The 48,720-nt window shown below is 46.6% G+C and carries 42 protein-coding genes; 24 read left to right on the plus strand and 18 right to left on the minus strand.

The annotated features are described in order from the left end of the window. The 3 genes from J7K63_03595 to J7K63_03605 all read right to left on the minus strand — a co-directional run. On the minus strand, positions 1 to 197 hold a 197-nt coding region (locus J7K63_03595), incomplete at its 3' end, for a hypothetical protein (protein ID MCD6234106.1). Between the two features lie 38 nt (positions 198 to 235). After that, entirely contained in the window at positions 236 to 2,200 is a 1,965-nt protein-coding gene (locus J7K63_03600) for a cellulase family glycosylhydrolase (protein ID MCD6234107.1), read from the minus strand. Between the two features lie 27 nt (positions 2,201 to 2,227). Beyond that, the gene (locus J7K63_03605; protein ID MCD6234108.1) at positions 2,228 to 3,247 is read right to left on the minus strand and encodes a LacI family DNA-binding transcriptional regulator; all 1,020 of its coding nucleotides are present in this window, start codon (positions 3,245 to 3,247) and stop codon (positions 2,228 to 2,230) included. Between the two features lie 163 nt (positions 3,248 to 3,410). Here J7K63_03605 and J7K63_03610 point away from each other — a divergent pair, with 163 nt between their 5' ends. The 4 genes from J7K63_03610 (at position 3,411) to J7K63_03625 (ending at position 9,232) form a co-directional block, all read left to right on the plus strand. Then, complete coding sequence (locus tag J7K63_03610; GenBank protein ID MCD6234109.1) at positions 3,411 to 4,538, plus strand: glycosidase; 1,128 nt, start codon at positions 3,411 to 3,413, stop codon at positions 4,536 to 4,538. A gap of 24 nt (positions 4,539 to 4,562) precedes the next feature. After that, positions 4,563 to 5,654, plus strand: a complete 1,092-nt coding sequence (gene ugpC / locus J7K63_03615; GenBank protein MCD6234110.1) for a sn-glycerol-3-phosphate ABC transporter ATP-binding protein UgpC — start codon at positions 4,563 to 4,565, stop codon at positions 5,652 to 5,654. Between the two features lie 198 nt (positions 5,655 to 5,852). Next, complete coding sequence (locus tag J7K63_03620; protein MCD6234111.1) at positions 5,853 to 8,009, plus strand: CHASE2 domain-containing protein; 2,157 nt, start codon at positions 5,853 to 5,855, stop codon at positions 8,007 to 8,009. 8 nt (positions 8,010 to 8,017) lie between these two features. Next, complete coding sequence (locus tag J7K63_03625) at positions 8,018 to 9,232, plus strand: M48 family metalloprotease (protein ID MCD6234112.1); 1,215 nt, start codon at positions 8,018 to 8,020, stop codon at positions 9,230 to 9,232. Here the strand turns inward: J7K63_03625 and J7K63_03630 are convergent. Then, positions 9,227 to 10,201, minus strand: coding sequence for a polyprenyl synthetase family protein (locus tag J7K63_03630; GenBank protein MCD6234113.1), 975 nt, complete (start codon positions 10,199 to 10,201; stop codon positions 9,227 to 9,229). The genes J7K63_03625 and J7K63_03630 overlap by 6 nt on opposite strands. Positions 10,202 to 10,456: 255 nt before the next feature. Between J7K63_03630 and J7K63_03635 the strand changes: the two genes are divergently transcribed. Further along, positions 10,457 to 12,526, plus strand: a complete 2,070-nt coding sequence (locus tag J7K63_03635; GenBank protein MCD6234114.1) for a S9 family peptidase — start codon at positions 10,457 to 10,459, stop codon at positions 12,524 to 12,526. 111 nt (positions 12,527 to 12,637) lie between these two features. Further along, complete coding sequence (locus J7K63_03640; protein ID MCD6234115.1) at positions 12,638 to 13,654, plus strand: NAD-dependent epimerase/dehydratase family protein; 1,017 nt, start codon at positions 12,638 to 12,640, stop codon at positions 13,652 to 13,654. 40 nt (positions 13,655 to 13,694) lie between these two features. Here the strand turns inward: J7K63_03640 and J7K63_03645 are convergent, their stop codons facing one another. Both J7K63_03645 and J7K63_03650 read right to left on the minus strand, forming a co-directional pair. Continuing rightward, entirely contained in the window at positions 13,695 to 13,844 is a 150-nt protein-coding gene (locus tag J7K63_03645) for a hypothetical protein (GenBank protein MCD6234116.1), read from the minus strand. 81 nt (positions 13,845 to 13,925) lie between these two features. Next, complete coding sequence (locus J7K63_03650) at positions 13,926 to 14,591, minus strand: carotenoid biosynthesis protein (protein ID MCD6234117.1); 666 nt, start codon at positions 14,589 to 14,591, stop codon at positions 13,926 to 13,928. Between the two features lie 493 nt (positions 14,592 to 15,084). Between J7K63_03650 and rho the strand changes: the two genes are divergently transcribed. From rho to J7K63_03725, 15 genes are all read left to right on the plus strand, one after another. Beyond that, entirely contained in the window at positions 15,085 to 16,326 is a 1,242-nt protein-coding gene (rho, locus tag J7K63_03655; GenBank protein MCD6234118.1) for a transcription termination factor Rho, read from the plus strand. 12 nt (positions 16,327 to 16,338) lie between these two features. Continuing rightward, positions 16,339 to 17,034, plus strand: coding sequence for a hypothetical protein (locus J7K63_03660; protein ID MCD6234119.1), 696 nt, complete (start codon positions 16,339 to 16,341; stop codon positions 17,032 to 17,034). A gap of 47 nt (positions 17,035 to 17,081) precedes the next feature. Then, positions 17,082 to 17,924, plus strand: coding sequence for a geranylgeranylglycerol-phosphate geranylgeranyltransferase (locus tag J7K63_03665; GenBank protein ID MCD6234120.1), 843 nt, complete (start codon positions 17,082 to 17,084; stop codon positions 17,922 to 17,924). Between the two features lie 20 nt (positions 17,925 to 17,944). Next, positions 17,945 to 21,391 (plus strand): DNA polymerase III subunit alpha, encoded by a 3,447-nt coding sequence (locus J7K63_03670; protein ID MCD6234121.1) that lies wholly within the window; start codon positions 17,945 to 17,947, stop codon positions 21,389 to 21,391. Further along, positions 21,388 to 21,855: a D-tyrosyl-tRNA(Tyr) deacylase gene (gene dtd / locus J7K63_03675; GenBank protein ID MCD6234122.1), complete on the plus strand. Its 468-nt coding sequence runs from the start codon at positions 21,388 to 21,390 to the stop codon at positions 21,853 to 21,855. The genes J7K63_03670 and dtd overlap by 4 nt, the downstream gene beginning before the upstream one ends. Positions 21,856 to 21,905: 50 nt before the next feature. Next, positions 21,906 to 22,619, plus strand: coding sequence for a DNA repair protein RadC (gene radC, locus J7K63_03680; GenBank protein MCD6234123.1), 714 nt, complete (start codon positions 21,906 to 21,908; stop codon positions 22,617 to 22,619). Between the two features lie 104 nt (positions 22,620 to 22,723). Next, positions 22,724 to 23,785, plus strand: a complete 1,062-nt coding sequence (locus J7K63_03685; protein ID MCD6234124.1) for a hypothetical protein — start codon at positions 22,724 to 22,726, stop codon at positions 23,783 to 23,785. Positions 23,786 to 23,787: 2 nt separating this feature from the next. Next, a complete protein-coding gene (locus J7K63_03690; GenBank protein ID MCD6234125.1) occupies positions 23,788 to 24,402 on the plus strand; it encodes an HAD family phosphatase in 615 nt (204 codons plus the stop codon). Next, complete coding sequence (locus J7K63_03695) at positions 24,396 to 25,097, plus strand: hypothetical protein (protein MCD6234126.1); 702 nt, start codon at positions 24,396 to 24,398, stop codon at positions 25,095 to 25,097. Before J7K63_03690 ends, J7K63_03695 begins: the two co-directional genes overlap by 7 nt. 154 nt (positions 25,098 to 25,251) lie before the next feature. Continuing rightward, positions 25,252 to 25,506, plus strand: coding sequence for a PqqD family protein (locus J7K63_03700; protein MCD6234127.1), 255 nt, complete (start codon positions 25,252 to 25,254; stop codon positions 25,504 to 25,506). Continuing rightward, positions 25,493 to 26,539 carry an ATP-grasp domain-containing protein gene (locus J7K63_03705; protein MCD6234128.1) on the plus strand — a complete coding sequence of 349 codons (1,047 nt, stop codon included), beginning with the start codon at positions 25,493 to 25,495 and terminating at the stop codon, positions 26,537 to 26,539. Before J7K63_03700 ends, J7K63_03705 begins: the two co-directional genes overlap by 14 nt. A 61-nt stretch (positions 26,540 to 26,600) precedes the next feature. Beyond that, positions 26,601 to 27,947, plus strand: coding sequence for a diaminopimelate decarboxylase (locus tag J7K63_03710; GenBank protein ID MCD6234129.1), 1,347 nt, complete (start codon positions 26,601 to 26,603; stop codon positions 27,945 to 27,947). Positions 27,948 to 27,961: 14 nt separating this feature from the next. Then, positions 27,962 to 30,142, plus strand: a complete 2,181-nt coding sequence (locus tag J7K63_03715) for an urea transporter (GenBank protein MCD6234130.1) — start codon at positions 27,962 to 27,964, stop codon at positions 30,140 to 30,142. Beyond that, positions 30,127 to 31,452 carry a hypothetical protein gene (locus J7K63_03720; protein ID MCD6234131.1) on the plus strand — a complete coding sequence of 442 codons (1,326 nt, stop codon included), beginning with the start codon at positions 30,127 to 30,129 and terminating at the stop codon, positions 31,450 to 31,452. Before J7K63_03715 ends, J7K63_03720 begins: the two co-directional genes overlap by 16 nt. Beyond that, positions 31,440 to 32,060 carry a tetratricopeptide repeat protein gene (locus J7K63_03725; GenBank protein MCD6234132.1) on the plus strand — a complete coding sequence of 207 codons (621 nt, stop codon included), beginning with the start codon at positions 31,440 to 31,442 and terminating at the stop codon, positions 32,058 to 32,060. Before J7K63_03720 ends, J7K63_03725 begins: the two co-directional genes overlap by 13 nt. Before the next feature lie 50 nt (positions 32,061 to 32,110). Here J7K63_03725 and J7K63_03730 read toward each other — a convergent pair whose 3' ends face one another. From J7K63_03730 to J7K63_03785, 12 genes are all read right to left on the minus strand, one after another. Next, positions 32,111 to 33,034 carry an ABC transporter substrate-binding protein gene (locus J7K63_03730; protein ID MCD6234133.1) on the minus strand — a complete coding sequence of 308 codons (924 nt, stop codon included), beginning with the start codon at positions 33,032 to 33,034 and terminating at the stop codon, positions 32,111 to 32,113. A gap of 12 nt (positions 33,035 to 33,046) precedes the next feature. Further along, positions 33,047 to 33,958: a hypothetical protein gene (locus J7K63_03735; protein ID MCD6234134.1), complete on the minus strand. Its 912-nt coding sequence runs from the start codon at positions 33,956 to 33,958 to the stop codon at positions 33,047 to 33,049. Positions 33,959 to 33,985: 27 nt separating this feature from the next. After that, a complete protein-coding gene (gene add, locus J7K63_03740; protein ID MCD6234135.1) occupies positions 33,986 to 35,002 on the minus strand; it encodes an adenosine deaminase in 1,017 nt (338 codons plus the stop codon). A 1-nt stretch (position 35,003) separates the two neighbouring features. Beyond that, positions 35,004 to 36,302 carry a nucleoside transporter gene (locus J7K63_03745; GenBank protein ID MCD6234136.1) on the minus strand — a complete coding sequence of 433 codons (1,299 nt, stop codon included), beginning with the start codon at positions 36,300 to 36,302 and terminating at the stop codon, positions 35,004 to 35,006. A gap of 19 nt (positions 36,303 to 36,321) precedes the next feature. Continuing rightward, positions 36,322 to 37,536 (minus strand): adenosylhomocysteinase, encoded by a 1,215-nt coding sequence (locus tag J7K63_03750; protein MCD6234137.1) that lies wholly within the window; start codon positions 37,534 to 37,536, stop codon positions 36,322 to 36,324. A gap of 69 nt (positions 37,537 to 37,605) precedes the next feature. After that, entirely contained in the window at positions 37,606 to 38,625 is a 1,020-nt protein-coding gene (locus J7K63_03755; protein ID MCD6234138.1) for a YncE family protein, read from the minus strand. Positions 38,626 to 38,647: 22 nt separating this feature from the next. After that, complete coding sequence (locus tag J7K63_03760; protein MCD6234139.1) at positions 38,648 to 40,846, minus strand: TonB-dependent receptor; 2,199 nt, start codon at positions 40,844 to 40,846, stop codon at positions 38,648 to 38,650. Positions 40,847 to 40,865: 19 nt separating this feature from the next. Then, positions 40,866 to 42,740 carry a TonB-dependent receptor gene (locus J7K63_03765; GenBank protein MCD6234140.1) on the minus strand — a complete coding sequence of 625 codons (1,875 nt, stop codon included), beginning with the start codon at positions 42,738 to 42,740 and terminating at the stop codon, positions 40,866 to 40,868. Between the two features lie 20 nt (positions 42,741 to 42,760). Then, a complete protein-coding gene (locus tag J7K63_03770; protein MCD6234141.1) occupies positions 42,761 to 43,756 on the minus strand; it encodes an ADP-ribosylglycohydrolase family protein in 996 nt (331 codons plus the stop codon). Between the two features lie 11 nt (positions 43,757 to 43,767). After that, positions 43,768 to 44,583: a hypothetical protein gene (locus J7K63_03775; GenBank protein MCD6234142.1), complete on the minus strand. Its 816-nt coding sequence runs from the start codon at positions 44,581 to 44,583 to the stop codon at positions 43,768 to 43,770. Beyond that, on the minus strand, positions 44,580 to 45,347 hold the full coding sequence (locus J7K63_03780) for a GntR family transcriptional regulator (protein ID MCD6234143.1): 768 nt from the start codon (positions 45,345 to 45,347) through the stop codon (positions 44,580 to 44,582). Before J7K63_03780 ends, J7K63_03775 begins: the two co-directional genes overlap by 4 nt. Before the next feature lie 10 nt (positions 45,348 to 45,357). Beyond that, positions 45,358 to 46,701: a metallophosphoesterase gene (locus J7K63_03785; protein ID MCD6234144.1), complete on the minus strand. Its 1,344-nt coding sequence runs from the start codon at positions 46,699 to 46,701 to the stop codon at positions 45,358 to 45,360. Positions 46,702 to 47,330: 629 nt separating this feature from the next. Here J7K63_03785 and J7K63_03790 point away from each other — a divergent pair. From J7K63_03790 to J7K63_03800, 3 genes are all read left to right on the plus strand, one after another. After that, on the plus strand, positions 47,331 to 47,552 hold the full coding sequence (locus J7K63_03790; protein ID MCD6234145.1) for a hypothetical protein: 222 nt from the start codon (positions 47,331 to 47,333) through the stop codon (positions 47,550 to 47,552). Beyond that, positions 47,549 to 48,139 (plus strand): TetR/AcrR family transcriptional regulator, encoded by a 591-nt coding sequence (locus J7K63_03795; GenBank protein ID MCD6234146.1) that lies wholly within the window; start codon positions 47,549 to 47,551, stop codon positions 48,137 to 48,139. Before J7K63_03790 ends, J7K63_03795 begins: the two co-directional genes overlap by 4 nt. 159 nt (positions 48,140 to 48,298) lie before the next feature. Continuing rightward, a partial coding sequence (locus J7K63_03800; GenBank protein ID MCD6234147.1) for a hypothetical protein occupies positions 48,299 to 48,720 on the plus strand: 422 nt, incomplete at its 3' end.

Consider the following 48,720-nt stretch of genomic DNA (forward strand, 5'->3'; position numbering starts at 1 on the left):
AAGGATCGGAAGCCATTTTTTACGTTGGATGTGGTGTCGGTCCCCACACCCAGTTCCGTTCCGAAAGTCCCGTTGAGCGGGTTCCAGAACGACGGGGAGAGATCTTCAAACCCCGGATTTCCGATGATATTTTGCCCGTAAGACACGCCGCAAAAGATCAGGGAAATCGCAAGTAGTAACAGTGTCCCCTTTTTCATCATTCCTCCTTGTTTCTAGTTGACAACCAGTACATATTTTAATTCCCGGATATTTTCAGGGTACACACCCCTTTTCTCTGCAGCGTAAAGGAGATCTTGTCAGGAGCTTCCTTTTGGCAGGGAAGGGATGATGCATCCTGTTTCCATTGGGGTACATTGACGGTAAGCCGTCCCTGGACCGTTTTCCAGGCATGATTGAAAATAACGATGAGATACTGGGATCCTTTTTTCCAGAATCCTGCTTCCAGGCCGTCTCCCTGCAACGTAAAAAAGGACGGGGAAGCCACGGATTCATAGATGGACCGGTAGATATTGCACAGCTGGTGTTTCCACTCATCCTGAAGGCTGGCCAGGGAAAGCATTTCGAGGGGAAAGGGACTAAACCAGACAGTCCCAATCCCGACGGAATGCCTGAGAAGAAAAGGAGAACGAAGGGCGTCTTCTGCTATGGAAATCCCCTCATGGTTTAGAACCGGGCAGACGCTGAATTCCGGTTCTGTATGTTTCAGGGGAATTTGTATGGTATCTCCTGCATGAAAAGATCCCCAGTCTTTGGGGAAGGTGACCCGGGCCGTTTCCCGGGGGTAGAAGTCCGGTACGCCAAATTTGCAGTCTGTATCCACACCGGCCAGGGTGTGCCAGTTTGGCACCCAGCTGTCGTTGGCAAAGCTGAAATACAGCGCGCCACCCTTTTGAATGTATGATTCCAGAGCCAGGCGTGTCCGCTTGGTCATAAATTTCATGCGTGGTATGATTAACAAAGGGATTTCTTCGGGATTGAGATTGAGGATGTGTGAATATTTCCCCTCATTTTCCAATTCCTGGGCCGGTTCAAAAACCATTTGGACATCCAGGTTTGCCCGTTTCAGGAGGGAGAAGGTTTCCAGATATAAATCATACCATTGTTTGAATTCCGGTTGAAACTGAAAAGGATAGCTATAATAGTAATTGGAGGGGATGAAGAGACCTACGGGCTTTTGACAGGATATTTTTTGGTAAGGGACAAGGTCTGAAAGCATTCTGGCAAATGCTGGAAACTCCCGGGCTGCCGGTTTCATTGAATTATCCTTGCGGATGATACCGAAATGTTCTTCAAAGGGGTGATGGGAATAGGGGCGTTCATCCGTAAAATCAAAATCATTCAGACACCAGCTGAGAGTTCCGCCGGCATCATTGATCAGGGCGCTGTAAAAAACGGAACGGTAGTAAGCGGCCTGATTTGCTTCTGAACAGAGGGTAGTGGATGTGCCGAACTCCTCTACGATAACCGGTTTCCCCCATGGTTTGGCCATGGCAAGGCGGAAAGCAGTTGTAAATGTATGGTGCCAGGGACTCGTTCCCCGGGGATAATAATGTAACCCGGCAAAATCCTGATAAAGATTGAGTTTTCGAAGGTGATAAGCGGTTTCTTTGCCGATGATTTCCGGACTCCAGGCACCGTCTCCGATACTCACAGGCCGGTGGGGATCTATTTTTTTGATGGCTCCGATGATTTTTTTAGCCCAGATGGCGACGGCGTTTGGATCTGTTTCCTCAGCATAATTGGGCAGTTCGTTGGACAGCAGCCATGCACAAACGGATGAATAGGACTGACACTCACGGACAAGGGTGCAGATATAGTTTTCAGTGATCTTGTATACTTCCGGATCACGGATGAAATTTTTTCCCTGACGCCAGGGAATATCCCAGTTTTCGCCGGACATGTGACCGACAATAAAGGAGGGCATACAGGATATCTCATGATAATCACAAAGGCTCAGAAAATGTTTGAGCCGTTCCGTCATAAGAGGGATAACCGCCCCGGTTTCGTCCGTAAAATCCGGCATCATCAAAAAGGGACGAAAGCAGTTCATGCCCAGTTTCTTCATCCGGAGGATATCCTTTTCCAGGGCTTCCGGGTTCCACCGGCTCCACATGTGAATAGCGGAATCTGTCGGCCAATAATTGATACCCAGTAAAAAGGGCAATGCTTTATCTTTGGTTTTAAAAATCGATTTGGCCACAGACGGTATCCCCTCAATGTTTATGTTTTATTGACTGCTTTCCCGGAGAATCAAATCAACGGATATAGTCCGTGTTTGGGGCATGATGTTGGGATTATGTATACGCTCATACAGCAATTTGTATGCTTCTTTTCCGATATCCAGTTTGGGTACGCTGACGGTGCTGAGTTTTGGAGAACTGAATTCGGCAGGGGGGATGTCGTCAAAACCGATGACGGCCACATCCCCGGGGATGGTTTTGCCCATGGACTGGATTCCGGAGAGGACTCCCAGGGCGGTGGTGTCGTTGCAACAGAAGACACCGTCTATTTCCGGCCGGGATTTAAGGAGTTTTTTAATGCCTTTTTCTCCGATGGTCCGGGATGTTTCCACATCTTCACAATAGCTGTAAGTCTCCAGATAGGAATTGTTCAGAAGTCCATGTTTTTCCAGGGCATCCTTGTATCCCCGGTACCGCTCCTTAATGGAAGGGTGGATGAAGGTCCCCCCCACAAAGGAAATATGCTTCCGGCCTTGTTCAATCAAAGATTCCACTGCCCGGAATGCCCCGTTGTAATTATCTATTTTGATGGTATTATAATTTTTTCCCGGGACTTCATAATCAACGAGGACAAAGGGAATGGCGTGTTTATCCAGGTAGCGAATCAGTTCCAGGGGGACCCGTCCTGCCAGGGCTACGCCGTCCACATCGTTATACTGTAAAAAACGGGGGAGGTCTTGCCGGGGATCAAAATGATCGTTGACGGTGGTCAAAAGGATGTAGTAATCATTTTTCCGAGCGGCATACTCCATCCCGAGAAAAACCTGGCTGTAAAACATTTCCACTTCGGAAAAATGGCCTTCCCAGAGAATGTATCCGATGTTGCCCGTCTTCTGAGTTGCCAGTTTTCGGGCGGAATGGAGAGGTTTGTAATCCATTTCTTCAATGATGGATAAAATTCTTTCCCGGGTTTCATCCGCCACATATCCCCTGCGGTTCAGGACCAGTGAGACGGTGGAAATGGATACACCGGCTTTTCTGGCAATGTCTTTAATTGTTGTTGCCATGGATATCTCATTATTTTTATCGAAACGTTTTAATTTATTTTATCATATTTTCCTTGTCAAGCATTATATTATCCCTAGGGTAAAATGTTGAAAACGGCTTAAATTGTGTACAAATGATAAACGATATGAAAAAGAAGGCAGGGATACGATAAAGCGGGGACATATTTTATCGGACAAAATTGTGTTATCACCTGTGGATATTGACCTGAACCGGTGTCCGATCCATGTGAAAACGGGACTTGAAACATTTATTCTGGGAGCCTTCAATCCGGGGATGACCCGTCTTGCCAATGGGAATCTCCTCCTCATGGTACGGGTGGCCGAAGCCATCCGGGAGCCCATAAAAGAGGGACGTTTTCGTTTTATCCGCTGGTCGGCGCCGGACCGCTATGTCGTCGAAGAGCACCCTACGTATCAACTGGATACCAGCGATCCCCGGAAATTCCGATTTCTGGAATATGAGCACATCCATGTCTTCGGTCTGACATCCTTTTCCTGGCTTCTCCCCGTGGAACTGAGTCCGGACGGCCTGACGGTATTGAATATTCATTATGACAAAATTATTGAGCCGGCTGCAACTTATCAGGAATATGGTATCGAAGACCCCCGGATAACAAAAATCGGTTCAGAATACTTTATGACCACCTGCTCTGTAAGTTCTGAGCGTCATTCAACCACCCTGTACCACTCATTTGACGGGCTCCATTACACGCTGAAGGGCATCATCATGGATCATCAGAACAAGGATATGGTCCTCTTTCCACAGAAAATCAACGGCACATATTATGCCCTGACGCGCCCCCTGGGGGAACTGTATTTTACAACCGGCTCCGAGGGAAATATTCTCCCCGGTCCCTCTATCAATTTGTCAGAATCGCCTGATTTATACCACTGGAAACCGGTGGAAAATGTATTCATTCCGGCCAGGCGGGACACTCTGATCTCGTACAAACTGGGGGGAGGGGCTCCACCTCTGTTAACGGATCAGGGCTGGCTGTGTCTTTTTCACGGCGTTGAAAAATACGGCACCGTGGGAAAATACCGCACCTTCTATGCCATCCTGGACCGCCATCATCCGGAAAAGATCATTACATTAAATGATAAATCGCCGGTCCTGGAATCCGATCCCTCTTTGACAGCCGTTCTTTCCGACTGGATTTACCTGACCGATGTGGTTTTTACAACCGGTGTTGAAGAGGATGAAAACCGGCTCATTGTCGCTTCCGGTGAATTGGATCTGACCTGCCGGATTACCCATCTGGACCGGTCTTTTTTTGAAAAAACGTGTTAAACCGAAATAAGCAAAGGGTTTGCCATGGCTCAGATTGTACTGAAAAACATCGACAAAACATTTGATGAACGCCGGAAAGTCATCGACAATTTAAATCTGACAATCCGAGACGGGGAATTTCTCGTTTTGGTCGGGCCGTCCGGATGCGGGAAAAGCACGACGCTCCGCCTGATTGCCGGTCTGGAATCGGCGACGGCAGGGGATATCTTTATTGGCGAGACCCTTGTGAATCATATTCCGCCGAAAGACCGGGACATCTCCATGGTTTTTCAGAATTATGCCCTCTATCCCCACATGACGGTCCATGATAACATTGCGTTTGGACTGAAACTGAGAAAGTATCCGAAAGAAGAAATAGAACAACGGGTTCAGGAAGCGGCGGATATCCTTGAAATTCATTCCCTTCTGAAAAGAAAACCCAAACAATTGTCCGGCGGACAGCGTCAGCGGGTAGCCCTGGGACGGGCGATTGTGCGAAAACCCAAGGTTTTTCTCTTTGATGAACCCCTGTCCAACCTGGATGCCAAATTACGGGTCCAAATGCGGGCTGAAATCAAGAAACTCCACCGGCAGCTGAAAATCACTATGGTCTACGTGACCCATGATCAGATTGAAGCCATGACCATGGGCGACCGGATCGCCATCATGAAGGACGGAATTATCCACCAGCTTGACACCCCCATGGAAATCTATCAAAAACCGGCAGACCTTTTTGTCGCAGGCTTTATCGGGAGTCCCTCCATGAACTTCATACCTGCTGTGATCACGGAAAACAAAACCCTTTATTCCAAAGATATGGACCTTGTCTTTGATTTTCCCGAATCCTGCAATGCGGTTTTGAAAAAGGAGGCACAAAAAGCGGTGATCGTCGGTATACGTCCCGAGCATCTGTACATAACGCCGCCGGACAAGAAGGCCGTACCCCTTCAGACCCGGCTGGACCTGATAGAGCCTTTGGGAAATGAAACCATCCTCTATATGACCCGGAATGAAATCCGCCTGCACTGTATTACTGGGGCTTTTGATCCCCTTATGGAAGAACTGAGCCACATGGATCTCTATCCGGATATGTCCAAAGCCCACCTTTTTGATGCAGAAACGGGAAAACGATTATAAATCCGCCCTTTTCTTAAGAAACGGACTTCTTTAAATTCATACACGTTGAAGCAGATAATCACAATTGATGAATCATGTGAACACCCGATCCGGGAATGCGATTGTTTTACCGGTGTTATTTTGTAACGGATAAACCGCCCCCTCCCATTTTAACATAATCCGCCGGGTCATTCCGGTGGAGAAAAGGCAGCCTCGGCCATGAAAGATCTGAATAAAAAAGCACTCTGGTCCACCCTTGCGATTTCCCTGGCGGTTTTTATCCTCATGTGCCTTTTCAGCCTTACGGATATTTACAGGGGCATGCGGTATGCCGTAACGGATTTCAAATGGCACCTTTTGTCGGAAAAAGAGGCTCCTGATACATCCTTCCTGATGATTGCCATTGATGATGCCTCTATCAGTTATTTTGCAGACCGGTACAATATCACCTGGCCCTGGCCCCGGCAGTTTTACGGAATTGTGTTGAATTACCTCCGGGAAGCCGGTGCCCAAACGGTGGTTTTCGACATGCATTTTTCTGAACCGGACCAGCAGCGGATAGAACTTTCTGCCGAAGCGTCGGACAGGGACTTTGGAGAAGCCATCGCCGCCTTTCCCCATGTGGTCATGGGAGCCATGCTGACCGATTCTCTCTATCGCCGGGGGATTTTTGAAAGTGCCGGAAAGTTTCAGTTTGCCGGATCCGAAGCGCTGCGTCTTCCGGCTTATGGCGGAATCCGTTTTCCCATCCCGGTTTTGGCCCGGGGACTCGAACGCATTGGCACAACCCATTTTATTACGGATTCGGACGGGATTTGTCGCCGTTTGCCCCTCATGGTTCGCGCAGGTAAAGAGATCTATCCCCAGCTGGGACTGGCAGCTTATCTGGAATCCTCAGGGGATTCTATTCTGTCCTACGATGCAGGAAAAAAGCGCTTAATAACGCGGAAAACATCCATTCCCCTTTCAGCACGCGGTGAATTCCCAATTTTCTGGTATGGCCCCGGTGGTGAATCAGGGGTTTACCGGTACGATTCCTTCCACGCGGTTTTTCTTTCTGCAATCCGTGCCCGGTCCGGTGCAGAGCCCATTATTCCTCCCGGGGACTATGCCAATAAAAAGATTATGATTTGTGCCTCTGCAGGGGGATTGCTGGATTTAAAACCCACACCCTTTACATCCGTCCAACCATATCCCGGCGGTGAAATTCACCTCACCATCTGGCAAAACCTCACGGAAGGCGATGCACTGGTATCCTTTCCAGACTTGTGGGTAAAAGTTTTTACCCTTTGTTTTCTCCTGTTTCTTGCGTTTATCATTCTCAACCGTAAATTCAGCATATCGGTACTACTCGCTTTAGCCGGTGCCATGATTTTTGTTCTGATCTCCCTGGGAATTTTCAAGTATCAGCACATCGAAATGGATCTTCTCTTTCCGGTCCTGGGGATTTTACTGACAACCGGATCATCGGCCATGTACCGGACCCTTACCGAAGGTCGGGCAAAACGACAAATCCGCTCCCTCTTTTCCCGATATCTCAGTTCGGATGTCATCAGCCTTTTAATGGAAAATCCCGAACGGGTCGATCTGGAAGGGTCGGAAGTGACCGGAACAGTCCTCTTTACCGATCTACAGGGCTTTACCACATATTCGGAACAAAAATCCCCAAAAGATGTGATCCGGGTTTTAAATAACTATTTTGAAACGATTTCATCCATTGTCCTGGATTTCGGGGGACTCCTGGATAAATACACAGGGGATGGGATCATGGCCATCTTCGGGGCACCCATTCCCCGCTCCGATCATGCCAAGGCCGCTTGCGAGGTGATTTTGAAGTTTCGGGAAAAGAAAATCAATGACCTGATTCCCCTTCCGTCCGGAAACATTCTAACCCGGATCGGAATCAGCAGCGGCCCCATGGTGGTGGGGAACCTGGGCAGCGCCCGACGGATGGATTATACAGCCGTAGGTGATACGGTAAATTTGTCTGCCCGTCTCGAAGGGGTAAACAAATCCTATGGGACCACCAACATTATGAGCGAGTTCACATGGGAATACGTGAAAGATGATTACATTTTCAGAGAATTGGATTACATCCGGGTTAAAGGGAAAAATCTGCCCATCCGGGTTTTCACGCTGATAGGGCGAAAAGGAGACCTTTCACCGGAGGAGCTTGAAATTGAAAGCATGTTTAAAGAAGCCATGCAGTGGTACCGGAAACGGAACTGGCGGAAAGCCATAACAGCTTTCCAGGAGATTCTCCGCCTGGACCCGGAGGATAAACCTTCGGCGGCTTTTGTGGATCGGTGCATGTTATTGAAGAAAAACCCGGACCTGGTGGATGAATCCGGTGTGTTTACTTTTAAAACAAAGTAGAGGGGATTATGAAAAAGAGTCTTGTTTTCATGATAGTGTGCGGATTTCTTTCCGGATTGTCCGCAGAAACCATTCAGCGCAGCAATGTTTCACTCCGTGAAGGAGCCGGTGCCTTTTTCCCCGTTGTAAAAATTTTAAATAAAGGGGATGATGTCTCTGTCCAACAAAGCGGAGAGCTGTGGATTCAGGTGAGCACATCAGATCAGAAATCTGGTTGGGTTTCGGCCATGGCATTTGAAAGCGGAGCCGCATCCATTGATTATGGGGTGATGGCGGATGACTGGACTGACCGGAAGGCTTCCAAAACCATGGTGAATGCTGCCGTTAAAGGGTTTTTTGAAAATCAGTTTGAACGGGAGGGAATCCTGAATAAATCCGTTATGGACCAGCCGGTCCGGCGGACATTCAATCCGCAGGATTACCTGATATTTCGTGAAAACACTTATCACACACGCTGGTCTCCAAAGCGTTTCCGGCGCAAGTACCGCTTGAAACAGAACAAAGGATTTGTCATTGATGAAACACTCTTTGCCGTAAGTGCCTATACGGCCGGCAGGCTGACAGCTCCGGGACTCATCCGCGATACGCGTCTGACGGCCTATGTGAATCAAATCGCCCAACTGATTGTTGAGAATACGGAATTTTATGACCTTCCAGTGACCGTGCACATTGCTGATACCGACGAGATCTATGCCAATGCACTGCCCATCGGGGTTATCGTCATTTCGAAGGGCATGCTCAAACAGATAGACAGCGAACACGAACTGGCATGTCTGATCGGGCATGAAATTGCCCATGTCACCCTGGGACACGGAGAGACGGAAATGGGGAAACGGAAAGTGAAATTCCGGGCTGAAGATGCTTTTGGCGAGCTGGATGAAGCCTTTGGTACGGATACGAAAGAGATGGATGCTCTGGCAGATGAGATGTATGAACGGGCGATTAAAGGGCGTAAAGAAGAATATGAAGCCGAAGCGGATGTACAGGGAGCCATCTATGCCTACAGGGCAGGCTATGAACCGGACGGTATGCTTTCTCTGATGCGGAAACTTGAAACAAAAATTCCCCGGAATCCCGACCCCGATGATATCCGCCACTGGTTTCCCTACAGTTTTAGAAATCGCCTGAAACACCTGAGCGGTTTTATTGCGAAAGAATTAAAAACAAACGAGCACTATGTTAAAAATGAAAACCGGTATCGGATGATCACCGCCGGATTATAAAATCCTGTTCAGCATCCGGTCGCACATATCCAGCATAAAAGACCGGATTTGAGGATTCACTAAGATAGCAAAACCTTCTTGGGCCCGGGTAGTCTTCTCCCGGGCCATTTTTTTTGCCCTGGAGATGATAGCCTCAGAGCGAAATCCGTTGTAGATGGTTTTGAATGTTTCCGGAGTCCGTTCCCGAGGGAGTGCGCCGACCTGTTCTTCATACAGCAGATAAGGCAGGGTCTTTTTGCCGGACAGAAAATCGGTACCTACCGGTTTTCCGGTGATATCTTCATCTCCCGTCACATCCAGAATATCGTCAATAAACTGAAAGGCTACACCCAGCATAAGTCCGGCTTCTCCCAAACGATGTTGATCCTCTTCTGTGGCTCCCGCCAGCATAGCCCCGGAAATGCAGGCGCTACGAAACATGACGGCGGTTTTACATTGGATAATATCCAGATATGTTGAAAAATCGAGTTCTTCAGGAGGGGTTGTTTCTTCCAGCAATTGGCCTTCTGCCATTTTACGAAGATCTGAAACATTTTTCCGGATCAGCTTTTCCGGTAAACCCGATGTGAGGGCATAAGCCTCCACAAAGAGGTAATCACCGGCAAGAACGGCAGAGGGAATGCCGTGAGAGGCATAAATGGTGGGAGCTCCGCGGCGTACCAGGGACTGGTCAATCAGGTCATCATGAATCAGAGTTGCCGTGTGAATGAGTTCCAGGGATGCCCCGGCCTTGTAGGCATCCCGGACAGCTTCTCCGGGGCCCTCCATTCCACGGAAAACAGCCATTAACACAAGAGGCCGTATCCGTTTCCCTCCATTTCGAATCAAGGTTGCGATCATGGAATTCATGGGAGGATATGCTGATTGTCCCCGTTCCCGAATCAGGGCTTCAAACATGTCCAGATCCCTCTGCAAAACAGCCGGAAGGGAATTAGGACCGGGGAACGGTCTTCTCAGGGGATGTTTCATACTTTAAATTTATCAAATATACAGGGAGAAACAAACCGGAACTGAATGGGTTCATGAGTTCATGGGTTTCCCGATACGCTTTGCTTCAGGGACTGTCGCTTCGCTTTGGCACAGGTTTATGGATAAAAAATTGATTTATCAGATTATTTCAGGAGAAAGACATGATAAATGATTATATTTTTCACAGTATTTAAACGAGATAAGAGGCACAAAATGAAAAAAGTATTCAAATTGAGTATTGTTTTCACAATGTTTATGATCACCCTTTCCTGTTCACAGAAAAGTATGGATCCTCCCGTTGCTCCGCGGATTGAAAAAAAGGTGGAAGCGTTCGGAGATATACGGGTGGATTATTACGACTGGCTGAAAGACAAACAGGATCCGAAAGTTATCCATTATTTGGAGGCGGAAAACGCCTATGCAGACTTTATCCTGAAGGATACCCGGAAATTGCAGAAAAAACTGTACAGAGAAATGATCGGGCGGATGCAGGAAACGGATATGTCCGTTCCTGTGAAACACGATGATTTCTATTATTACAGCCGGACGGAAAAGGGAAAGCAATACAGTATTTATTGCCGGAAAAAAGGGTCCTTGGATCACAAAGAAGAGATCTATTTTGACGCAAACAAACAAGCGGCAGAAAGTGACTTTTATTCATTAGGACTTTTAAGTGTTTCTACCAATCATCAGATACTTGCCTTTTCTGAGGACAGGAATGGTTCGGAAGTCTACACGTTGCGTTTTAAGAATCTGGAAGACGGCTTCCTTTATCCTGAAGTCATCGACAGTGTTGCAGGTGGTGTATGGGCTGTAGATAATAAGACCTTCTTTTACTCGACAATTGATTATACCTACCGTCCATGGCGGGTTTACAGGCATGTTTTGGGAACACCCGCCTCGGAGGATGTTCTTGTGTATGAAGACCCGGATATGGCCTACTATGTGGATGTGGACCGTTCAAAGGACAGGCAGTACATTTTCATTACGTCCGCCAGCAAGATCACGACGGAAGTCCATTACCTGGAAACCCGTTATCCTGAAAAGGATTTTACCCTTTTTGCCCCCCGGGAGAAGGGAAGGGAATACAGCCTGGAACATCGTGACGGGTTTTTCTATATCCTGACAAACCAGGATGATCAGAAAAATTTTGTCATCCTCCGTCAGCCTGTTTCGGCGCCGGCTTTTACACAGACAGTCACGGTGTATGACCACAATCCGGATGTGAAAATTACCGGTTTGGACATGTTTAAGGATTATCTTGCGGTATACAGAACCGGCAATGCCCGGGCGATGATTGATGTGTACACCTTCGGGGATGAAAAAGCACACACCATTCACTTTCCGGAAAAAACGTATACAGCCCGGGGGACAGGCAATCCGGAATATGACTCAGGCGTTCTGAGAATTTACTATACATCCCTTCTCACACCCGAGACGATTTATGAATACAACATGGCAACCCGGGAACTGTCTCTGCTGAAACAAAAGGAAGTCCGCGGCGGCTGGGATTGTAATGATTACGAAACAGACCTTTTATGGGTTACAGCCAGTGACGGTGCGGAAATACCCGTTTCAATCCTCTATCTGAAAGGATTTAAAAAAGATGGGACTCAACCTCTTTTTCTCTATGGATACGGAGCTTACGGTATTGCCATGACCCCTTATTTTTCTTATGCCCGGTGGAGTCTTGTTGATCGTGGGTTTGCCTATGCCGTCGCCCATATCCGGGGGGGCGGAGCCAAAGGCGAATACTGGTATGAAGACGGCAAATGGCTGAAGAAAAAAAACACATTCACCGATTTTATTGATGTGGCTGAATATCTTGTCCGGGAAGGCTATACGACTCCTGAAAAACTGGCAATAGCCGGCGGGAGTGCCGGAGGACTTTTAATGGGAGCCGTTGTCAATATGCGTCCGGATCTTTTTGGGGTTGTGGTGGCCAGTGTTCCCTTTGTGGATGTCCTCAACACCATGTCTGACCCCGATTTGCCCCTCACCGTGACCGAATATGACGAATGGGGCAACCCGGGCATCGAGACATATTACCGCTACATTAAAAGTTATTGTCCATATACCAATGTAAAAGCACAGGAATATCCTCCCATGATGATTACGGCCGGACTGAATGATCCCCGGGTTTCCTATGCCGAGCCGGCCAAATGGACAGCCAAACTCCGCGCCCTGAAAACAGACGATAATCCCCTGATTCTGAGAACCAACATGGGAGCCGGACACGGTGGTGCATCAGGGCGGTATGATGCCTATAAGGAAATTGCAGAGGAATATGGATTTATACTCGGAGTTTTGAGTGATAAACATTGAGTTGCAGCCGAGATCTTTGAGTTTTTTAGGCTGAGCGTCTTCAGTCCGACGCTTTGATGTGATCTGCCACGGAAGATAGAACGGACAGCACTTTCTAACACAAGGAAGAAAATGAAAATATTGATTACCGGTACAGCCGGATTTATCGGATTTCACCTGACACGGCGCCTTCTGGCTGACGGACATGATATCACCGGTTTGGATAATCTGAACGAGTATTATGATATCAACCTGAAATATGCCCGTTTAAAGGAATTGGGAATCGACCTGTCACCGGAACAAAAATCTTCCGAATCCTTTTCTGTTCAGACCGGAAAGCTACATTTCATCAGGGGTGATCTGACGGATAAAGAACCCCTCCTCTCCCTTTTCCGGGAGAAGTCTTTTGACTTGGTTGTCCATTTAGCTGCCCAGGCCGGAGTCCGGTACAGTCTGGATTATCCACAAACCTATGTGGACAGCAATGTGACGGGTTTTCTGAATATTCTGGAAGCCTGCCGGTACTATCCCGTATCTCATCTGATCTATGCCAGTTCATCCAGCGTTTATGGGTTAAATACAGATTTTCCCTATTCGGAAAATGACAGGACCGATAAACCGGCCAGCCTGTATGCCGCTACAAAAAAAGCGGATGAAATGCTGGCTCATACCTATAGTCATTTGTTTTCCATTCCCATAACCGGGCTCCGTTTTTTTACGGTATACGGACCCTGGGGACGGCCGGATATGGCCTTTTTTAAATTTACCGATGCCATTTTGCATCAAAAACCCATTGATGTGTACAACTACGGTAAAATGGCCCGTGATTTTACATATATCGACGATATTCTCGAGGGAATTCTCGGAGTAATGAAGGGGGAAGTTCCCCGGGGAAATCCCCCATGTGGCCTCTTCAATATCGGTCTCGGAAATCCCGTAAATCTCATGGATTTTATCCGGGCCATTGAATCCGCCTGCGGGAAAAAGGCTGAGATTCACTACCGGAAAATGCAGCCCGGGGATGTTTTAAAAACCCATGCAAACATATCTGCCCTTCAGAAAATTTGCGACTATCATCCTAAAACAGACATCCGCACCGGGATGAAACACTTTGTGGAATGGTATAAAACCTATTACCGGTTGTCATAAACAGGGTTAAATAAGATAACCCGGAAGATAGTGAAATATCTCAGCGGGCCACAAATTTCGTATAAATGTAAAGGGATGCTGCAAAAATCAAAGCCAGTACAAAAGCCCTGATAATGCCTGCCTTTAAATCTTCGAAGTACCGGTTTTTTTCTTTTGTTTCGCCTGAATCCACGACTCGATGAAACCTCATTGTTTTTTATATTAGAATATACCGGGTTTAAGTTATAAAATTTGTGATATCAATCAACTTTCAGGAAATAATATCCCGCTTTCAGACCAGGTTTACCAAAACAAAATAGAGAAACTGGGCAAAAAAGATATGCAGGGGAATCAACTGCCGATCTTTGACCGGCGGGAAATACCGGAGGAAGGGAAAAGAGAATATAAACCCAAAGGCAAACCATGCCACATAATTTTGCCAGGGGACAGTATAGTTCTGCCAGTACCAGAATCCCAGCGCCCGGGCTGCCGGCTCCATCACACTGTCAAAACCTGTCATCAATAATGCGGCAAAAAGAGCTCTGAAAGGCCAGGCATATTGGGACAGGTACAGGTTTGCTAATTGGACGGTGCCAAAGACAAGGTTAAGCCAGCTGAGGCCGATCACGAGGGGAACGCCGAAAATTTTCGGGGAAAGGGCATCGGTATAGGCATAATGCCCAAAGAAGACACCGGTTTTTTCGCCAACGATTTCCAGCACCATGGCAGTGATGAAAATTAAGCCTGTCCAAATGAAAAAAATATTCAGAAGAGATGTTTCCCTGTAGAGCGAGATAAAATAAATCAAATTCATGGAAAAAAGAAGGGCCAGGAGAGGGACGTACAGGATTTGACTGGTTTTATGAAAAAGGCCTGCCAAATGCCAAATACCCCCGAAAATCATGACAGTGTAAATGAGGATAATGAGTCCGTATGTTTGTAAAAATTGTTTCTTCATCTCTTGTCTTCCTCTTTTTTTACAACCCTGTCTTTCAAAACGATGATGCCTTTTTCACCAGCCGCAGAGAATCCATTTCTCCGGCATAAAGAGTTTTCTCCAACCTGATTCCAAAGGTAAGAAAAAGTAACAGAACAAATAAGGTGTTTTATGTATATTTCTTGCCCTTCGTATTCCTTAGAGCACCGGTTTTAGGTATATGTTACGAATCGGACCGGTTAAATTTAAAAAACGTAAAGATATTTTATGAAATAATGCTTATAATCCCCTACTGGTTAAGCAAACAGTTGGGAACAATCGCAAATTTCGGTGTGTACATACTTTTGTGCTTGACATGGAAATATCACTTTGGTAATATCTTGTCCGCACACATTTACCACGGCATGACATTCAATCAAAACGTGTATCACCCATCAATCATTTAAAAAAATGAAGGATTTTTTCTGTGAAAACAAATGAACAATCCGGCAATGCTGACAACAGGTCGTATTGCATATCAGAATTGCAGGAAAAGACCCTGAAACAATTGCAGAGTATTGCTGCCGATTTTGAAGTTCCCGGGGTTCAGAACATGAAAAAGATGGAATTGATTTTTAAAATTCTGGAAGCTCAGGCAGAGATCTCGGGAAATATTTTTGAAGAGGGAGTTCTGGAGATTCTTCCCGATGGATACGGATTTCTCCGGAGCAGCCGGTTTCATTATCTGAACAGTCCGTATGATTTATATGTTTCACCCTCTCAGATCAAGCGGTTCGGTTTAAAAACGGGACACATTATCAGTGGGCAGGTTCGTCCGCCCAAGGACAATGAGCGCTTTTTTGCATTATTAAAGGTGGAATCCATTAACTTTGAAGATCCTGAAAAGGCCAAGATGACCCGGCCCTTCGGAACCCTGACGCCCTTGCATCCTGAAGAACGTCTGAGTCTGGAACGGAATCCCAAAGATTTCTCCACCCGGATTATCGATTTGTTATCGCCCATCGGAAAGGGTCAGCGCGGACTCATTGTCGCCCAGCCCAAGACAGGGAAGACCATTCTTTTGCAGAAAATCGCCAACAGCATTCTGGCCAACCATCCCGAAGCGATGTTGATTGTGCTTCTCATTGATGAACGCCCGGAGGAAGTGACGGATATGCAGCGGAATGTAGATGCTGAAGTGGTGAGTTCCACCTTTGACGAACCGCCGGAACGTCATGTTCAGGTGGCTGAAATGGTGTTACAGAAAGCCCGGCGCATGGTGGAATTCGGTCATGATGTGATCATTCTTCTGGATTCGATCACCCGCCTGGCCCGGGCCCACAATTCCGTGGTACCCCACTCCGGGAAAATCCTCTCCGGGGGTATTGACAGCAACGCGCTGCACCGGCCGAAACGCTTTTTCGGCGCCGCCCGGAATATTGAGGGAGGAGGCAGCCTGACCATCATTGCCACCGCCCTCATTGATACAGGAAGCCGGATGGACGATGTGATCTTTGAGGAATTCAAGGGAACCGGTAATATGGAACTGGTGCTGGATCGGCGTCTTAGCGACCGGCGGATTTTCCCGGCTATCGATATCAACCGGTCGGGAACCCGAAAAGAAGAACTCCTCATGTCCAAAGCCGAACTGGCCCGGGTCTGGATATTGAGAAAATTCCTCAATGAAATGAGTCCGGTGGAAGCCATGGAATTTCTCCTGGATAAGATGTCCGCTTCCCGGACCAATAAAGACTTCCTGCGTAATATGAATTCCTGAACTGGATTTCTTATGGAGTTGAAAGCTCATATTCTGACAGTAGACGAACCCTTTATGTCTGATGCCTATACCCTGCGGAACGCCGTTCTGGAAAAATATTCAGATTCGGATTTCTGCAGCTATATCGACGGTGAATTACGGAAAAAAGTTATCTATCCCCGCATTCATTTCACCATTGTGGATAATAAGCCGGTTGTGGTCGGTATGAAAGAGGCTATGGACACAACAGATGCTTTTGTCGAACAACTGAAAACCATCCGGGTTAAAGGACATGAATGGACGGTAAAATCCGTGGAAACCATTCATGATCGCTCCTGTTTTGATAAAACGGGGACTTTGTTTATGTACCGTTTTTTAACGCCCTGGGTCGGACTCAACCGTCAGAATCTGGTCCGGTACAAGTATTTGTATGCAGCTGAACGGACGGCTTTTCTGAATAAAATGCTTTCTCAGAATATTGTATTTCTGATGAAGGAATTCGAATATTCCCCCCGTTTTAAAATATCCTGCCGCATTCGTATTAACGGGCTGAATCCCACTGTTCACCCGGAGATCGGCATGGGGTATTTTACGGGAGAATTTCAATCCAATGTCTATCTGCCTGAATATCTGGCCATGGGTTGCGGCATCAGCCGGGGGTTTGGAACCATTTCCTGTGTTGGAAAATCCCGTAATCCCAGGTATAAACCGGAATCTTCAGCAGATTAAAACGACTTTTTCTGACCTGAAAATATTGTCCAAAGGAGCGGGTGTTCATGTCCCGATTAAAGGCATATATTGTTCTGGGAAGACCCATAAACCTTCTTCTCAGCATACTGACGGTATTGATGACTGCCTCATTTTTTGTCCCCTTTCCCCAGTGGGAAAAGGTGCTTTCCGCCCTGTTGACGGTGGTTTTACTCAACGCCGGCGGTAATGCCGTCAATGATCTGTATGACGAAGATATCGACCGAATTAACCGTCCCCGTCGTCCCCTGCCCTCCGGACAACTGTCCCGGAAAAATGTCCGCCATTATGCTGTCATAACTTTTACGATGGGGAATATATCCGCCCTTTATACCGGATGGATTCCCTTTGTCATTGCGGCTCTCATCACAACCCCCCTCATGATCGTTTACTCCGCCCGCTTTAAACGCAGACCCCTGACGGGAAACCTGATTATCGCGTTCATACTGGGACTCGTCTTTATTTTTTGCAGCCTGGTTTACGGTAATGTGAAACTTGGTATTACGCCAGCAGTGCTGGCCTTTTTTTATACCCTGATCCGGGAAATCATCAAAGATCTGGAAGATATCAAAGGCGACAAGGCCGAAGGAGCCCGGACCCTGCCGGTGTGCATCGGGGAAAAGAAAACACGGATGATCACCTCTTTTCTATTGTTGTTTCTGGTCCTTGTGCTTCCCTTCCCGGTAAAATTTTCTTTTTACTCCAGTGCTTACCTGAAGCTGGTTCTGCCCCTGGTGGGACTTCCCCTGACGGGGATGGCAATCTATCTTCTTATCCCCCGTGAAAATTTCAGATACGGCTTCTTGTCTCAAATTTTGAAAATTGATATGTTTGCAGGTCTGGCAGCTATATTTGCCGGTATTCATTTTTGAACAGGTTAACAGGATTCACTATGCCCGGTTTTGTACATCTTCACACACACAGCGATTATAGTCTTCTCGATGGAGCCCAGAAAATTGAACGCCTGGTAAAACGGACGGTCGAATTGGGAATGTCGGCAGTTGCCCTGACAGACCATGGTGTTTTATACGGAGTCATTGAGTTTTATAGTGCCTGTATGAAACACAAAATTAAACCCATTATCGGTTGTGAGGTTTATGTTGCTGTAGGATCCCGTTTTGACAGGAAAGCGACGCGGGGTGAAGGTTTCGGAAACAATCACCTGGTTTTGCTGGCCATGAACAATACCGGTTATAAAAATCTGGTGAAACTGGTCTCTCTGGGATTTACGGAAGGCTTTTATTATCGCCCCCGGGTGGACATGGAGCTTTTGAAAAAATACAATGATGGCTTGATTGCCACGTCAGCCTGCCTGAAAGGAAGAGTTGCGGAACTCGCGGTAAAGCACAGCTATGAAGCGGCAAAGGAAGCGGCCCTTGAATATGCGAAAATTTTTCCTGACCGCTTTTATCTGGAGATTCAACGACACGGTATTGAAGAAGAAACCCTGGCCAACGAATCTCTGATTCGTATTCACCGGGAAACCGGCCTGCCTCTTGTATGTGCCAATGATGCCCACTACAATAAAAAAGAAGAAGCGGAATCTCACGATATTCTATTGTGTATTGGAACCGGGAAGCAGTTTAATGACCCCAACCGCATGAAATACAAAGGGGACAGTTTTTATCTTAAGTCCCCGGAAGAGATGGCGGAACTCTTTCGGGATATTCCCGAAGCCCTTGAAAACACCGTTAAAATTGCCGAAAGATGTGATGTAAAATTAAAGTTTGGGGAATATCACATGCCCAATTTCCCCATCCCGGACGATGTCCCGGGAAAAGATCCGGCTGTTTATCTCAAACGCCTGAGCGAAGAGGGGCTTCGGAAAAAGTTTTCCGACGGACATATCCCGGAGGACTATCAAAAACGCCTGGATTACGAATTGGATGTGATCAACTCCATGAAATTCCCCGGGTATTTTCTGATCACCCAGGATTTTATGCGCTATGCCCGTGAACATGATATTCCCGTAGGTCCGGGAAGAGGATCGGCTGCCGGCAGTCTGGTGGCTTATTCTCTGGGCATTACCAATATTGATCCCCTGAAATATGACCTGCTTTTTGAGCGTTTTTTAAATCCCCGCCGTGTGAATATGCCCGATATCGATACGGATTTTTGTTATGAACGCCGGGGTGAAATCATTGAATATATCCGTCAGCGCTATGGCACCTCAAGCGTTTCCCAGATTATCACCTTTGGTACCCTGAAAGCCAAAGGACTGGTCCGGGATATTGCCCGTGTTTTGGGGATGACCTATGCCGAAGGGGACCGGATTGCCAAGTTGATACCCGATGATTTAGGCATGACGCTGGAAAAAGCAGAAGAGCTTTCGGAGGATATCCGGAACCTTCTGAAAAGTGACAACCGGTACCAGATTCTCTGGCGTCATGCCAAAGTTTTACAGGGGATGAACCGCCACTTTGGCGTCCATGCCGCAGGTGTGGTGATTGCCCCCGGCGATTTAACAGATTACAACATTCCCGTGGCCGTGAACAACAATGGCGAACTGATCACACAGTATGATATGAAATCTGTGGAAAAGGCCGGGGTGATCAAGATGGATTTCCTGGGGCTCCGGACTTTGACGGTAATCTATCATGCCACCCGGATGATTAAAGCCAGAGGGATTGGCCTGGATATCAATTCCATCCCTCTGGATGACAAAGAGACGCTCCGTTTATTCAGTGAGGGACAGACACACGGCATTTTTCAGTTTGAATCGGGAGGCATGCGGGAATATCTGCGGAAGCTCAAACCCTCTCACATCAACGATTTGATTGCCATGAATGCCCTCTACCGGCCGGGTCCCATTGAAAATATCCCCGCTTTTATATCCCGAAAAAACGGAATTGAAAAAGTGTCTTATCTGCACCCTCTTTTGAAACCCATCCTCAAAGATACCTACGGGATTATTGTCTACCAGGAACAGGTGATGCAGATTGCTTCGGAAATCGGCGGGTTTGACCTGGGAGATGCCGATTTGCTCCGCCGGGCTATGGGAAAGAAGAAGATGGATATCATGAAGGAAAAACGTATCCAGTTCATTCAGGGTGCCAAAGAACGGAAAGTCCCGGAGAAAATCGCCAATGATATCTATGATCTTCTCATCAAATTCGCTGAATACGGTTTCAATAAAAGTCACAGTGTAGCTTATGCCCATGTGGCATATCAAACGGCATATCTGAAAGCCCACTATCCGGCAGAGTTTATGGCCGCTTCCCTGACCAGTGAACGGACAAATATTAAGCGGGTGGTGGAATTGATTAATGAAGTCCATAAACTGGGTATTGAGTTAATTCCACCGGATGTGAATTTTTCCGAGACCCTTTTCACCACGAAAGACAATGCTATTGTTTACGGTTTGAACGCCATTAAAAATGTTGGTGAAAAGGTGTCGGATGCCATTGTAGACGCGCGAAAAGAGGGTGGCCCCTTCAAAACCATTTTTGATTTAACCTGCCGGGTGGATCCGAAGGTACTGAACCGGAAGGCTCTGGAAAGCCTGATCTATGCAGGTGCTTTGGACTCTCTGGAGGGGAACCGGGCTCAGAAAATGAATGCCGTGGATCTTTCCCTTACCTATGGTCAGCGTTATCAGGAGGAGAAAAATAATTCGCAGGTGAATCTGTTTGGTGAAATGGCACAGCAGGTGGTTTTAACCGAACCTCCCCTGGAAAATATTCCGGAATGGAATGTCTCTTTCCAGCTTGAGCGGGAAAAAGAGCACATCGGTTTTTACCTGAGCGGCCATCCCCTTGAGGATTTCCGGGATGAAATTGAAGCGGTGAGCAATATTGACCTGATCCGGGATGACACGCGAAAGCCCCCGGAGATTATCAAAGCCGGAGGAATCATTAAAAGCCGGAATATTCGATACAACAAACAGAACAACCCCTGGGCCATCTTAAAACTGGAAACATTGACAGAGGACATCACGGTCATTGCATTTCATAAAAGTTATATGACGCATAAAGATCTGATTGAAGAAAATAAAAAGGTCTTTGTGACGGGGAAATTGTCTGAACGGGATCGTGACCGGGATGAGATTTCCATTATCATGGATACGCTTGAGCCCATAGAACATATCCGGGATGTCCAGCTGAAACAAATCCACCTGAGGATGAAGAATGAAACGGCGGAGGATGTTTCTATACTGAATAATTTGAAATCCCTTTTCAACCGGTATCCGGGAAAATTGCAGATTTTTTTTCATATTGTATGCAGTGATCAGAAAGAGAAAGTGATTCATGTACAAAATATCCGGGCGAATGCTTCAGGGGAATTGCTGGATAAACTCCGGGAGATGTTGGGTAAACCCAATGTGTGGTTGATGGCATGATTGCAGTATTACAGCGTGTCAGCAGTGCATCGGTTACCGTCGACCGTGAAGAAAAAGGTCGGATCGGCACCGGTTTGATGATTCTTCTGGGTGTTATGGCGGAAGATCAGAAAAGAGATGCCGATTACCTGGCGGAAAAAATTTCAAGATTCAGAATTTTTGCAGATGATGAAAATCGGATGAACCGGGATATCCTTGAGATAGGGGGAGCATGCCTGGTGGTTTCTCAATTCACCCTTTGTGCAGACTGGTTGAAAGGGCGACGGCCCGGATTTACAAAAGCGGCACCGCCCGAAAAAGGTGAGGAACTCTACGAATATTTCTGTGAACGTCTCCGGATGACCGGGATCCCGGTGAAAACGGGATGCTTTGGGGCGATGATGTCTGTCTCTCTGGTGAATGAAGGTCCCGTTACTTTTATTCTTGATAGCGAGAGGAAATTTCAGCCCCGCATAAACAAATAAATATTATAATATGTTCTTTGAAAAAGGTTTCTGTTGTTCTAATTTAGGATATGAAACAGAAATCCGAATATTTAAAAGACCGTTCCACCGCACTGCATTTCTGGCCGGAAGAAGAACGTCCCCGGGAGAAACTGGAAAAATACGGAGCAGATTCCCTGAGTGATGCGGAATTGATTGCCATTTTGATTCGATCCGGCATACCGACCCTGAACGCCGTGGATTTATCCCGGAAAATCCTGCAGGAAAACGGGGGAATTGCCGGCCTGGGACGGATGTCTGCAAAATCCCTTCAGCATATCAAAGGTATGGGACCGGCGAAGGTGATGACCCTCATTGCCGCTTTTCAGCTTGGAGCGCGATTTGCCGCAACGGAAGCGTTGAGCAATCAACCTCAGATGACGAATCCGCGGAATGTCGCCATGCGGTTCGGGCCGCCCCTTCGCCTTCTGAATTATGAGATTTTTAAAGTGATTCTTCTGAACAGCCATAACCGTATTATCCGGGACATTGTGATCAGCCGGGGGCATCTGAATGCTTCAGTTGTTCATGCCCGGGAGATCTTTAAGGTTGCCATTGATTACCTGGCGGCGGCAGTGATTCTCATGCACAACCATCCCAGTGGAAATCCCGAACCAAGCCGGGAAGATATTGAAATTACCCGAAAAATTGTAGAATCCGGAAAAATTATTGGGATTCCTGTTCTGGATCATATTATAATTGCTGACAGGGATTTCACCAGTTTTGCGGACAGACAATTGATTTGAGAGGGAGAATGTGAAAGATGGGGAGATGAACGGTGCAACTTGCAACGAATGGGAAAAAATGGTCCCGGATTTCAGGCCGGTGACCGGGGAACAAAGGAGGATCGATGCATACATACATGGATAGAATTCACGAGATATACAAATCCGTGGGCCATTTTCTGGAAAAGGGTCTGGCCGATCAGGGGCTGAATCTTATTAAACATGTTACGGCGGATATTCGGGATCATGTGGTCATCCGCTACCTGAACGGAGTATGCCAGCAGGAATCGGGGGCTTCTGAGATGGCTGAGTATTATTTCCGGAATGTTATTCATGAGGATCCCGGGTTTGTGTCCGCGGCGGAAGCCCTGCTGTACATGCGGGACAATATGCTTTCGGACGGGGAAAAGGCCTATCTTTGTGAACTTATCGGAATGATAAAACCGGAAACGGCGTCCCTGAAGGAAATACGAAAAAGTCTGGCTGAAATCACACCTGAACCCCTTAAACTGCATGAAAAACCGGAAGAAGTGTCCCGGATTCTCCACTCCCACTCCAGCACAGACCAAAAGGAACGGGAAAAGCAGCCCGAACCATCGAAAGAAGATCCCATACTTCATACAATCACATTGGAAAAAACAAAATCCGTTTCGGATAGCACCCGGACATCCCCGGAAGATATGCCTGCCCGGGAGGAATCCTCCTATCTGGGGGATATCCTTGTCGATTTGAAGAAAAAAGTATCTGAAAAAGAAACACGCAAACCGGAAATGCCGCAAAAGGATGAAGAAAAAGAATCGGCTCTGGATATTCACCTGTCTCCTGAGGAAGAAGCGGAAATTGAACGGGAAGAAAAGCTGGAAGAGAGGGAATTGCTGGCTGATTCGGAAGAGGCTTCCAAGTTAAAAGATTTGTTGAAGACCCTCCATGAACGGAAACATCGGGATATTGAGGATCAAAGACCCGAGAACCTTGCAGAAACGTCAAATGAGGAGAACCGGGAAATGTCCGGGCCTTTTGACACGCTGACCATGGCAAGGGTTTATTTTAAACAGGGTGCTTATTCATCGGCTTTGCGGATTTTGGGACTCCTCAAAAAGAGCACTTCGGATGAAAAAAAATTAAAGGAAATTGAATCCCTAATGAATAAAGTCCGGGAGAAAATCGAATCCGAAAAAGCAGAATAACAATGCCCGACATCAAAAATCTTGTCCTGGATCTTGGTAATGTAGTTGTAGATGTGGATTATCCCCGCTTTTGTCTGAAAGTGGGTATTGATGAAAAAGCTTTCGAGGCTTTTTACGACTCGCCATTTTTCAGGGGTTTTGAAATCGGAAAGAAGACTCGGGAGGATTATTTTCGCGCTTTGGAAAAGTACACCGGATTTCCTGCTGACAGGCGGAATGAGTTAGAAAGGCAAATTCATACGGCTTTTCCCCTTCGTTTACGAACTTGGGGGATGATTCATTTTTTAAAGCAGCACATGCCTGTCTATCTTTTATCCAATACCAATGTGGTGGATTTTGAAAACATCGATGCCCATGTCGGATTAAGAAAAGCCTTTCATAAAGTCTACCTTTCTTATGAACAAAAGCGGAGCAAACCGGATCCTGAAACCTATCGCCACGCTGCCCGGGTATTGGGTATTCATCCGGAAGAAACCCTTTTTTGCGACGATCGGCAGGACAATATCGAAGGTGTACGCCAGGCAGGCTGGCAGGGATATCAGGTGGAAAGCGAAGGGTCTTTTTTAACATTTCTCACAAAAACCCTGGAGCTGAATCATGGAGGATTGAGATGGTAATTATGACCCCCCGGACTCCCCGGACAAAATCCAATGTGTGGATTCCTCTGTTGTTAGGACTCCTGCTCTCGGTGTTTTATTTTTATCATGGGCGCATGAGTACGTATGAGCGTTTTTTCAGTAATAATACCATAACAGCTCCGCTGCTGTCAGTTTATTATCAATGGCTTTCGGCTGTTTTAATCTTTTTTATTATCCCTTCCCTCACCTGGACCGGCGTTATGGGTTACCACATAAAGGAAATGGGATTTCGGTTAGGGGATTGGAAAAAGGGACTTCTTGCCCTGGGGATTGGTCTTCCCCTTATGTTGCTTTATGCCTTTGGTGCTTCTCAAATGTATGAGTTCCAGGATATATATCCGCTGTATAAATATATCGGCATGGAAAGTATCTGGGTGATTCTCCGCTATTATCTCACGGCATTTCTTTTTTATTTTTCTTATGAAGCCTTTATCCGGGGATTTATTTTTCATGCTATGAAGGATGAATTGGGTGTTCTCGGAGCCATTCTGATTGCCGCCCTTGTCGGCGCACCGGTCTACATCGGAACCTCTGAAATGGAAGGTATCATGTCCATTATCCTCCACCTGACCTTTGGTGTAGTGGCCTGGAAAACCCGCTCTTTTCTCTATTCGGCCATACTGGGATGGGTCTGGCTTGTGGCTGTGGATTGGTTCATTATTTTGGGCATTTGAATCCAGGAAACTCCAAATTTTTATGTAATGTGCTATAAAACACGGTTTTATTTAGCATTATGAGTTAATTTTTTTTAAATGATTAAAAAAGTGTAAAATCATTATGCTCTCTCGGGCATTCTATAGATAAAATTAATCTTCCGGAGGACTTCCCATGAAATTGAAGAAAAATATTGCTGTCAGCGAAACAGGATTTATTTTTGATCCGACAAGCGGAGATTCCTATACCCTGAATCCGATTGGAATGGAAATCGTAACCTTTTTGAAGGAAGGACTGGACCCGGAAGTCATTTCCGGCAGGATTCTGGAAAAATACGATGTGGAAAAAGGAGTTCTGGAACGGTATCTCTACGATTTCTTTGGACAGCTAAAACAATATCAACTGATTGAAGAGGATGATGAAAGCTGAAATTACTATTGCGGTCTCCGGACTGAATAATGTTGACAGTCCGGGTCCCGGAATTCCTGTCGTTCGCGGTATCCGGGATTCTGAATATTTTGAGCCCCGGATTGTGGGACTGGTTTATGAAAATCTGGAACCCGGAGCCTACATGCATGACCACGTGGATAAAAGCTACAAAGTGCCCTATCCGTCCGAAGGAAGCGGAGTGCTTATGGAACGGATTCGGGATATTCATGCTAAAGAATCCATAGATGTGCTCATTCCCAATTTCGATTCGGAGCTTTATGCCTTTATGAAATCAGAACCGGAACTGAAGCGGCTTGGCATTCATACTTTTTTACCCACACTGCAACAATTTGAAGAGCGACATAAGTCAAACCTGCCTGAATTTGGTGAAAAATACAAGGTAAAGGTCCCTGAAAGCCGGGCTATAACGAGTATTCAAGAGATTAAAGAACTGGAAGAGGATTATGAATACCCCATGGTAATCAAGGGGAAGTTTTATGATGCATTCATTGCCTACTCATTTGAACAGGCTCAAATTTATTTCAATAAAATTGCATCCAAATGGGGATTGCCCATCGTTGTCCAGCAGTATATCCGTGGCACCGAAGTGAATGTAGTTGCATTGGGAGACGGCCGGGGTAATACTGTCGGAGCTGTCCCCATGAAAAAGCAGTACATCACCGATAAGGGAAAAGCCTGGGGCGGGATAACCCTGGATGATCCCAAAATGTTAGACCTGACCCGCCACATTATCGGACAAACCAAATGGAGAGGCGGGATGGAACTGGAGCTTATCCGGACCGATAAAAAGGAGCTGTATCTGATTGAAATCAATCCCCGCCTTCCTGCCTGGGTATATCTTGCCGTAGGAGCCGGACAGAACCTGCCCGAAGCCCTGGTCAAACTGGCACTGGGATATCCTGTTGAAACCTTTACGGCATACACCGTGGGCATCCTTTTTATCCGGTACTCGTATGATATGATCTGCTCTCTGCAAGATTTTCAGTCACTCACCACCCGGGGGGAGTTATAGAAGGCGGGGAGAACCCGCAACCCAAATAAGGACTTGAAATAAAATGATGAAAGATGAAAAAATGAAAAAAATACCCTTTGAAAGACCGCTGATTCAAAAAATTAATGCAGGACTTCCAAGTAAATACGGCATGGTCCGGCGACCGGAACCTATCGAGGAGATAGAAGGGATTTCTGTTGAATCTCTCCTGAAAGAATATGGCTCTCCACTCTTTGTTTTGTCTGAAAAGGTGCTTCGGAAGACATATAAAGAGGCATACAGGGCTTTTTCCTCGCGCTATCCCAAAGTTCGGTTTGCCTGGTCCTACAAAACAAATTATTTGAATGCCGTGTGCAAAATATTTCACCAGGAGGGCTCCTGGGCTGAAGTGGTTTCCGGATTTGAATACGATAAGGCTCTGATCAATGGAGTCCCCGGTTCAAAAATCATTTTTAACGGTCCCTATAAATCCCGGGAAGACCTGAAAAAGGCGATTGAGAATAACTCATTGATCCATATTGATCATTTTGATGAACTTTATGAACTCCTGGAGCTTGCCAAGGTTCTTGAAAAACGCCCCCAAGTGGCAATCCGGGTGAATATGGATACAGGAATATATCCCCAGTGGGACCGTTTCGGGTTTAATTATGAAAACGGAGAAGCCTGGGATGCCCTGAACCGGATCATGATCAGTAAGCAAATAGATCTTTTGGGACTTCATACACATATCGGGACATATATGATGACGGTTCAGGCATACGAAAAGGCAGCCTTAAAACTGGCAGATCTGGCTATCGGAATTGAAAGGAAATACAAGCACACGATTAAATATATCGACATGGGTGGTGGATTTGCTTCTAAAAACACCCTGAAAGGGGCCTATTATCCCGGCAGTGATACGGCACCCTCATTTGATGATTTTGCCGAAGCCATTGTTTCAGCCCTGATGAGATCGGAATTCAAACCGGATCATTTACCACTGCTTATTCTGGAAACCGGTCGGGCCCTGGTGGATGATGCAGGCTGGCTGGCAGGAACTGTGGTTGCCAACAAACGCCTGGCCGATGGCCGCCGGGCCACCATTATCGATGCGGGTGTGAACCTCCTTTTTACATCATTCTGGTATGAACACGATATCCGTCCGGCAAAACACCTTTCCGAACAAACGGAAGACACTACAATCTATGGCCCCCTCTGCATGAATATTGATGTTATCCGGGATCATATCCAGTTCCCCCTTCTGAAAAAAGGAGACCCTTATGTTATCCGGAGGATTGGAGCATATAATAATACTCAATGGCTTCAGTTTATTACACTTCGTCCCCGGGTGATTTTGATTGATACACAAGGGAAAACCCATATTATCCGAGATAAGGAAACACTCGAAACCCTGAACCGATGCGAGCATCTTCCGGATCACCTGACCTGAAAAAGGAACTGCTTATGAAACGTGAGTTCGATTTTAAAGGCAGTCTGCTAAACAGCTATTCGCAAATTTTCTTTTCCGATAACCGTTTGTTTGCCGGCATTTTGATCATTGTGACCTTTGTGGATTTCTATACCGGTCTTTTTGGGCTTTTGGCGGTCCTTACAACAACTCTCCTGGCCCGCTACCTTGGATTTCATCCCTTCAAAATTCACCAGGGGTATTATGGGTTTAATTCCCTGTTGGTTGGTCTTGGGCTGGGTATTTTTTTTCAACCGGGCCCTTTGCTGGTTCTGATTGTCATTTTAGCATCGATCCTCACCCTTTTTATTGCCGTAAGCTGTGAAGGCATCATCGGCAAGTATGCCCTTCCCTACCTGAGCATTCCCTTTGTTGTGTCTATGTGGATTTTGACTCTGGCTTCCCGTGAATTTCAGGCTCTGGGATTGAATGAGCGGGGGATCTATACATTAAATGACTTGTACATCATGGGTGGTAGTTCCCTGGTACAAATGTATGACTGGTGGAATCAACTGGCAATCCATCCCTCGGTGCGTGCCTATTTTCTTTCTCTGGGAGCGATTCTCTTTCAATACAATATGCTTACAGGTATCCTGGTGGCTGTTGGACTGCTTATTTATTCCCGAATTGCCTTTACCTTGTCCCTGCTTGGTTTTTATACGGCATACTTTTTTTATCTGCTCATCGGAGCACCCTTTTCCGAGGTGAGTTACAGCTATATTGGTTTCAACTATATTCTGACGGCCATTGCCACTGGAGGATATTTTATTATCCCGAATAAAAATTCCTACCTGTGGGCTGTGCTGGTTATACCTCTGGTGGCGGTTCTGACGATTGGATTTTCCCGTATTCTCGCGGTATTCTACCTGCCGGTCTATTCGCTGCCCTTTAATGTGTTGTCCCTCCTTTTTCTGTATGTTTTGAAATTTAGGGTGGATAACAGGGCAAAACTGACACCGGTGCTGGTTCAGGAAAATACTCCGGAGAAAAATCTCTACTCATACCTGAATTTTATGGAACGTTTTGGAAAAGAGAGCACAGTTCCAATTCACCTGCCTTTTTACGGTGAATGGATCGTTACCCAGGGACACGACGGCGAATACACACATAAAGACCGGTGGCGCCATGCCTGGGATTTCGAAATTGCCGATGAGACAGGGAAAGCCTGGAAAAATTCCGGGGATTTTCGCGAGGATTATTTTTGCTATGATAAAACCATCATTGCACCGGCTGATGGTACGGTTGAAGCCGTGGTGAATGATGTCCCGGATAATACCATCGGGGAACGAAACCTGGAACAGAACTGGGGAAATACAATCGTTATCAAACATGAGAAGGACCTGTTTACGAAATTGAGCCACCTGAAACCCGGTTCTATCCAAGTGAAACCCGGCGATAAGGTCCGGAAAGGAGATGTGCTGGCCCGCTGTGGAAATTCTGGAAATTCCCCTTATCCCCACCTCCATTTTCAGGTCCAGCGGACGCCTTATATCGGTTCTGAGACTCTCGATTACCCCATTAGTAATTATATGCTCCGCCGGGACGAGGAATTTATCCTTCAAACTTATACCATCCCCCGGAAAGAGGACCGTATTTCTGCAGTTCAGGTGAATTCAGCCCTTAAAAAAGCTTTTCATTTTATTCCCGGGGAAAAAATCCGCTTTACCCTGCAAGGCTCTTCCGAAGCTCTGATATGGGATGTAAAAATCAATGAATTTCTCAATAAATATATAGAATGCCGGAAAACCGGCTCGAAAGCCTGGTTTAAAACCGATGATACCATGTTTTATTTTACTCATTTCGAAGGAGAGCGGGATTCCCTTCTGTATCACTTTTTTTGTGCGGCATACCGGGTTTGTTTCGGGTATTACAAGGGGCTTGTGATTGAAGATTCTTTTCCACTGAACATGGTGTTTTCTAAAAATAATCTCATTTTTCAGGATTTTGCTGCACCCTTTTTCCGCTATAAGAAGGGTAGATACACACTTACCTATACCAGCCAGGAAGAAACCCTCTCAGATACACGACTTCTCCTTGAATCTGCAGTGACCACCTATTCTTTTGGGAAAATCCGGTCACACATAAGCTATTCCTGTAATATTGATAACGGAGGAATGAAGGAGTTTGCAATTCACCAGGAATCTTTAACCCGGAAGGTATCATGCGCTACAGAATAATCGGGATAATCTATCTGATATGTGCTATCACTCTCTTTGCCCGGGAGCCTTTTCTCAATACACTGACCGTGGAACAGGAAACGGCCCGATATGCTCTGAGCGGTAACTGGGATGCCGTGATCAGAACAGGTAAAACAGCCCTGGCACAAGGGATTGATTTTTATAATCTCCGGTACAGAATGGGCATTGCCTATTACCATCTGGGGAATTATCATGCGGCGGCACGGCATTTCTACAGGGCATACCGGATCAATGACACAGAACCTCTCTTGAAGGAGTACCTTTACTGGGCATACCGGTATGCCGGCCATGAAGCTGATGCACGGGTCCTTGCTGCCGGATTTACACAGGAACTGAAAAGAAAAGCAGGCGTTCCGGACCAGTACCCGGGGGATTACCTGAGCATCTCTTTTAACGCCGGTTTCCCTGTCGACAAATCGTTTACAGACAGTTATGTCAATGATACCGGCTTGGCTGTCAACGGATCCCAGTTTTTGTCCAAAACACTAAACTATGCAGATGTGGGAATTCAAAAAAGTCTTTCACCGCGTCTGTCTGCCTATGTAAGCTATGCCCGCTTAAAGAAAACATCTTATCTGTATGCTCAGGAAAACGGATATGCCGTGGTTAAACCCGACTATGAAACAAATCTGAATCAGGTCTATATATCCGGGACATACCACGTAATTCGGGGGACAGATTTGACAATCGGAGCCCATTTTATCAACATTTTTTATCAAAGGGACCGTTATGTGTTTGACGGTTTGGAAGGGCGGATTGTCACCGATGAAATATCAGATAATGACAAGCTGGTGCTTATGTCTGTCCGGCACCGTTTCCCCTATGTGACAACCGGCATCACCTCGATTTTCAGCAACCTGAATCAAAAAGATCAGGTGCAGGGAGATTTACAACTTACATTTTATCCTCTTGGGAATCTCAATCTCTATGGAGGATGTATCCTGACATACCTCCACCAGAATTCCGGTGAAAATACGGTAATCACCGAACTGCTTCTTGGAGGTAAACTTCTGCCGGTGTTGTGGGCTGAGGCGATATATTCCACCGGTGATTTGCACAATGCATCCCGGTATCAGGGCTACGTTGTGTATAACGGGATGGATGTTATCACCCGGCGCATCGGCGGGCGATGGATCATTCCTGTCTCTGAAGATTTGACGGTCCGCCTGAATTATGCCTACCAGAAACATGAAAGTTCTTTTCATCCTGAAAATACCGGCCTGACTGAAACAAACCGGATTCACTATAAAAGTCATTCCATAACGGGAGCACTGCAATGGAATTTTTAAAACATCGTTACATAAAATTTATGGTCCTGTCCCTTGTATGCTGGGGAATTCTGTATGCTCAGGATGAGGTGATAAAAGCCTTTGAAACGAGCTATACACAGGAGAAAGAGGGTGATTATCAACATGCTGCTGAAGCATTAATGGCAGTATATAATGAAGATTCCTATGAGATAAACCTCCGCCTGGGTTGGCTGTATTATCTTGACGGGAAAATGGATAAATCCGAAACATATTACCGGAATGCAGTGAAACTCCGTCCCTATGCCATAGAGCCACGCTTAGGGCTGGCATATCCCCTGTCTTCCCAGGGGAAATGGGTGGAAATTGAAGAGATGTATCTGGATATTCTTGAAATGGATCCCCGGAATTCTATGGTCAATTACCGGATGGGTCTCATTTGTTACAACCGGGGAGAGTATGAAAAGGCAGATCGTTATCTGGAAAAAGTATTAAATCTGTATCCCTTTGATTATGATACCCTTCTGCTGACAGCCTGGACAAAACTCCGTCTTCAAAAATACAGGGAAGCTGAAATATTGTTCCATAAAACACTCATGGCCAGCCCCGGTGATTCATCTGCACTCGAAGGACTGGCCATGCTTCCTTAATCAAAGGAAGTTTCCCTTTTTATGTAAATTTTTTCAAGCTATCGGCAACACTATTTTATCCAACCCAACTCCCAGGGAATTGTTCCCTCCGGGGATTCAAAATGTTCCGGATGGAGCAGATAGGCCAGTTTCTGTGTGGCGACCACCTGCCGGGGACCGAAGTGTTTCATCAGAGCTGAGTCGTAGTAAAGAACACGGCTTCGGGTAACGGCATTTGTTTGGTCATATCCGGGGCGGGTATATATTTCTATCAAGGGGGTAATGCCTTTCCAGCCTCCCAGTTCGGCATCAAGCCAGATAGGGGAGAGGATGATATCGGGATTTTTCTCAACGACGAGATCATTGGATGTTCTGAACACTCCCACAGCCGTATCGCCAAATACATTTACACCCCCGGCGGCCTGAATCATATCGTGAAGGGGCGACTCACTGCCAAAGGTCCAGGGTCCCATGTGATTGATTTCCATATACACTTTTACCGGTTCCAGTTTTGAACTCGCGGCACGGATTCGGTCCATATCTGCTTTCATGTGTGCCACCATATTTTCGGCACTTTTTGCGTTTTTCGTCACTTCACCGATTTTTAAGATACAGTCGTACACATCCTCCAAGCGGTTTGGTTCGAAATGATACACGGTGTAACCCATTGCCCTCAGGCTGTCTGCAATCTTCCGCTGCATGTTGGTATCCGTAAAAATCAAATCGGGACCGATGGAATCAATCCGGGTAAAATTGATGTTGATAAAATCTCCCACCACCTTCACCCGGCCGGCTTCTTTATCTTTCATCACCTGATCGGGGAAAAAGCAGAAACTTGTAGCCCCCAGGACCTGATTGCCGGCTCCGATTTCATATATGATTTCCGTCATGGTGGAAGAGCAACTGACAATTGTAGGTTTTTCTGTCTGCTTGCAGGCAGTGAGTGAAATGGCGAGTATGATTAAAACAAGGATATAATGTTTGAAGAGTTTCATCAGGATCTCCTTTTATTTCAGATTGGCCAGAATAACGGCAAGAATTCCAAAGCCGATGGTAAAATACCAGGCGGTGGTCCGTTTTTCACCAAAGAAGAAAACCGAGGCCAGAGTTCCGGCCAATATGGTGATCATGCCGTTGATAGTGAAAACAAAAGCGGCCGGATAGGGCGCGCACAGACTCAGCAAAAAGAGTCCGGCAATGGACCCTACACCGCCCATGAGTCCCAGCCGGATTAAAGCACTTGTGCTTTCCGGTTTTATCTTTTGAAAAGAGACAACGGCACCGCAGACGAGGGCCATCATGGCATAGAGGATAAAATAGATATTCGGCAGGTATTTCCCCAGGTAGCTGACAACATCACCGGGAACCATCCGGCTGCCCAGATCCCGAATGGTGAGGAAAACAATACTGTTGCTGAGCAGGATGACGATAAGCATTAATCCATACAGAATTTTATCCTTTAAAGCGGTTTCCTTCCCTTCTCCGCTTCCTTCATTTTCCAGATTGGAGGCGGCCATCACACAAAGAAGGCCGGAAATCAATGCCAGGGCCTGAAAGAGATGGATAGCTTCCTGATAAACCACCGCGGCGTAGATAATCACAACCAAAAAATTCAGATTCAGTGCGCACCATACAGGAGACAGGGGACCCCGTTTCAAACTGGATTTTGTCAATTCCATGGCTACGATTTGCCCCAGTGCATTAATCAGGGCCAAACCGTAGATGAAAAGAGGAATTTCTTTCATCAGCCCCCAATCCATCTGCACACCGAAAAAGATCATCCCGCAAAGTCCTATACTTGTAGCAATGTGCAAAGGAACCACATTTTTTGATTGTCCCAAGCGGAAGGCTATCCCAATCAGGGAGAGGCTCAGGCCGGAGGCGGCAGCCAATACAAATCCCATGAGACTTATTTCCATGGCGAATCCTTTCAGTAAATCGTTTATTTATGTCAGTTTATTCCAAAAGTTATTAATGCTTTTTTGAAGCCTTGTTTTGATATTCGGTGCGAAAAAGGATGCTTTCAGTGCATAACGGGTCAGGCGCTCCAGATCATCCGCCCGAAAGCCATATTCCTGGCAGATGAAATGAAATTCCTCTGTCAGTGTCTGGTTGAACATGGTCGGATCATCGGAGTTGATGGTTATCAGGAGCCCTTCATCATAAAAGGTCTTTACGGGATGCTCCCGGGCGTTTTTCACAACCCGCGTTTTCAGATTACTTGTGGGACATATTTCCAGGGGAATTTGACGATCCCTGAGAATTTTCATCAGTTCCCTGTTTTGAATGGCCGTGATTCCATGACCGATTCTTTCTGTATTCAGGCGGGAAACGGCATCCCAGATGGAATAAGGGCCTTCTGTTTCTCCGGCATGCACTACGGTATGATATCCTTTTGATCGGGCAATCCGGAAGACATCCTCAAAGCGAAAAGCAGGAAAGTGAGTTTCATCCCCTCCCAGGCCAATACCACAGATGCGGTCTTTATAAGGATCCAGTTGTTTTAACCGTTTTACAGCCCTCTCATGGCCGTGATTGCGCACAATGTCGGCAATCAGATTGACGGAAATGCCAAAATCTTTTTCAGCCGTTTCTTTTCCGTCAAGGGTCGCCTCGATGATGGCTTCCGCCCCGGGGCCCCACGCATCAAAATCCCAGGGAGAAAAAAAGGCTTCCAGAGCAATTACATTCTGTTTGGTCAGGGCTTCAATGGCATGATATGCGGACTCCCGGAAATCATCTGCTGTGCGGAAATACCGGTTTTTCCAGATCCAGGCCCGGATAAAATGATCAAAATCATGAAAGAAAAATTGTTGCCTGAGGGTGTTGATATCCCGGATATCCGATTCAGGTTCGTACTTTTGAATTCGGTCCAGGAGAAATTCCAGGGTAAAGGCTCCCTCAAGATGGCAATGAAGCTCGATTTTCGGCATATCCCGGATAATGTGATTCAGATTTTTCATTTTATGGCATGAGGATGGTTCCGCCGCTGTAAAAGAGTCCTGCAATGGATGCGGTTAACAGATTTGCGAAGGTTGCCCCTAAAAGAGCCTTGAAACCCAGGCGGCTGATATCTTTAATCCTCTCAGGAACCAGGGCGCTGATACCGCCGACAAAGATGGCTATGGATGCCACATGGGCAAAGCCGGTGAGGGCATAGGTGGTGATGACGATAGAACGGGGTGATTGCACGGCTCCTGACTGAATCAGGGTTGAGAGATTTTGAAAAGCCGTGACTTCAGACAGGATAAGTCGCTGACCAATAATGGGCGACAGGGTTGCCACATCGTTGACGGGGATGCCGATGATAAAGGTCAGAGGATAAAAGAGATATCCCAAAAATCCTTCCAGGCTCCAGTTGATATGTGTCCCCAGCAAATTGTTTACGGGCGAACCCGCAAAACCAATGATCACATTCACCAGCTCTACAAGTCCCAGAAATGCGATGAGCATGGAGACAATGCCTACAACCAGTTTCACACCCGAATTGGCACCGTTGATGACTGCGGCAAACAGATTAGGATCTTTTTCATAGTGGGGCCGGATGTTTTGTCCAAGGGTTACAGGGGATCCGTCCTCCGGAAGGAGGATTTTTGAGATTACAATGGCAGCGGGTGCATTCATGATGGATGCAGAGACCAGGTGTCCGGCAATGGTGGGGAATTCCCCCTTCAGTATAAAAGTATACACCGCCAACATGCTGGAGGCAATAGTGGCCATGCCGCAGGTGAGTATGGTGTTCAGTTCCGAGCGGGTCATTTTACTCAGATAGGGTTTTATAACGAGGGCTGATTCAATACCCACAAAGATATTTGAGGCAGCGCTGCAGGATTCGGCGCCGCTGATTCTCATGAGTTTTGTAAAGGCATAGGAAAACCATTGAATGATTCGGTTCATGATGCCCAGATGGTACAGAATGGCAACGAGTGCGGCAAAAAAAATGATGGTGGGGAGAGCCTGAAAGGCCAGGAAATATCCGAGGGAACTTTCTCCCGATTCACTGACAGTTCCCGGACCCAAGGCCAGTCTGCCAAAAACAAAGTAGGAACCGGCTGTCGCAGTCTCGAGAACCTTGATTACAATTTTGTTGATAACCATGAAAAAGCGCGTTCCAACGGGGATAACGAAAACAAAAAGCGCAAATAGAAGTTGTAATCCCAGTCCCCAGGATACAACTCGCCAGCTCACCTGCTTTTTATTTGCCGATAAAAGCCAGGCAAGTCCGATCAGAATAAAGATTCCGAAAAAGCTGGTTAGTCTCATAGTGATCTCTCAATTTGTGTTAATCATTTCTGATTATTTCATCCAAAAAAACCCCGTCTGCAAGCAGTCGTTCTCTGACCACCAGTTCGTCGATCTCCCGGGGGACGGGATAATATCCCGGTTTCAGCTCGGGGTGGGATAAAACATAGTTCAGGGATGCCAGCTGAAGGCTGAAACTCAAATCCAGAATTTCTACGGGATGTCCCAGCCCGCCGGCAATATTGATGATTCCGCCCTGTGCCAATAGGTAAAGGGAGCGGTTTGAATTGATCCGGTATTCTTCAATTTCATTTCGGACTTTGACCGGTTCTCCTGCAATTTTTTTCAGTCCGGGCACGTCAATTTCGTAGTTGAAATGACCGGCATTGGCCAGAAATGCACCGTCTTTCATGACCATAAAATGTTCAGGACGGATAATGTTTTCCTCGCCGGTTGTCGTAATAAAAATATCGCCTTCCCGGGCAGCATCCAGCATGGGCATCACCCGGCATCCATCCATCCGGGCTTCCAGTGCTTTCCAGGGATCGATTTCCGTGATAATCACATCGGCACCCATACCGGCGGCAATGTTGGCAATCCCCCGGCCACACCAGCCGTATCCGGCTACAACTACGGTTTTCCCCGAAATGGTCATGTTGGTCAGATGGGCTATGGCAGTCCAGGTGGATTGTCCGGTCCCGTACCGGTTGTCAAAAAGGTACTTACTGAGGGCATCGTTAATCCCTAAGGAGGGATATTTTAATATCCCTTTTGCAGCCATACGCCTTGCACGGTTTACTCCGGTGGTTGTTTCCTCACAAATACCGGCAAGATTGACCGCATAATCGGGGTGTTCATGGAGATAATTGCAGATATCTCCTCCGTCATCTACCACCGCATGAGGTTTGGCGGAAGTGATAGCATCGATATAGGACCAGTATTCTTTTTCCGAGGCGCCGTGTTTGGCAAAAACGTGAATGTTGTCTTTCGCCAGTGCGGCACATACATCATCTTTGGTAGACAGAGGATTGCTGCTGGTAATCCATACATCGGCCCCCAGGCGGCGGATTTTCCGGGCCAGATAGGCTGTTTTTGCTTCAAGATGAATGCACAAGGCAATCCGTTTTCCCCGAAATGTACCTTCCTGATCAAATTTTTCAGCAAGACGGTTGACAACTTTCATCCATTTAGAAACCCAGTCGATGTTCTGCTGTCCTGATTCAGCCAGTGAGATGTCGCGAATACTGTATTTCATACCCGATCCTTTCCTGTCCATAAAAACTCAAAAAAGGCGGGGGAAATCTTCCCCCCGCCTGGCATCTGATTAATAGATACGTTGTGCAAGACTCATGGGACTGTCGCCTACATTGTAGGTTTTAAGGACAGTTCCACTGCTGTTGACTTTAACCACCTGGTCATCGTCCCATACACTGACCCAGACATAGCCTTCCGTATCTACGAGGATACCGGATCCGCCTTTGCCCAGAAACATGTCTTCCGGGTCATTCAAAATGGAATAATCGGTAGTGCTGTATACCATACATCCCATACCCCATACACTCAGATAAGCCAGTTCATTGACGAGATCTGTGGCTATCATACCGGGAGCTCCACCGATTTCAACGGTTTCAACTACCGTATCCGTTGCCGGGTCAATTACACTGACAACACCGGGATTGGCACCATAATCACCGGTGCATGACACATGAAGCTTTCCGTCGGAAGCAATAGCAATCGACTGGGGATTGGTTCCCACGTCGATGGTTTTAATCACTTCGCCATTGGTGGCATTTACCACGGTGACCGTTCCCTGCTCATAGGGTTGATCCCAGCTGACATAGCCGGTATTGGATACGTAGATTTTATCGCCGCTGATGGCGATACCGGTGGCTCCTGTTCCGGCAGTCGTCGCCGTCACAACAGTTTTTTCCTGCATATCCACTTTCAACACCTCATTGGACATGGAACAGGTCACGAAGGCATAGCGATCATCATAGATAGCCATGTTCATGGGATTTTTCCCGTCTCCCAAAGCAATCGGTGTTTCGGCTTCCCAGGTGTCCACATCGAAAATCATGATATTGTTAGAACCGGAGTTCACACAATAGAGTTTTTCATCATGGTAGACAAGCTGGTTTGGCCAGGTTCCCACGGTTGCCACATTGTTATATACCGTATCTGCCTCCAGATCGATGACTGATATGCTGGTGGCGGCAGAATTCAGTACATAAATGGCACTGGATGTCTCAGGTGTGTCCGACCCGGTCGGATCATCCTCACATCCCCAAAAGCCAAAGGCTGTAAAGAGAACAGCCACACACAATACCCATACTTTTTGATTCATCCGAACCTCCTTTTTCATGGTATTATCTTTTCTCAACTGTGAATGAAACCCCCCATTCCCTTCCGGGAACCGGCATATTTTTAATGACGCTGTATTCGGTATTGAAAAGGTTTTTCAGCTGTGCATTCACCTTAAGACAGATGGTTTTGAACGGCATCTGATATCCGAAACTGATGTGGGATAGATTGTATGGATCCAAAGAATTATTCCAGACGTTTGTGACGTCGGTATATCGTCGGCTCACATACTGGTAGCTGTATGTCCCGTGAAAGTGGCGTATGCGTGCCGTCAGTGAGACATTCACCGTATGTTTCGGGCGGTAAACCAGGATTTTTTTATATTCTGCCGGGGCCTGTTGATTGGTGTTCCGGGCATCCATGAACGTGTAGTTGGCCTGAAATGTCAGATTATTTTTCACCGGACTGAATTTGAGGCTGTTTTCCAGTCCCCGGATCCGGGCGCTTTGGACATTTTCGGGCATCCACAAACCGGCTTTTTCCTGCCAGATGATCATGTCGCTCAGGTAATTTTCAAAGTATGTGGATTCAAGGTAAAAGCCGTTCAGGAATGGGTATTGAAGACGGATGCCCATATCCCAGTCCACGCCGTTTTCCGGACTCAAATCAGGGTTTCCTTTGGCCCATGCATCTTCCGGCCAGTATAAATCATTGAATGTCGGTGCCCGGTAACTGAGTCCGGTATTCATTTTCAGGGATGTAAGCCATCTTTCACCCCAATTGAAAACCAGGCCGATTTTCGGGGATAGACGGTTTGGATAATCGGAGTTCCAGTCGTACCGGAGAGAGGGGACAAGAGCAAGTTTTTTCATCCCAAAAATATGGACAGGCAACTGGTTTTCACTGACGGTAAAAAGATAAGCAGAGGTGCGAACCCTTTTGTCTGATGTCTGGTGATTCTGCATGTAATCCATCCTTATACCGCTTCCGTAGGTGAGAGTGCTCCAATCCTCCAGGATACTGCGTATCTGAATTTCACTGCCGCCGGTGCGGGTTGTAAAGCGGGAATCGACTTTCTGAAGAGACTCGTCGTTGAAGTAGCGGCTCCATGAGTCGTAGTAATAGTTTTGCCACCGCAGTTCATGAATGCATGAAAAAATTTTACTGCTCAGCAGTATATTGGCCTGATTTTGCTTGTCCCATATCCGGGCACGGTAATAATACGGTTCAATAGTACCCGGAGCACCTCGTTCTGATTTATGGTGGCGAAGGGTAAATTCCAGATGGCGTGCAAAAAGGCCCTGCCCAAGAGATGTGGCGGCACGGCCGTGTAAATCGATGGATTCTATATCCGCATTCTCGCGCGTTCTTTCCTGTCCATAATTATCCGTGAAGGTAAAATCACCTTCCGAAAGGAGATATTTCCCTGAAGCATCCAGATCCCAATGTTTGATTTTGGCATCCACCGTGGATTCAAGGGAAAACGTTCCGAAAGAAGCACCGGTTGTTTTTACGGAGCTATGCCATCCTGTTTTTTCCTGTTTATCTGACCGGGTGATAATATTCACAACACCTCCGATGGCATCGGCCCCATATAACGCGGAGTTGCTTCCCCTGACCACTTCAATCTTTTTCACCCCTTCCAGAGAAAGGGTGCTCAGATCCACTTCCCCTGTCTGGGGATTATTGATGCGCTGACCATCCAGCAACACCACGACCTGACCTGAAGTAGAACCCCGGAGAGAGATGGTTTTGATGTTTCCCAATCCCCCCTGGTCTTTGATAAATACGCCCTGGATGTTTTGGAGGATTTCCCCCAGGTTCCGGGCATTTTGAAATTCCGGTGCATCCATATCCAGCACATTCACCGAAGCGGGGACATCCGTCACAAGTGTGGGACCGCGGGTGGAGGTAACCGTAATACTCTGATCATACTCGAGAACCGTCGGGCGCATAAAAATATCCAGTGTTACAGTTTCGCCGTCAGAAATGCTGACATTTTTAATTTCCTGTGTTTCAAACCCGATCATCCTGAAGATAACCGTATATTCTCCGGGAGGGACGTCAAAGATACAGTAATTTCCGTCACTGTCTGACGCGGCACCCAAAGGAATTCTTTTTAGGTAGACATTCACGGCTGCCAGTGGTGCTCCGCTTTCATGACACCGAATCGTACCACAAATCCGGCCCTGTTCATTCCCCGCCAGGAGAACGGGCAGGAAAAGAAGGATGGAAAGCAACAGAGGCCGGATCTTGTGTAGCATGATAATATCTAAGGTTTGTTTAAAAATTAGCACCAAGAGTCACTTTATACATTCTGCCGGGTTCGGCCGTACCACGGACCCTCATGTAATCTTCGTCCGTCAGGTTTGTTACCTCCAGGGTGGATGCCCACTGGATTTTCATTAGTGAAAAACGGTAAGAAATATTCGAGTCGCAGGTTGTCACCTTGGGCAGCCAAAGGGTGTTGGCCGGGTTTGTGTAGCGCAGGCCGAGATAATGGACTATGAAATTCCATTCCAGCCCTTTAAAACGGATAGTACTGGTAACATCCAATTTATTCTTCGGGCGGTATGTAATATATTTGTTGTGCCGGTTCGGATCCGGGCCCTTGTCCAGGGCCTTCATGTATGTGTATTCGGCATTGAGGACCACGCTGTTGTTAAAAAGATTCAGCGTTCCGGATGTTTCAACACCCCGGGTGCTTGTCTCGGAGATGTTTTTGGGAGTCCACAAATTATCCATAAAAGGATCCTGTGCCCATAAAATCAGGTTGTCGATTTCATTCCGGAAGTAATTGGCGGAGAGGGACACTCCGTTAATACCGGCTGTTAAACCGATATCGTAATTAAAACCGTCTTCCGGCAGAAGATTGGGGTTTCCCACGGCAAAAGCGTCCCGGGGCCAATACAAATCGTTGAATGAGGGGGCTTTGTAGGATTTTGCGATATGGGAAACGAGGGCCAGGTTCACTGTTCCGTGGTGGGCGGCCGACAGGCTAAATCTGGGACTCAGGGCATTTTCAAAGTCGGATGTGGCATCATAGCGAAGAGCAACCGAACTCTCAAGTTGTGAAATGAATCCTTTCAAGGGGAGTGTTCCGGTGAAAGAAGTATGAGCGCTGTGGGTGTTTCGGGTTTTTTTACCCACATCGGTACTTTCAATCCGGTCGTTCCGGTAGGAGTATCCGTAACTCACATTGAGATACTCTCCTATTGTCCCGCCCTGCTGGAGTTCAAGTCCCATGGCATAATTGTTATGATCGCTGTGTGTGCCTCCTCCCATGGCATCAGGGTCATCGAATTTGGTTTCATAATCCAGAAAATAACTCTGGGCTTTTAGATTGAAATCTTTAAACAGAACGGCTTGATCGTATGTTAGGTTGTATGATTTGTTATCGAAGCGAAGCCGGGCATTGGGGGTGGGATTGTCAATCATACCGGGCGTTCCGTTATCTGCATTGTACCAGTTGGTGGAAAGGCTGAGGTTTTTTCCTTCAGCCAGACGGTACCCGGCCTTGGCAAAAATGTTGTAAGAAGATTGCTCGTTGTTTTTCAGGATTTTTTCATTGCCGTAATAATCGGTAAAGGGAAAATTCCCGTCCCAAAGATCCCGTTGCAACGAAACAAAGGTATTCAGGCGGTTTTTGTTGTAGGAGTGGTTGATATTGTATGTCTGCCGGTTGTAGGAACCGTAGGAAATCTGAAATCCGCAATTCATGGGTTTAACCGATTTCGATTCTGTTTTCGTTGTGATAAGGATGACGCCTCCCACAGCATCGGCACCGTATTGGGCGGAACGGCCGCCACGGAGGAGTTCGATTTTCTCGATGTTGGTGATGGGAAGACTGGCCACATTGACACCCACCGAACCCGGTGTATTCAGGCGCTGGCCATCCATGACCACCACGACTTTGGAGGCGCTGACATCCCGGAGTGAAATTTCTCCGGAAGAGTTTACGGATACCCCGGAAATGGTTTGAAGTGCATCTCCGACATTGTCACAATTGTGTTTTTGAAAATCCTCTTTCGTTAAAACCACTTCCGATGTGGATTTTGAAGGTTTTTCCTCTTCATTTTGAGCATCCTGAGCCCATGCAAGGCCGGCGAGAAGCGTAAATATGAGGAAAACAAGGATTAAGATTTTAAACAGTTTCATGAAAATTCTCCTTTTCCAGATTACTCTTGTATGATTTCAGATAATTTTTCTGCATAATTGTCAAAATCAATATCATTTACTTCGGATAACTGGTTGATCCAGGCATCGGGGAACGAATCCACTCCCTTCAGGCTTCCGCAAACAGCACCGGTTATGGCTCCGATGGTATCACAGTCCCCGCCGAGGTTTGCCGCCGCAAGAACGGCTTCCACCGGATTCCCGTTTACCAGCTTGGCCAACGCCAGGCATGTGGGGACCGTTTCGGAAATTTGCACACCCGCACCGATGATTTCATACAGATCCCTGCGGGCTTCTTCCAGAGATTTGGCGGTATTGATGATTCCCAAAGCCAGTTTCAACCGTTTTGAAATCGAAGCGCTGTACCAGTCCACCCCCCGGGTCATTCCCATATCAATGGCTTCATAAACCGCCGGAAGGATAGTTGACAGATCGCTTTCACCCATGATGCCTTTTCCGATAGCCACGGCAATGCCCGAGGCACCGGCGATGGCAATGTTTGTATTATGGGTGGGAATGCAGGCTTTTTCCACGGCATCCACCGTACGTTCCACATCCCCTTTTCCGTAAATACCTACGGCGGCAATTCGCATGACAGCCCCGTTTGTGTCCCCTGCACTGCCTGCTTCATACACCGATTTGCCGTTCCGGATGGCGTAAAGTGCCCTGAGGGAACTGGGACCGATCAGCATGCTGTCAAAAGCGCCGATCTTTTCGGCCCATGTAATCAGCCGCTTTCCGATATCCTCGGGGTCCACTTTTCCGTTGGCAATGATGGAATCGGCAATGAGCAGAGTTTGCTGAGTGTCGTCCGTGATTTCTGCTGCTTTTAAGCCCTTGTGAATGACGTGTTCCTCCGGAGCCGGCAGAAAGGTCCGGATTTTTCCGAAGACTTTCTGAATGGTTTTCGGGCTCATCATGGATGAAGGCATCCCCATGGCATCTCCGGCTGCCACGCCGACCAGACAGCCTTTGATGCGTTTTTGTATTTCGTTCATCTGTTTTCCTTTCACTTTCCCGGCTTTACGGTGCCAATTTTATATACAGGAGAAACAATGTGTTTATGAAGGTTTTTGAAGGACTCTGACGTCATGGATGCAATGACACAGGTCGAAGGTCCGCCTGATTTTTTCAAATCAAGAGGGGATACCACTGTTTCAGCCGTAAATCCGGCGGAACGGACCATTTGTTCCATTTCAAATCCTGCTCCATGGGAGCCGACAGGCAGAATATCATGAATCCCCTTCAGAGATTGAATCGTCAAGAGATCTTTTGATGCCAGAATCTCCGGGTCATTGACCCGTACCGTATCGGTAGGCGCTGATTTAGGCAGCCCGATACAGACGATGGAATCACCGATTTGTGTGGTGCCGGGACGGAAATCCGCTTCATGAACCAGCCCGATAACACAGGTTCCCACGCCGGTCATATTCGTGGGGACATTATCCTCTGTGCTGCCGGAAATGTGAAAATCCTTTCCAAATCCTGCCGATTCAATTTCTTCACGGACACCCCGAAGAATTTCTTTTCCCACATCATCCATGGGAAGGGTGAGCATGTCATAGGCGGCCAGGGGGATGGCACCGGAAGCCAAAACTTCCAGGAGGGGGACCCGAATGGCAAAGCGTCCCAGATCATAAGGGGGACAGGATACCGTATCGCCGGGGCGCGGACCGATGCCGCCGTCTGAATCCACGGCTACAATCAGGGAATAACCATCCTGCAGCTCAATTTTACTTAAATCGCGGACTGCCCGGATCCGGGATAAGTTGCTGCCCTGTTTCCGTAGCGCCTGATATAAATCTGCCAAGAGAAAAGATGTCATGATGATTCCTGGTTGTTTCCTTTTTTCAGGATTTCCACGTAAAACTTACCTTTGTCTCCCCGGAGGATTGTTTTAACAAATTCAATCACATCGCCGGTATCAATTTTTGTAATCCTTTCCAGGAGAAAGACCGGATCCCCGGGCTTGATTTTTAATAAATCCGCTTCGTAGGGAGTCGCTTTGACAGCCTGCAGGGTTTCATGGGCATCCACGATATTTAATCCGTATTCATTTTTTATGGTCATGAACATGGAGTGCTCTTCTATATCCTTGTCAATGAGTCCCGGGACCAGTTGTACCGGCAGGTAAGATGTTTGAAGAGCGATGGGGTAATCATTTACATATCGGAGTCGTTGGATACTGTAAAACCGGGTATTTTCATCGGCATTCAACATTTTTGAAATCAATTTATGGGCCTGAATTTCGTCAGCACAGATCAGTTTGCTGCGGATCTTTTTATTCATACCGATCATTTCGGCGGAAAAACTGAGGGAGGCCACAATGCTGTACGTAATGGATTTATTGGCGACAAAAGTTCCTTTACCCTGTATGCGGTATGCCAGTCCCCGGTTCACCAGATTTTTGATGGCCCGCTGGATTGTGGCACGACTGAGACCCAGATACTCTTTCAGTTCGTTTTCCGAAGGAAGCTTCTGATCCGGTTTGTAGAAGCCTTGTTCGATGAGATTTTCCAGGACTTCCTGAAGCTGGTAGTAGTATGGAACAATACTGGATTTATCAATTTTGCCCAAAAGTTCGTTCATAGAACGCTCCTTAATCGAATGTAAAATCTATGGTTTTTCGGATAAACCGGGTTCGGTTATCGACAAAAGATACTGTAATTTTCACAGAAATATTTTCTTTTTTTTCAAAATAATCCCGGCGTGTTATTCCTTCCCAAAGGGGAGGTGGAGTAAACCATTGGCCCGTATTGGAATAATTTGCCCAGCCGATACGTTCCCCGGGATCAAGGGTCACGGGAGGTATGGTATCCGGACTGTTAATCCAGTGTGATTCTTCAAAGTCCCGGGGATTCGTATCAATGGAAAGATGGATGGGCACATCAATGGGATTGGCGAGGGATGCCAGGCGGATAATAACCTTTTCCGGTGATCCGGCCGGTGTGTGAATTAAATTTCTGTCCTGATACAGATTGTCCAGCATGCAGGAAAGGGCCTGGATGCGGTCCATGGATCGCCGGGGCGTCAGTTCCAGAAGGGTGTCGCCGGGAACATCCACCAGGCGGATATCTTCAACCCCTTCGGGAGTAAGTTTCATCAGCCCCACCATAGAGCTTCCTCCTGAATGAGCGTCAGAATCTTTCAGGGCACCACCGGTTGCACCCATCACCAGATAGCGGATGCCGTCAATTTCTCCATCATCCTGATCATAATGATAATGTCCGGCAATGACGGCTTTCACTTTGTATTGTTTTAGAACATCATGCACACGTGACCAGTTGGACCAAACATACCAGTTGGGATGGTGGACCAGGACAACCATGGCTTTTGACGATTTGTGTGTTTCAAGATCTCTTTTGAGCCACTCCAGTTGAGTATCTGTGATCTGGTTGAGGAAAATGGATCCCCACCGGGGGTCTGTATGGAGGTTTTCCATACTGTAAAGGCTGATAAAATGGTATCCGTTCAGGGTGTATGAATAGTAGGGGAGGGAATCAAGGGGAAGGGACGTTTTTTGACTCAGGGATAAAAACCAGGTTTCCCGGCTGCGGTCGCCGGAAAGGGGTTGATATCCGGGAGGAACCACATCGTGATCGCCGAGAGCCACAAGCCAGGGAAGGCCCGTACCTTCCATAATCCCGCTTGCCCGGTTGAACAAGGTTTCATAGTCTTCAAATGTGTTCACATCGCGGGCACTTTCCACCATATCTCCCACATGGAGGAGGATATTGGGGTGATAGTCCGCAAGCATGGCTACACCTTTTTCCATGATATCAAAAGCCTCGTCCGAATCATAGGCGCCGAACTGGTCACCAACAATCCCGATTAAAAGGGAATCCTTATCAGGTGCGCAGGCTGATAAAAAAATGAGGAAGAAGGCCAATAGAAACACAGAGATTGTTGAAAGAACGGCCCTTTTTGCACTGTTTAGTCTCATAATATTTGTCCGAATGATAGGTTGTCCGTACAAGTTAATGTAGAGACTCCTTTTTATCTTGTCAATATTTAATTGAGTGATAAATGATGAATTGCATTTAATAATTATGAATCGGGTTCTGTGGAAGATCGACACATGAAATGATGAGATATGTATTATCATCATATCTTTGAGGATCGGGTTTGAAAATGGAGAGTCTTTGAAACTACCCAATCAATTATTTTTGGGAAGTTAGCATCTCGATATGGCCGTGTGTGATGGGAGTTGGGGAAGTGCTCTGAATTGTCTGTGAGGAGTTTGGATATTGGTGTGGTTATCCTTTGGACAAGGGAAAAAGGGGAAAGCCGAAAGTTAAGACCTTTGAGATGGTCCTGTAGCTGTCTTTAGAGGGCAGGATATCCCGATTTTTAAGGGAGGAGTATAGATTCCCATAACAATATATTAATAATACTATAATCTTGCTTTTGCGTGACAGCGAGGTTATTTTATCCTCGGGGGTTTGTTGATATAGGGAAAATTATATATAGTAATCCCACCCTCGCTTTTCTCTCGCTTCTTTATGATAAAAAAGAAAAATCTTGTAAAGTTAGTTAATGATAACTAACTTTCTGAAAAGATGGAGGTGAATCATGCTGAAGCTGGTGACAAAATTGAGAATTATTTTCCTGATTGCATTGATAATAACATCTATTCCCCTGGTCATTACTTATTGGACTGGTACGGAAATCCGAAATCCCCTGATTATCCATCTGCATGTGTATATCGGTATTCTCTTCACGCTCATGGCAATTGCCAATATGGTCCTGATGAAACAGGAGAAGGGAAATTCCATGAAAGGAATTGCTGAATGAAAACAGACAGGCAAAAAGAGATTATTAATGTTTCACTTGAACTCTTATCAGACTATGGAATTCAGGGACTTACAATAAAAAATCTTTCTAAGAAAATCGGTATTACAGAACCGGCTATTTATCGTCATTTTGACAATAAGGTGGAAATTCTCTCGGCGTTACTGGATTTTTTCCGGCAGAACAACGAATCTTTCTTTGAAAAAGAAGTTGAAGACTCAATACCCGCCCCGGATAAAATTAAAAATATATTCATGAATCACTTCCGGGTTTTCTCGGAAAATTCATCACTTGTCTCCGTGATTTTTGCCGAGGAACTCTTTCGCAATGAAGCCTCTCTGTCCGACAAAGTTCGTGATATCATGAACTATACCAGTACTGTGATTCAAAATATCCTGGAAGAAGGACAACGGTCCGGCACCATCCGATCGGATGTCTCTTCCGAACACCTGGTTGTTATGATTTTGGGCGCTCTCCGCCTCTTTGTAAAAAAATGGCAACTATCCGGTCAGCATTTCAATCTGACCGAAGAAGGTGTAAATATCACGTCAACACTGATTCAACTGATAACTCCTGCCAAAACTCAATGAAAAACAAACAATATATTATAACAGATAAAACCGGTTACCACAGACCACCTCTTTTTTTCAGACTTCTCCTGATCCTGCTTAACCTGAAAAACAGAGTTTTCTTTATTCGCCTTTTTTTGTCCGATAAGTTAGTTAGTATTAACAAACAATGAGGAAGTTATGAAACGATCACCCCTTAAAACCAAACTCTATGCAGGACTTATTCTGTTAGTCATTGTTGCCGTTACAGTTTTTTTCATACAACAGATCCGCCAGAAATCCCGAATGGAAACCAATCTGGACAAGTACATGCCCAAAAACCATCCCGCTTTTGTTTACAGCGATCAGGCGGAAGAGTGGTTCAATATTAAAGACGGCATTCTGATTGCCATCGAAAATCCCGATGGCATCTACAATTCCGTCACTCTGGAAAAAATTAAGGATATCTCCCGAAAACTCCAGAAAATGCCGGAATTCGATGATAATGATGTCACTTCACTCTATACGGTGGATAATATTGAAGGCACAGAGTACGGACTTGAAGTGAATGCTTTTTATTCCCGGGCCCCCAAAGATGCCGAAGCTCTGGATGAACTCCGGCA

The organism is Candidatus Neomarinimicrobiota bacterium (genome assembly GCA_021157965.1).
Classification (GTDB): Bacteria; Fidelibacterota; Fidelibacteria; order Fidelibacterales; family Fidelibacteraceae; genus Fidelibacter.

Excerpts from the sequence above, each read along its gene's own strand:
- J7K63_03605 (MCD6234108.1), bottom strand. The coding sequence starts at position 3,247 with ATGGCAACAACAATTAAAGACATTGCCAGAAAAGCCGGTGTATCCATT.
- ugpC (MCD6234110.1), top strand. The coding sequence starts at position 4,563 with ATGGCTCAGATTGTACTGAAAAACATCGACAAAACATTTGATGAACGC.
- J7K63_03620 (MCD6234111.1), top strand. The coding sequence starts at position 5,853 with ATGAAAGATCTGAATAAAAAAGCACTCTGGTCCACCCTTGCGATTTCC.
- J7K63_03625 (MCD6234112.1), top strand. The coding sequence starts at position 8,018 with ATGAAAAAGAGTCTTGTTTTCATGATAGTGTGCGGATTTCTTTCCGGA.
- J7K63_03630 (MCD6234113.1), bottom strand. The coding sequence starts at position 10,201 with ATGAAACATCCCCTGAGAAGACCGTTCCCCGGTCCTAATTCCCTTCCG.
- J7K63_03635 (MCD6234114.1), top strand. The coding sequence starts at position 10,457 with ATGATCACCCTTTCCTGTTCACAGAAAAGTATGGATCCTCCCGTTGCT.
- J7K63_03640 (MCD6234115.1), top strand. The coding sequence starts at position 12,638 with ATGAAAATATTGATTACCGGTACAGCCGGATTTATCGGATTTCACCTG.
- J7K63_03645 (MCD6234116.1), bottom strand. The coding sequence starts at position 13,844 with ATGAGGTTTCATCGAGTCGTGGATTCAGGCGAAACAAAAGAAAAAAAC.
- J7K63_03650 (MCD6234117.1), bottom strand. The coding sequence starts at position 14,591 with ATGAAGAAACAATTTTTACAAACATACGGACTCATTATCCTCATTTAC.
- J7K63_03660 (MCD6234119.1), top strand. The coding sequence starts at position 16,339 with ATGGAGTTGAAAGCTCATATTCTGACAGTAGACGAACCCTTTATGTCT.
- J7K63_03665 (MCD6234120.1), top strand. The coding sequence starts at position 17,082 with ATGTCCCGATTAAAGGCATATATTGTTCTGGGAAGACCCATAAACCTT.
- J7K63_03670 (MCD6234121.1), top strand. The coding sequence starts at position 17,945 with ATGCCCGGTTTTGTACATCTTCACACACACAGCGATTATAGTCTTCTC.
- dtd (MCD6234122.1), top strand. The coding sequence starts at position 21,388 with ATGATTGCAGTATTACAGCGTGTCAGCAGTGCATCGGTTACCGTCGAC.
- radC (MCD6234123.1), top strand. The coding sequence starts at position 21,906 with ATGAAACAGAAATCCGAATATTTAAAAGACCGTTCCACCGCACTGCAT.
- J7K63_03685 (MCD6234124.1), top strand. The coding sequence starts at position 22,724 with ATGCATACATACATGGATAGAATTCACGAGATATACAAATCCGTGGGC.
- J7K63_03690 (MCD6234125.1), top strand. The coding sequence starts at position 23,788 with ATGCCCGACATCAAAAATCTTGTCCTGGATCTTGGTAATGTAGTTGTA.
- J7K63_03695 (MCD6234126.1), top strand. The coding sequence starts at position 24,396 with ATGGTAATTATGACCCCCCGGACTCCCCGGACAAAATCCAATGTGTGG.
- J7K63_03700 (MCD6234127.1), top strand. The coding sequence starts at position 25,252 with ATGAAATTGAAGAAAAATATTGCTGTCAGCGAAACAGGATTTATTTTT.
- J7K63_03705 (MCD6234128.1), top strand. The coding sequence starts at position 25,493 with ATGATGAAAGCTGAAATTACTATTGCGGTCTCCGGACTGAATAATGTT.
- J7K63_03710 (MCD6234129.1), top strand. The coding sequence starts at position 26,601 with ATGAAAAAAATACCCTTTGAAAGACCGCTGATTCAAAAAATTAATGCA.
- J7K63_03715 (MCD6234130.1), top strand. The coding sequence starts at position 27,962 with ATGAAACGTGAGTTCGATTTTAAAGGCAGTCTGCTAAACAGCTATTCG.
- J7K63_03720 (MCD6234131.1), top strand. The coding sequence starts at position 30,127 with ATGCGCTACAGAATAATCGGGATAATCTATCTGATATGTGCTATCACT.
- J7K63_03725 (MCD6234132.1), top strand. The coding sequence starts at position 31,440 with ATGGAATTTTTAAAACATCGTTACATAAAATTTATGGTCCTGTCCCTT.
- J7K63_03730 (MCD6234133.1), bottom strand. The coding sequence starts at position 33,034 with ATGAAACTCTTCAAACATTATATCCTTGTTTTAATCATACTCGCCATT.
- J7K63_03735 (MCD6234134.1), bottom strand. The coding sequence starts at position 33,958 with ATGGAAATAAGTCTCATGGGATTTGTATTGGCTGCCGCCTCCGGCCTG.
- add (MCD6234135.1), bottom strand. The coding sequence starts at position 35,002 with ATGAAAAATCTGAATCACATTATCCGGGATATGCCGAAAATCGAGCTT.
- J7K63_03745 (MCD6234136.1), bottom strand. The coding sequence starts at position 36,302 with ATGAGACTAACCAGCTTTTTCGGAATCTTTATTCTGATCGGACTTGCC.
- J7K63_03750 (MCD6234137.1), bottom strand. The coding sequence starts at position 37,536 with ATGAAATACAGTATTCGCGACATCTCACTGGCTGAATCAGGACAGCAG.
- J7K63_03755 (MCD6234138.1), bottom strand. The coding sequence starts at position 38,625 with ATGAATCAAAAAGTATGGGTATTGTGTGTGGCTGTTCTCTTTACAGCC.
- J7K63_03760 (MCD6234139.1), bottom strand. The coding sequence starts at position 40,846 with ATGCTACACAAGATCCGGCCTCTGTTGCTTTCCATCCTTCTTTTCCTG.
- J7K63_03765 (MCD6234140.1), bottom strand. The coding sequence starts at position 42,740 with ATGAAACTGTTTAAAATCTTAATCCTTGTTTTCCTCATATTTACGCTT.
- J7K63_03770 (MCD6234141.1), bottom strand. The coding sequence starts at position 43,756 with ATGAACGAAATACAAAAACGCATCAAAGGCTGTCTGGTCGGCGTGGCA.
- J7K63_03775 (MCD6234142.1), bottom strand. The coding sequence starts at position 44,583 with ATGACATCTTTTCTCTTGGCAGATTTATATCAGGCGCTACGGAAACAG.
- J7K63_03780 (MCD6234143.1), bottom strand. The coding sequence starts at position 45,347 with ATGAACGAACTTTTGGGCAAAATTGATAAATCCAGTATTGTTCCATAC.
- J7K63_03785 (MCD6234144.1), bottom strand. The coding sequence starts at position 46,701 with ATGAGACTAAACAGTGCAAAAAGGGCCGTTCTTTCAACAATCTCTGTG.
- J7K63_03790 (MCD6234145.1), top strand. The coding sequence starts at position 47,331 with ATGCTGAAGCTGGTGACAAAATTGAGAATTATTTTCCTGATTGCATTG.
- J7K63_03795 (MCD6234146.1), top strand. The coding sequence starts at position 47,549 with ATGAAAACAGACAGGCAAAAAGAGATTATTAATGTTTCACTTGAACTC.